At 72.7% G+C, this 57,671-nt stretch carries 49 protein-coding genes (2 of these 49 cut by a window edge); 37 read left to right on the forward strand and 12 right to left on the reverse strand.

Going from position 1 to position 57,671, the window contains the following annotated elements; translation table 11 throughout:
- From recO to AC3D3D_RS14695, 7 genes are all read left to right on the forward strand, one after another.
- Positions 1–211, forward strand: partial view of a DNA repair protein RecO gene (gene recO / locus AC3D3D_RS14665; RefSeq protein ID WP_463662452.1) — the final stretch only. 521 nt of this gene lie to the left of the window's left edge; the window shows 211 of its 732 coding nt (coding positions 522–732); its start codon lies beyond the left edge, outside the window; its stop codon occupies positions 209–211.
- An 86-nt stretch (positions 212–297) separates the two neighbouring features.
- Entirely contained in the window at positions 298–1,089 is a 792-nt protein-coding gene (locus AC3D3D_RS14670; protein ID WP_463662451.1) for an isoprenyl transferase, read from the forward strand.
- A 168-nt stretch (positions 1,090–1,257) separates the two neighbouring features.
- A complete protein-coding gene (locus AC3D3D_RS14675; RefSeq protein ID WP_463662450.1) occupies positions 1,258–2,439 on the forward strand; it encodes an iron-siderophore ABC transporter substrate-binding protein in 1,182 nt (393 codons plus the stop codon).
- 8 nt (positions 2,440–2,447) lie between these two features.
- On the forward strand, positions 2,448–3,515 hold the full coding sequence (locus tag AC3D3D_RS14680) for a FecCD family ABC transporter permease (RefSeq protein ID WP_463662509.1): 1,068 nt from the start codon (positions 2,448–2,450) through the stop codon (positions 3,513–3,515).
- Positions 3,512–4,711, forward strand: coding sequence for a FecCD family ABC transporter permease (locus AC3D3D_RS14685; protein WP_463662449.1), 1,200 nt, complete (start codon positions 3,512–3,514; stop codon positions 4,709–4,711). The genes AC3D3D_RS14680 and AC3D3D_RS14685 overlap by 4 nt, the downstream gene beginning before the upstream one ends.
- Entirely contained in the window at positions 4,708–5,520 is an 813-nt protein-coding gene (locus AC3D3D_RS14690; RefSeq protein WP_463662448.1) for an ABC transporter ATP-binding protein, read from the forward strand. Before AC3D3D_RS14685 ends, AC3D3D_RS14690 begins: the two co-directional genes overlap by 4 nt.
- Positions 5,517–6,437, forward strand: a complete 921-nt coding sequence (locus tag AC3D3D_RS14695) for a siderophore-interacting protein (protein ID WP_463662447.1) — start codon at positions 5,517–5,519, stop codon at positions 6,435–6,437. The genes AC3D3D_RS14690 and AC3D3D_RS14695 overlap by 4 nt, the downstream gene beginning before the upstream one ends.
- Here the strand turns inward: AC3D3D_RS14695 and AC3D3D_RS14700 are convergent.
- From AC3D3D_RS14700 to AC3D3D_RS14730, 7 genes are all read right to left on the reverse strand, one after another.
- Positions 6,434–7,018: a TIGR03086 family metal-binding protein gene (locus AC3D3D_RS14700; RefSeq protein ID WP_463662446.1), complete on the reverse strand. Its 585-nt coding sequence runs from the start codon at positions 7,016–7,018 to the stop codon at positions 6,434–6,436. The two genes, AC3D3D_RS14695 and AC3D3D_RS14700, sit on opposite strands and share 4 nt — an antisense overlap.
- Positions 7,015–7,527 (reverse strand): SRPBCC family protein, encoded by a 513-nt coding sequence (locus tag AC3D3D_RS14705; protein ID WP_463662445.1) that lies wholly within the window; start codon positions 7,525–7,527, stop codon positions 7,015–7,017. The genes AC3D3D_RS14700 and AC3D3D_RS14705 overlap by 4 nt, the downstream gene beginning before the upstream one ends.
- Entirely contained in the window at positions 7,524–7,919 is a 396-nt protein-coding gene (locus tag AC3D3D_RS14710) for an ArsR/SmtB family transcription factor (RefSeq protein ID WP_463662444.1), read from the reverse strand. Before AC3D3D_RS14710 ends, AC3D3D_RS14705 begins: the two co-directional genes overlap by 4 nt.
- A gap of 202 nt (positions 7,920–8,121) precedes the next feature.
- Positions 8,122–8,688 carry a DedA family protein gene (locus AC3D3D_RS14715; protein ID WP_463662443.1) on the reverse strand — a complete coding sequence of 189 codons (567 nt, stop codon included), beginning with the start codon at positions 8,686–8,688 and terminating at the stop codon, positions 8,122–8,124.
- Between the two features lie 52 nt (positions 8,689–8,740).
- Positions 8,741–9,688, reverse strand: a complete 948-nt coding sequence (locus AC3D3D_RS14720; RefSeq protein ID WP_463662442.1) for a metal ABC transporter permease — start codon at positions 9,686–9,688, stop codon at positions 8,741–8,743.
- Positions 9,688–10,497: a metal ABC transporter ATP-binding protein gene (locus tag AC3D3D_RS14725; RefSeq protein WP_463662441.1), complete on the reverse strand. Its 810-nt coding sequence runs from the start codon at positions 10,495–10,497 to the stop codon at positions 9,688–9,690. The genes AC3D3D_RS14720 and AC3D3D_RS14725 overlap by 1 nt, the downstream gene beginning before the upstream one ends.
- Entirely contained in the window at positions 10,490–11,536 is a 1,047-nt protein-coding gene (locus AC3D3D_RS14730) for a metal ABC transporter substrate-binding protein (protein WP_463662440.1), read from the reverse strand. Before AC3D3D_RS14730 ends, AC3D3D_RS14725 begins: the two co-directional genes overlap by 8 nt.
- Before the next feature lie 253 nt (positions 11,537–11,789).
- Here AC3D3D_RS14730 and AC3D3D_RS14735 point away from each other — a divergent pair, with 253 nt between their 5' ends.
- The 3 genes from AC3D3D_RS14735 (at position 11,790) to AC3D3D_RS14745 (ending at position 17,345) form a co-directional block, all read left to right on the forward strand.
- Complete coding sequence (locus AC3D3D_RS14735) at positions 11,790–13,673, forward strand: serine/threonine-protein kinase (protein WP_463662439.1); 1,884 nt, start codon at positions 11,790–11,792, stop codon at positions 13,671–13,673.
- A 78-nt stretch (positions 13,674–13,751) separates the two neighbouring features.
- The gene (locus AC3D3D_RS14740; RefSeq protein ID WP_463662438.1) at positions 13,752–15,818 is read left to right on the forward strand and encodes a serine/threonine-protein kinase; all 2,067 of its coding nucleotides are present in this window, start codon (positions 13,752–13,754) and stop codon (positions 15,816–15,818) included.
- Between the two features lie 138 nt (positions 15,819–15,956).
- On the forward strand, positions 15,957–17,345 hold the full coding sequence (locus tag AC3D3D_RS14745) for a glycine--tRNA ligase (protein ID WP_463662437.1): 1,389 nt from the start codon (positions 15,957–15,959) through the stop codon (positions 17,343–17,345).
- A 103-nt stretch (positions 17,346–17,448) separates the two neighbouring features.
- Here the strand turns inward: AC3D3D_RS14745 and AC3D3D_RS14750 are convergent, their stop codons facing one another.
- Positions 17,449–17,979, reverse strand: a complete 531-nt coding sequence (locus tag AC3D3D_RS14750; protein WP_463662436.1) for a GNAT family N-acetyltransferase — start codon at positions 17,977–17,979, stop codon at positions 17,449–17,451.
- A gap of 36 nt (positions 17,980–18,015) precedes the next feature.
- Here AC3D3D_RS14750 and AC3D3D_RS14755 point away from each other — a divergent pair, with 36 nt between their 5' ends.
- Both AC3D3D_RS14755 and dusB read left to right on the forward strand, forming a co-directional pair.
- On the forward strand, positions 18,016–18,624 hold the full coding sequence (locus AC3D3D_RS14755) for a TetR/AcrR family transcriptional regulator (RefSeq protein ID WP_463662435.1): 609 nt from the start codon (positions 18,016–18,018) through the stop codon (positions 18,622–18,624).
- 95 nt (positions 18,625–18,719) lie between these two features.
- The gene (gene dusB, locus AC3D3D_RS14760) at positions 18,720–19,994 is read left to right on the forward strand and encodes a tRNA dihydrouridine synthase DusB (protein ID WP_463662434.1); all 1,275 of its coding nucleotides are present in this window, start codon (positions 18,720–18,722) and stop codon (positions 19,992–19,994) included.
- Between the two features lie 174 nt (positions 19,995–20,168).
- Here the strand turns inward: dusB and glpK are convergent, their stop codons facing one another.
- Both glpK and AC3D3D_RS14770 read right to left on the reverse strand, forming a co-directional pair.
- Entirely contained in the window at positions 20,169–21,692 is a 1,524-nt protein-coding gene (gene glpK / locus AC3D3D_RS14765; RefSeq protein ID WP_463662433.1) for a glycerol kinase GlpK, read from the reverse strand.
- A gap of 125 nt (positions 21,693–21,817) precedes the next feature.
- On the reverse strand, positions 21,818–23,506 hold the full coding sequence (locus tag AC3D3D_RS14770; RefSeq protein ID WP_463662508.1) for a glycerol-3-phosphate dehydrogenase/oxidase: 1,689 nt from the start codon (positions 23,504–23,506) through the stop codon (positions 21,818–21,820).
- A gap of 186 nt (positions 23,507–23,692) precedes the next feature.
- Between AC3D3D_RS14770 and AC3D3D_RS14775 the strand changes: the two genes are divergently transcribed.
- From AC3D3D_RS14775 to AC3D3D_RS14860, 18 genes are all read left to right on the forward strand, one after another.
- The gene (locus AC3D3D_RS14775; RefSeq protein WP_463662432.1) at positions 23,693–24,691 is read left to right on the forward strand and encodes a sugar-binding transcriptional regulator; all 999 of its coding nucleotides are present in this window, start codon (positions 23,693–23,695) and stop codon (positions 24,689–24,691) included.
- Positions 24,692–24,890: 199 nt separating this feature from the next.
- Positions 24,891–25,376 carry a ribose-5-phosphate isomerase gene (locus AC3D3D_RS14780; RefSeq protein WP_463662431.1) on the forward strand — a complete coding sequence of 162 codons (486 nt, stop codon included), beginning with the start codon at positions 24,891–24,893 and terminating at the stop codon, positions 25,374–25,376.
- Positions 25,377–25,544: 168 nt separating this feature from the next.
- Positions 25,545–26,531: a DUF7973 family transport facilitator gene (locus AC3D3D_RS14785; RefSeq protein WP_463662430.1), complete on the forward strand. Its 987-nt coding sequence runs from the start codon at positions 25,545–25,547 to the stop codon at positions 26,529–26,531.
- 133 nt (positions 26,532–26,664) lie between these two features.
- Positions 26,665–27,534, forward strand: a complete 870-nt coding sequence (locus AC3D3D_RS14790) for an HAD-IIA family hydrolase (protein ID WP_463662429.1) — start codon at positions 26,665–26,667, stop codon at positions 27,532–27,534.
- Positions 27,535–27,613: 79 nt separating this feature from the next.
- On the forward strand, positions 27,614–29,179 hold the full coding sequence (locus tag AC3D3D_RS14795; RefSeq protein ID WP_463662428.1) for an FGGY-family carbohydrate kinase: 1,566 nt from the start codon (positions 27,614–27,616) through the stop codon (positions 29,177–29,179).
- A 42-nt stretch (positions 29,180–29,221) separates the two neighbouring features.
- Positions 29,222–30,589, forward strand: a complete 1,368-nt coding sequence (locus tag AC3D3D_RS14800; RefSeq protein WP_463662427.1) for a sn-glycerol-1-phosphate dehydrogenase — start codon at positions 29,222–29,224, stop codon at positions 30,587–30,589.
- 102 nt (positions 30,590–30,691) lie between these two features.
- A complete protein-coding gene (locus AC3D3D_RS14805; RefSeq protein ID WP_463662426.1) occupies positions 30,692–32,371 on the forward strand; it encodes a ribulokinase in 1,680 nt (559 codons plus the stop codon).
- Positions 32,372–32,628: 257 nt separating this feature from the next.
- Positions 32,629–33,333 carry an L-ribulose-5-phosphate 4-epimerase gene (locus tag AC3D3D_RS14810; protein WP_463662507.1) on the forward strand — a complete coding sequence of 235 codons (705 nt, stop codon included), beginning with the start codon at positions 32,629–32,631 and terminating at the stop codon, positions 33,331–33,333.
- A gap of 29 nt (positions 33,334–33,362) precedes the next feature.
- The gene (locus AC3D3D_RS14815) at positions 33,363–34,427 is read left to right on the forward strand and encodes an NAD(P)H-dependent glycerol-3-phosphate dehydrogenase (protein WP_463662425.1); all 1,065 of its coding nucleotides are present in this window, start codon (positions 33,363–33,365) and stop codon (positions 34,425–34,427) included.
- Positions 34,424–35,935, forward strand: coding sequence for a xylulokinase (locus AC3D3D_RS14820; RefSeq protein ID WP_463662424.1), 1,512 nt, complete (start codon positions 34,424–34,426; stop codon positions 35,933–35,935). Before AC3D3D_RS14815 ends, AC3D3D_RS14820 begins: the two co-directional genes overlap by 4 nt.
- 224 nt (positions 35,936–36,159) lie before the next feature.
- Positions 36,160–37,194, forward strand: a complete 1,035-nt coding sequence (locus tag AC3D3D_RS14825) for an NAD(P)H-dependent glycerol-3-phosphate dehydrogenase (protein ID WP_463662423.1) — start codon at positions 36,160–36,162, stop codon at positions 37,192–37,194.
- Between the two features lie 51 nt (positions 37,195–37,245).
- On the forward strand, positions 37,246–37,314 hold the full coding sequence (locus tag AC3D3D_RS14830; protein ID WP_488512656.1) for a hypothetical protein: 69 nt from the start codon (positions 37,246–37,248) through the stop codon (positions 37,312–37,314).
- A gap of 91 nt (positions 37,315–37,405) precedes the next feature.
- Entirely contained in the window at positions 37,406–38,458 is a 1,053-nt protein-coding gene (locus tag AC3D3D_RS14835) for a zinc-dependent dehydrogenase (RefSeq protein ID WP_463662422.1), read from the forward strand.
- Between the two features lie 100 nt (positions 38,459–38,558).
- Positions 38,559–40,238, forward strand: coding sequence for a dihydroxyacetone kinase family protein (locus AC3D3D_RS14840; RefSeq protein ID WP_463662421.1), 1,680 nt, complete (start codon positions 38,559–38,561; stop codon positions 40,236–40,238).
- 509 nt (positions 40,239–40,747) lie between these two features.
- Complete coding sequence (locus AC3D3D_RS14845) at positions 40,748–42,406, forward strand: IS1634 family transposase (protein WP_463662420.1); 1,659 nt, start codon at positions 40,748–40,750, stop codon at positions 42,404–42,406.
- 166 nt (positions 42,407–42,572) lie between these two features.
- Positions 42,573–43,631, forward strand: coding sequence for a type IV toxin-antitoxin system AbiEi family antitoxin (locus AC3D3D_RS14850; protein WP_463662419.1), 1,059 nt, complete (start codon positions 42,573–42,575; stop codon positions 43,629–43,631).
- Positions 43,632–44,092: 461 nt separating this feature from the next.
- Positions 44,093–44,854 carry an SDR family NAD(P)-dependent oxidoreductase gene (locus tag AC3D3D_RS14855; protein ID WP_463662418.1) on the forward strand — a complete coding sequence of 254 codons (762 nt, stop codon included), beginning with the start codon at positions 44,093–44,095 and terminating at the stop codon, positions 44,852–44,854.
- A gap of 86 nt (positions 44,855–44,940) precedes the next feature.
- Complete coding sequence (locus tag AC3D3D_RS14860) at positions 44,941–46,503, forward strand: FGGY-family carbohydrate kinase (protein ID WP_463662417.1); 1,563 nt, start codon at positions 44,941–44,943, stop codon at positions 46,501–46,503.
- Positions 46,504–46,801: 298 nt separating this feature from the next.
- Here AC3D3D_RS14860 and AC3D3D_RS14865 read toward each other — a convergent pair whose 3' ends face one another.
- Positions 46,802–48,634 (reverse strand): glycoside hydrolase family 13 protein, encoded by a 1,833-nt coding sequence (locus tag AC3D3D_RS14865; RefSeq protein ID WP_463662416.1) that lies wholly within the window; start codon positions 48,632–48,634, stop codon positions 46,802–46,804.
- Positions 48,631–49,659 (reverse strand): LacI family DNA-binding transcriptional regulator, encoded by a 1,029-nt coding sequence (locus tag AC3D3D_RS14870; protein WP_463662415.1) that lies wholly within the window; start codon positions 49,657–49,659, stop codon positions 48,631–48,633. Before AC3D3D_RS14870 ends, AC3D3D_RS14865 begins: the two co-directional genes overlap by 4 nt.
- Before the next feature lie 82 nt (positions 49,660–49,741).
- On the opposite strand from AC3D3D_RS14870, the gene AC3D3D_RS14875 reads away from it, so the two are divergent.
- The 7 genes from AC3D3D_RS14875 to AC3D3D_RS14905 all read left to right on the forward strand — a co-directional run.
- The gene (locus AC3D3D_RS14875) at positions 49,742–49,885 is read left to right on the forward strand and encodes a hypothetical protein (RefSeq protein ID WP_463662414.1); all 144 of its coding nucleotides are present in this window, start codon (positions 49,742–49,744) and stop codon (positions 49,883–49,885) included.
- Between the two features lie 51 nt (positions 49,886–49,936).
- Positions 49,937–51,301, forward strand: a complete 1,365-nt coding sequence (locus AC3D3D_RS14880; protein WP_463662413.1) for a sugar ABC transporter substrate-binding protein — start codon at positions 49,937–49,939, stop codon at positions 51,299–51,301.
- 293 nt (positions 51,302–51,594) lie between these two features.
- Entirely contained in the window at positions 51,595–53,220 is a 1,626-nt protein-coding gene (locus AC3D3D_RS14885) for an ABC transporter permease subunit (RefSeq protein ID WP_463662412.1), read from the forward strand.
- The gene (locus AC3D3D_RS14890) at positions 53,220–54,149 is read left to right on the forward strand and encodes a sugar ABC transporter permease (protein ID WP_463662411.1); all 930 of its coding nucleotides are present in this window, start codon (positions 53,220–53,222) and stop codon (positions 54,147–54,149) included. Before AC3D3D_RS14885 ends, AC3D3D_RS14890 begins: the two co-directional genes overlap by 1 nt.
- A gap of 281 nt (positions 54,150–54,430) precedes the next feature.
- A complete protein-coding gene (locus AC3D3D_RS14895) occupies positions 54,431–55,981 on the forward strand; it encodes an FGGY-family carbohydrate kinase (protein ID WP_463662410.1) in 1,551 nt (516 codons plus the stop codon).
- A gap of 69 nt (positions 55,982–56,050) precedes the next feature.
- A complete protein-coding gene (locus AC3D3D_RS14900; protein ID WP_463662409.1) occupies positions 56,051–57,100 on the forward strand; it encodes a galactitol-1-phosphate 5-dehydrogenase in 1,050 nt (349 codons plus the stop codon).
- A gap of 190 nt (positions 57,101–57,290) precedes the next feature.
- A protein-coding gene (locus tag AC3D3D_RS14905; RefSeq protein ID WP_463662408.1) for a sugar-binding transcriptional regulator crosses the window boundary here: on the forward strand, positions 57,291–57,671 show its start. The gene runs 675 nt beyond the window's last position; the window shows 381 of its 1,056 coding nt (coding positions 1–381); the start codon lies at positions 57,291–57,293; its stop codon lies off the right edge, out of view.

Below are 57,671 nucleotides of genomic sequence, written 5' to 3' on the forward strand. Positions count from 1 at the left end.
CGCGGTGTGCGCCGCCTGCCGCCCGCCGGGCGCCGCCTCGCCCGCGGTGGAGACGATGGAGCTGCTCGGCGCCCTGCTCTCGGGGGACTGGTCGGTGGCCGACGCCTCCCACCAGCGCCACCGCACCGAGGCCTCGGGGCTCGTCGCCGCGCACCTCCAGTGGCACCTCGAGCGTCGGCTGCGCTCGCTGGCACTCGTGGAGCGGGCATGAGCGGCGCGGAAGGGCGCGAGGGAGCGCCGCCCCGCAGGCGCGATGGCGCAGGTGGAAGCAACGGCGCCGGCGCGCGTCGGGCGCCCGTGCCACCCCCACCGCACCCCTCCGGCGCACGCCCGCCGCGCATCCCGCGCGACCTCGTCCCCGCCCATGTCGCCGTCATCATGGACGGCAACGGTCGCTGGGCCAACGCCCGCGGCCTGCCGCGTACCTCCGGCCACGAGGCGGGCGAGGCCTCGCTGCTCGACGTCGTCGCCGGCGCGATCGAGATCGGCGTCACCCACATCACTGCCTACGCCTTCTCCACCGAGAACTGGAAGCGCTCGCCCGCCGAGGTCCGCTTCCTCATGGGCTTCAACCGCGACGTCATCCGTCGGCGCCGCGACGAGATGCACGACTGGGGCGTGCGGGTGAGGTGGGCCGGTCGACGGCCGAGGCTCTGGGGCTCGGTGATCCGGGAGCTCCAGACCGCCGAGGAGATGACCCGCCACAACACGACCGCCACCCTGACGATGTGCGTCAACTACGGCGGTCGCGCCGAGCTCGCCGACGCCGCCGCGGCGCTCGCCCGCGACGTTGCCGCCGGCGCCGTCAACCCCGACCGGGTCACGGAGCGGACCCTGGCCCGCTACCTCGACGAGCCCGACCTGCCCGACGTCGACGTCCTGTGGCGCACCGGCGGCGAGCAGCGCACGAGCAACTTCCTGCTCTGGCAGTCCGCCTACGCCGAGCTCGTCTTCACCGACGAGGCCTGGCCCGACGTCGACCGTCGCTCCCTGTGGCGCGTCGTCGAGGAGTACGCCCGCCGGGACCGGCGCTGGGGCGGGGCGGTCGACCGGTCGGCCGACGGCGTGGGCGAGAGCTCCGAGAGCTGAGGGGCCGCACGACCAGCACGAATACCCACCAGTATGGGATGGGTCACTCAGGTGAGGCTTGCCTGGCCTCACCCTGCCCGGATACGTTTTCGCCACGTCCACGTAGCGTAAATGGGCGTCCCGGGCCACGTGCCGCGGGCCTTCCCTTCTGATCGAGAGCTGGTAGTCGTGCGTCTGACCCGAATCCGCGTCCTCGCCGTGGCGAGCGTCGCGGCGCTCACCCTTGCCGCCTGCGGCGGTTCCGAGGACCCCACCGACGAGGCCGAGGACACGTCCACGCAGTCCGAGGACGACGAGGGCGAGGAGAGCGACTCGCAGGACGGGGAGTCCGACCCGCAGGAGTCCGGCTCGGAGTCGGGCTCGGAGTCCGGTTCCGAGGGCGCCGGCGACGACTCCGCAGACAGCTCCAGCGACGGCGCCGCGGGCATCTCCGGCGCCGAGCTGCCCATCGAGATCGAGCACGCGTTCGGCACCACCGTCATCGAGGAGGTCCCCGAGCGGGTCGCCACGGTCAACTGGGCCAACCACGAGGTGCCCCTGGCCCTCGGCGTCGTGCCGGTCGGCATGGCGGCCGCCAACTTCGGCGACGACGACGGCAACGGCCTGCTGCCCTGGGTCGAGGAGGAGCTGGCCGAGCTCGACGGCGAGGAGCCGGTGCTCTTCGACGAGACCGACGGTATCGACTTCGAGGCCGTGGCCGGCACCGAGCCGGACGTCATCCTCGCCGCCTACTCCGGCCTCACGCAGGAGGACTACGACACCCTCAGCGAGATCGCGCCCGTCGTCGCCTACCCGGAGACCGCCTGGGGCACCGAGTGGCGCGACGTCATCTCCTACAACGCCGCGGGCCTGGGCATGGTCGACGAGGGGGAGGAGCTCATCACCGAGCTCGAGGCCGAGATCGACGAGACCGTCGCCGCCCACCCCGAGCTCGAGGGCGTCTCGACGATGTTCCTCACCCACGTCGACGTCGCCGACCTGAGCACCGTCAACTTCTACACCGCCAACGACACCCGCGCGGCCTTCTTCACCGACCTCGGCCTGGCCACCCCGGCCGCCGTCGAGGAGGCCTCCGCCTCCGGCGAGTTCTCCGGCTCGGTCAGCGCCGAGCAGGTCGACATGTTCGAGGACGTCGAGCTCATCGTCACCTACGGCGACCAGGAGCTCGTCGACACCCTCGAGGCCGACCCGCTCCTGTCGCAGATGCCCGCTGTGGCCGACGGTTCCATCGTGTTCCTCGACGGCTCCGGCCCGATGGGCACGGCGGCCAACCCGACGCCGCTCTCGATCTCCTGGGTCCTCGAGGACTACGCCTCGCTCCTGGCCGAGGCAGTAGCCGGTTCCCAGTGACGGAGGCCCTGGCCTCCACCACGGACCGGGGGTCCACATCCTCACCCCCGTCCACCGGGCCGGACGTCGGCGCCCTCCGACGTCCGGCCCGGATCCGTGCGCTCTGGCTCCTCGTGGTGCTCGCCGCCGTCGTCTGCCTGACGGCAGCGTCGGTGGCCTTCGGGTCCCGCGCCGTCACGCTCGACGAGATCGTCTCCGGGCTGACCGGGACGACCGACTCCATCGGTGCCGCCGCCGTCTACACTCGCGTCCCGCGCACGTTCCTCGCGCTGCTCGTCGGCGCCTCGCTGGGGATCGCCGGCGCCGTCATGCAGGGCGTGACCCGCAACCCGCTCGCCGACCCCGGGATCCTCGGTGTCAACATGGGCGCCTCGCTCGCGGTCGTCGTCGGCATGGCCTGGTTCGGCCTGTGGACCCGCACCGGCATGATCTGGACCGCCATCCTCGGTGCCGCCCTCGCGGCGGTCTTCGTCTACGTCGTCGGCTCCCTCGGGCGCGGTGGACCCACCCCGCTCAAGCTCGCCCTGGCCGGCGCCGCCACCTCCGCTGCCCTGGCCTCCTTCATCACCGCCGTGGCGCTGCCGCGCGGCGACATCGCGGGCAGCATCCGCTCCTGGCAGATCGGCGGGGTCGGCGGCGCCACCCACGAGGCCACCGGCCAGGTCCTGCCCTTTCTCTGCGTCGGCCTCGCCGTGTGCCTGCTCTCCGCCCGCAGCCTCAACTCGCTGGCCCTGGGCGACGACGTCGCCGCCGGCCTGGGCGTACGCGTCCTCACCGCCCGCCTGGGGGCCTCGGCGGGCGCGGTCCTGCTGTGCGGCGCGGCCACCGCGGTCGCCGGCCCGATCGGCTTCGTCGGCCTCGTCGTGCCCCACCTGTGCCGCCTCCTCGTCGGCGTCGACCACCGCTGGCTGCTGCCCTTCTCCGCGCTCGTCGGCGCGGGCCTGCTGGTCGGCGCCGACGTCCTGGGCCGCGTCGTCGCCCGTCCCGGCGAGATCGACGTCGGCATCATCACCGCCGTCGTCGGCGCCCCCGTCTTCATCGCCATCGTGCGCCGGCAGAGGATCCGCGAGCTATGACCGCCTCGACCCGCGCCCCGTCGTCGACGACCCGGCCCGATCGGGCCGGCACCGCCACCCCCGCCGACGCCGCCGCACCCTCCGGCGCATCCTCGCCGACCGACGCCGCATCAACGTCCGACGCAGCGACACCTACCTACCCCGCCACCCGCACCGAGCCCGCCGTCGGCGCGTCCCTCACCGCCCTGCGCACCGCGCGCCGACGCCGGGCCCGCCGCCTCGGCGTCGTCGTCGCCGCGCTCGCCCTCGCCGCCGTGGCCCTGTGGTGCGCCTCGGTCATGGGCGGGCGCACCTTCTACGGCCCCGACGTCGTCTGGCGCGTCCTCATGGGGGAGGACGTCGCCGGGGCGAGCTTCACCGTCGGCCGGCTGCGCCTGCCGCGCGCCACGCTCGCCGTCGTCGTCGGCCTGTGCCTCGGCCTGGGCGGCGTCACCTTCCAGACCATGCTGCGCAACCCCCTGGCCAGCCCCGACATCATCGGCATCAGCTCCGGGGCGAGCGCGGCCGCCGCCTTCTCGATCGTCGTGCTCAACCTCGACGGCGGCGAGGTCTCGGCGGTGGCCATCGCCGCCGGCCTCGGCGTCGCCCTGCTCATCTACCTGGTCTCCTACCGCGGGGGAGTGGTCGGTACCCGGCTCGTCCTCATCGGCATCGGGGTGGCCGCGATGCTCGACTCGGTGACCAGCTACGTGCTGGACAACGCTGCCCAGTGGGACCTGCAGGAGGCCATGCGCTGGCTCGTCGGCAGCCTCAACGGCGCCTCCTGGCAGGCCATCGCCCCGGCCGCCCTCGCGCTGCTCGTGCTCGGCCCGCTGCTGCTGGCCGGCTCCCGGGACCTGTCGGCCATGCAGCTCGGCGACGACGCCGCCCGCGCCCTGGGCGTGCGTGTCGAGCGGCGCCGGCTCGTGGTCGTCGTCGCCGCCGTCGGGCTCATCGCCTTCGCCACGGCCGCCGCCGGACCGGTCGCCTTCGTCGCCTTCCTCGCGGGGCCGATCGCCGCCCGCCTCGTCGGCCCCGGCCGTTCCCTGCTGGTCCCGGCGGCCCTGGTCGGCGCGGTGCTCGTGCTCGTGGCCGACCTGGCCGGCCAGTACGCCTTCGGGACCCGGTTCCCCGCGGGCATCATCACCGGCGCCCTGGGCGCCCCCTACCTCGTCTACCTCATCGTCCGCAGCAACCGAGCCGGAGGCTCCCTGTGACCGACCGACAGCTCACCGCCGACCACGTCTGGGTCGGCTACCGGGACCGCCCGGTCATCGAGGACCTCAGCCTGGCCGTGCCCCCGGGGAAGATCACCGCGATCGTCGGCGCCAACGCCTGCGGGAAGTCGACCCTGCTCCGCGCCATGTCGCGCCTGCTCACGCCGTCGCGCGGGACCGTCGTCCTCGACGGTCGGCAGGTGCACCGGATGCCCGCGCGCGAGCTCGCCCGCACCCTCGGCCTGCTCCCGCAGACACCGCTGGCCCCCGAGGGCATCACGGTCGCCGACCTCGTGGGCCGCGGCCGCCACCCCCACCAGGGCGTCCTGTCCCGCTGGAGCGCCGGCGACGACGCCGCCGTCGCCCGGGCGCTCGAGGCGACGTCGACCACCCACCTGGCCGACCGACCCGTCGACGAGCTCTCCGGCGGGCAGCGCCAGCGCGTGTGGATCGCCATGGTGCTCGCCCAGGAGACCGACGTCCTCCTGCTCGACGAGCCCACGACCTTCCTCGACGTCTGCCACCAGATCGAGGTCCTCGACCTGCTCACCGACCTCAACATCGGCCGCGGCACCACCATCGTCATGGTCCTGCACGACCTCAACCTCGCTGCCCGCTATGCCGACCACCTCGTCGCCGTCGCCGACGGCACCGTGCACGCCGCCGGCCGTCCCGAGGAGGTCCTCACCGAGCAGTGCGTCGAGGCGGTCTTCGGCATCGGCTCCACGGTCGTGCCCGACCCGCTGACCGGACGCCCCCTCATGGTGCCGATCGGCCGCCACCACGTCCCCACGAAGGAGCCCGCGTGACCTACCCGCCCTCCCGCGCCTACCGGACCCGCGTGCGCCAGGTCCGCCGTCTGACCCCGCACCTGTCGCGGATCACGCTGACCGACGACGAGCTGCAGCACTTCGGCACCACCTGCCTCGACCAGCGCATCAAGCTCTACCTCGACCGCCCGGACGGGACCCAGCCCGACGTCGGGCTCTTCGACGAGCCCCGCCCCTCGATGACCGAGTGGTACCGGCGCTGGCGCGAGCTGCCCGACGACGAGCGCAACGCCATCCGCACCTACACCGTGCGGGCGGTGCGACCCCGGGAGCGGGAGATCGACGTCGACTTCGTCCTGCACGGCACCGAGGGCCCGGCCTCGGCCTGGGCGATGGACGCGGCGGAGGGCGACGAGCTCGTCGTCATCGGCCCCGACGCCCGCAGCGGGCTGCCCAACGGCGGCGTCGCGTGGGACCCGGGCACCGCGCGCCGCGTCCTGCTCGCGGGGGACGAGACCGCGCTGCCCGCCATCTGCGGGATCGTCGAGTCCCTCGACGAGAGCTACACCGGCAACGCCTTCATCGAGGTCCCCACGGCCGCCGACGTCCTCGACGTCGACGCGCCCGCCGGCGTGACCGTGCACTGGCTCGTGCGGGGCGAGCGCGCGCACGGCGCCGCCCTCGACGACGCCGTGCGCGGCTGGGGAGAGGCCGTCCTGCCGGGGGGCGGAGGCGACGACACGGCCGACGACGCCCCCTCCGCCCCGACGCCGGACCCCGACGCGCTCGTCTGGTCGGTCCCGAGCGAGGTGGACGGCCCGCGCTACGCCTGGTTGGCCGGCGAGGCGGGCGTGGTCACCGGCCTGCGCCGCTACCTGGTGCGGAACAAGGGCGTCGACCGTCGCTCCGTGGCGTTCATGGGCTACTGGCGCCACGGCCGCGCCGAGGGCATCTAGCTCGCCGGCGCCCGCCAGCTCGGGTCGCGCCCGATGAAGCCGATGAGCCGGTCGGCCACGGGCGCGTCGTCGGCGACGGGCACCGCCGGCCCGTACTGGCCGCTCGAGCGCAGCAGGTCCTCCATCGGCGCCATCCCGTCGAGCATCTGCCCGGCGAGCTCGGCGTCGAGGTCCACGTCCTGCCCGGTGGCCCGCGCGAGGTCCCACGTGTGCATGAAGACGTCGCCGGTGTAGAACTGGCTGATCGCCGCCGGGAGGGGCACCTCGCCGAAGTTCGGGTTCGACAGCACGACGCTCGCGTTCGCCTCGTCGTCGAGCAGGTCCTGGACGGCCCGGGCCTGGTGGTGCCACGCGGCGGCCGGGTCCTCGTCGGCGGAGGGCCCCTCGGGCAGGCGGGGTCCGCCCGAGGAGGCCAGGAGGCCGGGCAGCCAGGTGGTCAGGTGGCCCACGACGTCGCGCGCGGCCCACCCCTCGACGGGGCTCGGCGCGTCCCAGCCGCCCGGCGGCACCGCGTCGACGACGGCGCCGAAGCCGGCCGCGACCTCACGGTGGAAGGCGGCGGGCGGGGCGTCGGCCCTCATGCGGCACCCCCGGCGAGCAGCTCGTCGAGCTTCTCGAAGCCCTCGACGACGCCGACCTCCATGCCCGAGGCGATCATCGCGTCGCGGACCTCCATCGAGTTGACGACGGACAGCAGCGTGATCCGGGTGCGGCCGTCGCCGAGGTCCTCGAAGGTGCCGGTCTCCAGGGACACGCCGTCCGGGAAGCCCTCGTAGGTGAAGGTCTGGACGATCCGCTCGTCCGGCCGGACCTCGTGGAAGGAGCCGTAGAAGCGGTACTGCGTCTCGCCGTCGCCGTCGCCGTCACGCTCGAGGTTGCGGTAGCGGTAGGAGCCGCCCGTGGTGCAGTCCCACTCCTCGACGACGGTGCTCAGGGAGCGCGGACCGATCCAGCGGGCGAAGAGGTCCTTGTCCGTGTAGGCGCGGAAGACGCGCGAGACGGGGAAGTCGAGCTCGCGGACGATCTCGATGGTGGGGAGGTCGGGGTTCGCGGTGATGGTGGTCTCGGGATGCTGGACCTGGGTCGTCATGATGCCTGCTCCTTGGTTCTCGGTGCTGCACGGGTGCCTGACGTGGTGCCGCTCCCGTCGTCGATCGCGTCCTCACCCATGTCGGCGAGCACCTCCTCGAGCCGGCGGAACCGGTCCTCGGCCCGGCGCCGGTACCGCTCGATCCACTTCGTCATGAGGTCGAACACCTCTGCCTCGAGATGGACCGGTCGGCGCTGGGCCTCCCGGGTGCGGCTGACGAGACCGGAGGCCTCGAGCACCTTGAGGTGCTTCGAGACGGCCTGGACGGAGACGTCGTACGACGCCGCCAGCTCGGTGAGCGTGGCGTCGCCGTCCGAGAGCCGCGCGACGATGTCCCGCCGCGTCGGGTCGGCCAGCGCCGCGAACACCTCGTCGAGCCGGTCGTCCGCCATGCCTCCTCCTTCGTCAACCAATCGGTTGAGCACGAAGGTAGGGGGTGCGCGAGGTTGATGTCAACCGGCTGGTTGAGTAGGGGGCGAAGGGGTGTGCGCTGCTCCGCGCCGAGGTGGACCCGTCTCGTCCCAGGTAGGCGCCGCCGAGGTCCGTCTCGACCGGCAGTGGTCCACCTCGGCGAGGGAGGGGAGTGCCTGCGGCTCAGGCGGCGGTGTCGTCGGCGGTGACCGCGCGCAGATGGGGCCCCTCGGCGTCGGTCGCGGCGCGGGCATCGCTGCGTCGACGCGCGCGGCGGTGCAGCACGAGGGTGGCGACCGTGACCACGAGAACCGCGGCGATGACGGCCAGCCCCAGCGGGGAGCCGGCGGCCGCGGAGATGATCGCGCCCCAGACGGCGAAACCGATCGTGGAGTAGATCGCCGCCCAGGCGAGCGCGCCGGGGATCTGGGCGAGGGTGTACATCCACCAGCGGATGCGCAGGATGCCCGCGCCCGCCTGGATCATCGACTGGAAACCGACCGTGAGGTAGCCGACCGGCACCGCGACCAGCCCCCACCGGCGCAGCGCGTCGATGCCGCGCTGCGGCCCCTCGCCGGAGAGCCAGTCATGGGCCCGGCGCCGCCAGCCCTCGGTGGGGTGCGTGCGCTGCAGGGTCTGCTCGGTGGCCCAGCGGCCGAGCCAGTAGATCATCTGCCCGCGACACATCGCCCCCACGAAGAGGACGGCGTAGACGACCCAGAAGGGCCATCCGGACAGGAAGTCGGGCACCCGCCCATTGTCTCGCGTCCCGGCATGGGTGTCGCCCCCGCGGGCCGGGAGGTTAGGTGGCGGGCGTCTCGTGGCCGGTCGGGGCGGAGACGGCGACGTCGTCGTCGTGCTCGGGGTGCGGGTCGCGCGGACCGGCCCGACGTCGTCGACGGACCTCGAGCACGGGACGCGCCACCGAGGCGAGCGCGTAGACGGCGACGGCGAGGACGACGATCGTCGCGCCGGGTGACCACGGTTGGACGTACGTGATGACGAGGCCGGCGACGGTGACCAGCAGCCCGACGACCATCGCGAGGCGCATGGTGCTCCGGAAGGAGGTCGTCAGCTGCTGCGCCGCCGCGACCGGGACGATCATCAGCGCCGAGACCAGCAGCACGCCGACGACCCGCATCGAGATCGACACCGTCAGCGCCGCCATGACGGACACGGTCGCCGAGAGCAGCCAGGTCGGCAGCCCCGAGCTGCGGGCCAGCTCCTCGTCGTGGCACATGGCGAACAGGGCCGGCCGCAGCCCCACCCCGACCCCGACGACGACGGCCGCGAGCCCGAGCGCGAGCCACATGTCCAGCGAGGAGACGGTGGCGATCGAGCCGAAGAGGTAGCCGGTGAGCGTCGAGCTCGACCCGCCGGAGATGGTGATGATGAGGACGCCGCCGGCGATGCCGCTGTAGAAGAGCATGGCCAGGGCGACGTCGCCGGAGGTGCGCCCCCGGGCCCGCACGAGCTCGATGAGCAGGGCGCCGACCACCGAGGCCACGATCGCCCCGGGCACGGCCAGGCGGTCCACCGGCATGACGCCGAGCGCGGAGCCCACGAGCCAGCCCAGCGCCACGCCGGTCAGCGCGACGTGACCGATGCCGTCACCCAGCAGGGCGAGGCGGCGCTGCACGAGGTAGGTGCCCATCACCGGCGCGGCGGCCCCGACGAGCACCGCCACGATCAGCGCGCGCCGCATGAGCGGGCTGGACAACATGGTCTGGATGGTCTCGACGATCTCCATCAGCGCGGGCCTCCCGCCACGGGCAGGTGGGCGGCGGCGTCGACGGGCCCGTACTCCGGCTCCTCGTCGGCGTGCTCGTGGTCGTGGTGGTGCCCGGGGTCGTCGTGGCCGGGGGCCGGCCGGGGCGGGGCGCCGTCGTGCACGACCGCGCCGTGCCGCAGGACGACGGCCCGGTCCAGGAGCGGTCCGAGCGGCCCGGGCTCGTGCAGGACGACGACGACGGCGCCGCCGCTCGCCGTGAAGTCGGCCAGCAGGTCGGTGGTCGCCCGCTGGGAGGCGGAGTCCATGGCGGACAGCGGCTCGTCGAGGACGAGGAGGTCGGGGTCGCGCACGAGGGCGCGCGCCACGAGCACGCGCTGCTGCTGGCCCCCGGACAGCACGTGCACCGGGTCGCCCGCCCGGTCGGCCAGGCCCACGCGCTCGAGGGCCTCGCGCACGCGACCGTCCACCCCGCGGCGGGGGCGCCACCGCCAGCCGGCCAGGTCGCCGGCCGCGACGACCTCGTGGGCGGTGGCCGGGACGCCGGAGGTGGCCGAGGAGCGCTGGGGGACGTAGCCGAGCCGCCGCCAGGGCACCGAGCGGCGGGCCGCGGAGGTGTCGGTCCCGTACAGGCGCACCGTGCCCGAGGTGGGGCGTCGCACGCCGACGATCGCGCGCACGAGGGTGGACTTGCCCGAGCCGTTGGGCCCCATGAGGGCGACGCACTCGCCGGGGTCCACGCCCATCGACACCCCGCGCAGGATCGCCTGGCCGTCGATGCTGACCCCGACGTCCTCCACGCTCAGCGGGCGTTGCTCGCGCTCAGCCACACTGCTGCCCGGCGGCGAGAGCGTCGATGTTGGCCTGCATGGCGTCACGGTAGTCCCCGTCGGCCGGCTCGATCTCGAGGGGGTCGAGGACCGCGACGTCCGTGCCGGTCTGCTCGGCGACGGCGCGCACGGCGTCGTCGGGGGCGTTGGCGTCCCGGTAGATCGTGCCGACCCCGGTCCCGGAGACCAGCTCGGTCAGCTCGGCGATCCGCGCAGGGCTGACCTCGGTGCCGCCGTCCAGGCCGGCCAGCCCGGTCTCGTCGAAGCCGTGCGGGGCGAGCAGGTAGCCGTAGGCCTCGTGCCCGACGACGACGGTGGTCTGTGCGCACGAGCCCAGCTGTTCGGTGATGCTCGAGCCGAGCTGCTCGAGGTCCGCCACGACGGCGGCGAGGTTGGCCTCGTAGGTCGCGACGCCGTCGGGGTCCACCTCGCCGAGCTCGTCGGCGATCGTGCCGGCGAGGGCGACCATCCGGTCCGGGTCGAGCCAGACGTGCGGGTCGAGCGGGCCGTGGTCGTGGCCCGCGTGGTCGTCGGCGCCGCCGTCCTCGTGCGCGTGGTCCTCGTCGTGCGCGTGGTCGTCGTCGTGGTCCTCGGACCCGGACTCGTGGTCGTGACCCTCGTGGCCCTCCTCGTCGCCCTCGTCGTGCTCGTGGGCGTCCCCGGAGCCGGACTCGGCGAGGAGCTCCTCGGGGGCCAGGGGCTCGGTCGGCACGGCGGCGTCGAGCACCCGCGCGTCGGCGAGCTGGTCGACGGCGTCGTCCATCGCCGCCTGGTACTGCGGCAGGTGGACGAGCAGGTCGGCCGACTCGAGCTCGACGACCTGCGCGGGTGCGAGCTCGAGCGAGTGCGCGTCGGCGCCGGGCGGCGTCACGTTCGTCACCGTCACCCGGTCGCCGCCGATCTGCTCGGTGAGCCACTCGAAGGCGTAGACGGCGGTGCCGACCTGGACCTCGCCGCCGTCGTCCTCGGTCGAGGAGCAGCCCGCGAGCACGAGCGCGGCGGCCGCGGGCAGCGCGAGGTGGCGCAGGCGGAATGACATGAGAGCGATTCTCAGGACTCGTGAGAAGGATTGTCAAAGTCGATCGGCGCGGCGACGACGTGACCTTCCTCGCGCCGGGCGGGCCCGGCGGGTGGCGAGAGGGCGGGCCCGGCGGGCGGCGGGGGCCGCCGGACGGGGGAGCGCTGCCCGTGTCCCGTACCCGCCCACCTGCGCCAGGACGGCGGCGACAGGACTACCGTGGTCGCGGCCCCCGCCCCGCACCAGCCCGCACGTCCCTGAGGAGAAGGTGAGCATGCCCTCGCGCGCGCTCGGCAGCCGGTACACGCTCGATCGCGAGATCGGGCGCGGCGCGGTCGGTTCGGTCTGGCGCGGTCACCGCAACGACGACGGCACGGTCGTGGCGATCAAGCGGCTGCGCGCCGAGGTGGCCGAGGACATGGAGATCGTCCGCCGCTTCGTCCAGGAGCGGGCGCTGCTCACCGACGTCGTCCACCCCAACGTCGTGCGGGTGCTCGACCTCGTCGTCGAGGGCAGCACGCTGGCCATCGTCATGGAGCTCGTCGACGGCGGCGACCTGCGCCAGGAGATCGACCGGCGCGGCACCCTGACCCCGGCCGAGACCGCCTCGCTGGGCGCCGGCGTGGCCCGCGGGCTCGCGGCGATCCACGACGGCGGGGTGGTGCACCGCGACGTCAAGCCCGCCAACATCCTCCTCGAGCGCGTCGAGGGGCGCCTGGTCCCCAAGGTCACCGACTTCGGCGTCGCCCGCGTGACGCACGGGGAGATCACCGAGACCACGAGCGCGACCATGATCGTGGGCACGCCGCTGTACATGGCCCCCGAGGTCATCGAGGAGCGCCTGCCCACCGCCGCCAGCGACATCTACTCCTTCGGCATCCTGCTCTACCGCATGCTCACCGGCGTCACCCCCTTCTCCGGGGACGGCGGGACCTATGGGGTCATGCGCCGTCAGACCGAGCTCATGCCCGGTCGCCCCGAGGGCCTGCCCGACGCGCTGTGGGAGATCATCGAGCGCGCCGTCGACAAGGACCCTGCAGCGCGACCGGAGGCGGACGCGCTGGCCGACGAGCTCGAGGGCCTCGCCGAGTCGCTGGCCGGCCTCCCCGCCCGCACGCGCCTCGTCCACCCGCCCGCCGGCCGACCCGTCGGCGCGGCGCGGGCGGAGACCGGCGGCGGGATCACCGAGGGCACCGTCGTCCGGGACCGCACGGGCCTCGAGCGGTGGCGCGCCGCGGGTGGCCCGGGCGGGGAGAGCCGGACCCCCGAGCAGGGCGCGACCGTTCTCGGGACGACGCGCCACGCCGGGACCGTCGACGCCGGTGCTGCCGGCTCTCCGGTCGACGGCGCCGACCGATCGGTGCGGGCCCGCGCCGTCGTCGTGGGCGACCGTCCGGCGGGTGCGGGGCTCCGCCGCTGGGTGGCGCTGGCCGCCGCGCTCGTCGTCGTGCTCCTCGTCGCCGGGTCCCTGACCTGGTGGCTGACCCGGGACACGCTGCCCGAGGACACGACGATGCCCAACCTGTGGGGCATGTCGGTCGAGGAGGCCGAGGAGGAGCTGGGGCCGGCGGTGGAGATCGAGACCGTCGACGCCCTGGCCGACACCGTCGAGCCCGGCCGGATCATCCGCCAGGATCCCCCCGTGGACGAGGAGCACGACGGCACCGTCGAGGTGGGGGTCTCCGTGCCCACCGAGAACCGTCGGCTCCACGAGCTCGAGCCGATCACCGGCGACGGCCTGGACGAGCCCGCCTTCGAGGCGCGCGAGATCGGGGAGAACGCCTTCCTCGACGTGGCCGTATCGGAGCCGGGCGTCGCCTCGGGCACCTGGGCCTGGGAGGTGCCCGCCGGCTCGGAGATGCTCCGCGGCACGGTCGGGCGCTGGGTGGGCGAGGCCGGCGGCGGGGAGCGCGAGGAGGCCGACGACTCCCGGGTGGTCGCCGTCGAGATCCTCGGTGACGGCGAACGCCTGTGGAACGGGCAGGTCACACTCGACGAGCCGCGGGACTTCACCCTCGACGTCGAGGGGGTCGAGGAGCTCGAGGTCCAGTTCTCCGTCACCACCGGCGGGGACGAGGCGACGGCGGCGCTCGGGCTGGCCAACACCCGCGTGCTGGCGCCGGCCGGCGCGCTTCCCGAGCAGGGGGACGGCGGCTGACGCGTTCGCATCGGTACCCTTGCGCCAGCCAGTCCCCACCGTCCACCACCCACCCACCATCGCGAGACTCGAGGTTCCATGTCGTCACGGCCGCTCGGCAGCCGCTACACGCTCGACCGTCAGGTCGGCAAGGGGGCGATGGGCTCCGTCTGGGCGGGCCATCGCAACGACGACGGCCAGGAGGTCGCGGTCAAGCTGCTGCGCTCGGAGTACGCCGAGGACCCCGAGATCGTCCAGCGCTTCGTCCAGGAGCGGTCCTTCCTCACCCGGGTGCTGCACGAGAACGTGGTGCAGGTCCACGACCTCGTCGTCGAGGGCAGCACGCTGGCCATCGTCATGGAGTTCGTGCCCGGCGGGGACCTGCGCGGCTTGCTTGACGAGCGTGGCACCCTGCCGCCCGGCGAGGCCGCCTGGTACGGCCGGCAGATCGCCCGGGGGCTCGGCGCGATCCACGAGCGCGGCGTCATCCACCGTGACGTCAAGCCGGCCAACGTGCTGCTGTCCCTGCCGAGCGAGACGGGCACGATGCTGCCCAAGGTCTCCGACTTCGGGGTCGCCCGGGTGACCCAGGCGCTGCACTCGACGACCTCGACGGCGATGCTCGGCACCCCGCTGTACATGGCGCCCGAGGTCATCGAGGAGGAGCCCCCGGCCCCGGCCACCGACGTCTACGCGCTCGGCGTCATGCTCTACGAGATGGTCGCGGGGGTGACGCCCTTCGCGGGCCCCGGCGGCACCTACGGCGTGCTGCGCCGGCACTCGGAGAACCTGCCCGGCCGCCCCGAGGGGTTCCCCGACCAGATGTGGGGCGCGGTGCTGCGGATGGTCGCCAAGGACGCCGCCGAGCGCCCGACGGCGGCCGAGGTCGCCGAGGAGCTCGGCCACCTCGCCGAGGAGCTGCGGGGCCTGCCCGCGCTGACGGCGATCGACACCCCACCGCCCGGGGGACCGGCGCCGCGGCGGCCGGAGGGGGAGGACGGGACCGTCGACCTCTCGCGGCGCAGCGCGGCCGTGGCCACCGGTGGGGACGCCACCCAGCAGGTCGACCCCGAGGCCTTCGAGCAGGCGCCCGCCCGGACGAGGCTCGCCGGTCCGGGCGAAGCGCCTGGTGCGGTTGGGATGTCCGGCGTGGGCGGAGCGCCCGATGCGGGTGGTGCGCCCGGCATCGGCGGCGGCGTGCCGACGGGTGGAGCGCCCGCCGGACCCGGTTGGGCCGGTCCGGCCGGCGGATCGCCGGGTGGCGGTGCGCCGGGTGGCGGTGGTTCCGGCGCCGGTGGCCACGGCGTCGGCGGTCCTGGAGGCGGACCGGCAGGGCCGGGCGCCTACGGGAACGGCGCCTACGGCGGCGGCTACGGCCCGGGAGCGGACGCGTCGGCACCCTCCCGCGGCAACGGCAACCGCGGGGGAGCGGGCGCACGTCGTCGGCTGCCGCTGCTGCTCGGCGGCCTCGGCGCCGTCGTGGTGCTCGTGCTGCTCGTCTGGCTGTTCTTCCTGCGCGGCAGCGAGACCCCGGACCTGAGCGGGCAGAGCCTCGAGCAGGCCCAGGAGACCCTCGGCGACGGCACCGAGCTGGTGACCACCGAGGTCCTGTCCGACGGCGAACCCACCGGCACGATCGTGGGCCAGGAGCCCGCGGCGGGCGAGGACCATGACGGCTCGGTCGCCGTCGAGGTCACCGTGCCCAGCGCGACGTTCTACCTCACCGATCTGGATCGGCTCTCGGGCAGCGAGTACGGCTACGCCTCGGGCGAGGCCGTGCAGATCGCCGGCACGTCCTACCCGTACGGCCTGGCCTCCTCGTCCTCGCAGGCCGACGGGGCGTACGGGTGGCAGCTCGACGGCGGCTTCCGCACCTTCCGGGCGACGATCGGCCGGCTGCCCGCCGGCGACAACCTCCTCGAGGAGGACGTCGCCGGCTACGAGTCCCGCATCGTGCGGGTCCAGGTGCGCGGCGACGGCTCGATCCTGTGGAGCGGCGAGGTCTCGCTCACCGAGCCCGCCGAGATCGACCTCGACGTCTCCGGGGTCGAGGAGCTGGCGATCTCCTTCACGGCCGTGGACGGCGAGGCGGCGGGGTTCGCCGTCGGTGACGGGCGCGTCCTCGCCGATCCCGCCGAGGTGCCCCCGATCTACCAGGACCAGTAGCGCGCCACGCCGGCGGGCGGGGCCGACCCGCGGTCGGGCGCCCTGCGCCCGCCCCGTGGCGTCTACGGTGGAGCCCGTCCGCGCCACCCGGGTGCGGCTCGACCGCCGCGCACCGCGCGGCAGAAGCATGGAGACCACATGGCCGCCACCGCACTCGACAGCGTCATCGCCCTCGCCAAGCGCCGGGGCTTCGTGTTCCAGTCCGGCGAGATCTACGGCGGTACCCGCTCCGCCTGGGACTACGGACCCCTCGGCGTCGAGCTGAAGGAGAACATCAAGCGCCAGTGGTGGCGGCACATGGTCACCTCGCGCGACGACGTCGTCGGCCTGGACTCCTCGATCATCCTGCCGAGCCGGGTATGGGTGGCGTCGGGGCACGTCGGTGCGTTCACCGACCCGCTGACCGAGTGCCTCGAGTGCCACAAGCGCTTCCGGGTGGACCAGATGCAGGAGGAGTACGCCGAGCGCAAGGGGATCGAGAACCCCGACGACGTGGCCATCACCGACCTGCCCTGCCCGAACTGCGGCACCCGCGGGCGCTGGACCGAGCCGCGGGAGTTCAACATGATGCTCCGCACGCACCTGGGCCCGGTCGAGGACGAGTCCGGCATGCACTACCTGCGCCCCGAGACCGCGCAGGGCATCTTCGTCAACTTCGCCAACGTCATGACCTCGGCCCGGAAGAAGCCGCCGTTCGGCATCGGCCAGATCGGCAAGTCCTTCCGCAACGAGATCACCCCGGGCAACTTCATCTTCCGCACGCGTGAGTTCGAGCAGATGGAGATGGAGTTCTTCGTCGAGCCGGGCACCGACGAGCAGTGGCACGAGTACTGGATCAACCACCGCACCGACTGGTACACGGATCTGGGCATCGACCGGGAGAACCTGCGGCACTACGAGCACCCGACCGAGAAGCTCTCGCACTACTCGAAGCGCACCGTCGACATCGAGTACCGGTTCGGCTTCACCGGCGGGGAGTGGGGCGAGCTCGAGGGCATCGCCAACCGCACCGACTTCGACCTGTCGACCCACTCCGAGCACTCCGGCAAGGACCTGTCCTACTTCGACCAGACCAAGGACGAGCGCTGGACGCCCTACGTCATCGAGCCCGCGGCCGGTCTGACGCGCTCGCTCATGGCCTTCCTCGTCGAGGCCTACACCGAGGACGAGGCGCCCAACGCGAAGGGCGGCGTGGACAAGCGCACCGTGCTGCGCCTGGACCACCGCCTCGCCCCGGTCAAGGCGGCCGTGCTGCCCCTGTCGCGCAACGCCGACCTCTCGCCGGTGGCCCGTGACCTGGCCGCCGAGCTGCGGAAGAGCTGGAACGTCGACTTCGACGACGCCGGGGCCGTCGGGCGCCGGTACCGCCGCCAGGACGAGATCGGCACGCCGTACTGCCTGACCGTCGACTTCGACTCGCTCGAGGACCGGGCGGTGACCGTGCGCGACCGCGACACGATGACCCAGGAGCGCGTGGCCCTCGACCAGGTCGCCGGCTACCTCGCCCAGCGGCTCGTCGGGGCCTGACCCCGGGGCACCGACACCATCGGCTGCCCCGGGACACCTCCCGAGGCGCCCTGAGATCGCCCACCGCGCGTCCCGATCCCCTGGGGTCGGGACGCGCGGCCGTTCAGGCCAGTTCCCGCTCGAGGTGGACGAGCGCGGTGACGGCGCCCGACGGCGTCCGCCCCTCGGCGCGGGCGACCTCCGTGAAGCCGGCGCGCCCGAGCGTGGTCAGCGAGGGCGCGTTGGCGGTGACCGTGCGCGCCGTCAGCGTGCGCAGCCCGCTGCCCGCCGCCAGCCGGGCCGCCAGCTCCAGGGCGCCGCCCGCGTGGCCGGCGCCCCGGGCGGCCGGCAGCAGCCAGAAGCCCACCTCCGCCGAGGTCGCCCCGACGTCGAACAGGACGAGGCTGCCGAGGAGGTCGTCGCCCGCGTCGACGATCGCCAGGAGCGCGAGGTCCCCGCGGGCCAGGCCCGCCGGGACGACCTCGCGCGCGATCTCCTCGACCCGGGCGGTCGTGTAGTGCGGCTCGGGGAGGTGGGCGTGCTCGCGCACGAGCGGGTCGCGGGTGCCGGCCGCGTAGGCCGCGGCGTCGTGGGTGCGCAGCGGGCGCAGGGCGCGCACGCCGTCGTCGAGGGGGAGGAGCGCGGCGTCGATCATCCCACTAAACTAACAGTGAACGGTTAGTGTGTGGTCGTGTCGTACTGGGACCGCGTCCGCACGCCGCAGCGACGCCGCGCCGTCAGCCCCGAGGCGATCGCGGTGCTCTCCGCCGAGCTGCTCGACGCCGGCGGGCTCGCCGCCTTCTCCCTGCGTGCCCTCGCCGGGGCCCTCGGCGTGGCCCCGGCGAGCCTGTACTCCCGCATCGACGGCCCGGCCGACGCCCACGACCTGGCCCTCGACCACGTGCTGGCGGAGGATCGCGCCGTCCGGGCGGCGCTCGCCGACGGCTCCGCGACCCTGCTGCTCACCGCGCTGCACCGCCACCTGCGGGCGCACCCGTGGGCCGTGCACGTCGTCGCGGAGCGGCCGCCCCGGGGCCCCGCCTACGTCGCCTGGTCGGAGGCCCTCGTGCGCGCGCTCGAGCGCGAGGGGCACGCGTCGCCGCTGCCGCTCGCCTACGCCGCCACCAACCTCGTGCTCGGCAGCGCCCTGACCGCGGCCGCCGCGGCCCTCGAGCCTGGTTCGCCCCCCGACGACGGGGCCGCTCCCGTCTACGCGGCCCAGCACGGGTCGACGCGTCTCGACCCCGAGGACGTCCTGCGAGAGGCGCTGCGCGCCTGGGGGATCGGTAGCGCGGTGTGAGCGCCGTCCTGCTGACCCGGGCCGCGGTCCTGGCGCACAATGGAGGGTCCATCGCGCGAGGCCGGTGGGCCCGAGCGACGCAGGAGGAGCAGCGCATGACGGTGACGCGGACCGCGTCGGACGGCGTCGGGTCGACCCTCGACACGGCCGAGGGATGGGGCGGCCTGCAGGTCGGCGCCGTGCGGGTCGGCGTGCCCGTCGTGCTCGCGCCCATGGCCGGCGTCACCCTCCCGCCCTTCCGCCGCCTGTGCCGCGAGGCGGGCGAGGCGGCGCTGGAACCCGCCGACCGGGTGAGCGACGCCGTCGGGACCCACGCGCCGGCCGGGCTCTACGTCTGCGAGATGATCACCTCCCGCGCGCTCGTCGAGCGCACGCCCGAGACCATGCGGATGATCACCCCCGACCCCACGGACCCGGTGCGCTCGGTCCAGCTCTACGGCGTCGACCCGGTGACCGTGGCCGCGGCCGTGCGGATCCTCGTCGAGGAGGACCGGGCCGACCACGTCGACCTCAACTTCGGCTGCCCCGTGCCCAAGGTGACCCGCAAGGGCGGGGGAGCGGCGCTGCCGTGGAAGGCCGACCTGTTCAGCGACATCGTGCGCGGCGCCGTCGCCGCGGCCCGCGAGGCCTCCCGGGGACGGGACCACGAGGTCCCGGTCACCGTGAAGATGCGCATGGGCATCGACGACGAACACCTCACCTACCTCGACGCCGGGCGGGCCGCCGAGCGTGCCGGTGCCGCCGCCGTCGCCCTGCACGCCCGCACGCTCGAGCAGCACTACTCCGGCCAGGCCCGCTGGGAGTCGATCGCCCGGCTGAAGGAGGCCGTGCGCACCGTGCCCGTGCTGGGCAACGGCGACATCTGGTCGGCCGAGGACGCCGCCGAGATGATGCGGACCACCGGCGCCGACGGCGTGGTCGTCGGGCGCGGATGCCAGGGCCGACCCTGGCTGTTCACCGACCTCGTCGCCGCCGCGACCGGCTCCGGGACGCGGGTGCGGCCCGGGCTGCGGGCGGCCACCGACGTGCTGCGCCGGCACGCTGCCCTCATGGTCGAGCACATGGGGTCCGAGGAGCGCGCGCTGCGCGAGATGCGCAAGCACATGGCCTGGTACCTCAAGGGCTACCCCGTGGGCGGCGACGCGCGGCGGGCGCTCGCGCTGGTCGACTCCCTCGCCGAGCTCGACGCCCTCGTCGCCGACCTCGACCTCGACTCGCCCTACCCGGGCGAGGGCGCCGAGGGGCAGCGCGGCCGGGCCGGCGGCCCCAAGCGCGCCCACCTGCCCGACGCCTGGCTCGAGAGCCGCGAGGTCGACGAGGCCTGGGCCGCCGTCCTCGCCCAGGCCGAGCTGTCGGTCTCCGGCGGCTGACGCCGTCCGGGCAGCGCCGGCCGGGCAGCGCCCGCCGGCAGAGGTCGCCAGGCCGGCCTCGGCCCGTCGACGTAGTCGGGCCGACGCAGCCAGGGCACGACGCCGCGAGGGGCGGGTGACCTCCCGGTCACCCGCCCCTCGGCGTGCTGCGTCAGGCCACGTGGGCCCGACGGGTCACTTCACGTCCTCGTCGACCCAGTCGAAGGACTTGGTGACGGCCTTCTTCCACAGGCGGTAGGTGCGCTCGCGCTCGGCCTCGTCGAGCTGCGGGCTCCACCGGCGGTCCTCGGCCCAGTTGTCGATGACGTCCTGCTCGCCCTTCCAGTAGCCCACGGCGATGCCGGCGGCGTACGCCGCGCCGAGCGCGGTCGTCTCGGCGACGACCGGCTTGACCACGTCCACGCCGAGGATGTCGGCCTGGAACTGCATGAGCGTCTCGTTGGCGACCATGCCGCCGTCGACCTTGAGCTCGGCGAGGTCGGCGCCGGAGTCGGCGTTCATCGCGTCGAGCACCTCGCGGGTCTGGAAGGCCGTGGCCTCCAGGGTCGCGCGGGCGATGTGGCCCTTGTTGACGAACCGGGTCATGCCGACCAGCGCGCCGCGGGCGTCAGACTTCCAGTACGGCGCGAACAGGCCCGAGAACGCCGGGACGAAGTACGCGCCGCCGTTGTCCTCCACCGTCTTGGCGAGCTCCTCGACCTCCGGGGCGCTGGAGATGATGCCCAGGTTGTCGCGCAGCCACTGCACGAGCGAGCCGGTCACGGCGATCGAGCCCTCGAGGCAGTACACGGCGGGCTGGTCGCCGATCTTGTAGCCCAGCGTGGTGAGCAGACCGTTCTCCGAGAAGACCGGCTCGTTGCCGGTGTTGATGAGCATGAAGTTGCCCGTGCCGTAGGTGTTCTTGGCCATGCCGACCTGGAAGCACGCCTGACCGAAGGTCGCGGCCTGCTGGTCGCCGAGGATGCCGGCGATCGGCACGTCGGTGAGCAGACCCTGCTGGCGGCCCTTGCCGTAGACCTCCGAGGAGGAGCGGATCTCCGGGAGCATCGAGAGCGGGATGCCCATGTCGGCGGCGATGTCCTCCGCCCAGGTGAGTGTCTTGACGTCCATGAGCATCGTGCGCGAGGCGTTGGTGACGTCGGTGACGTGCAGGCCGCCGTCGACGCCGCCGGTCATGTTCCACAGCACCCACGCGTCGGTGTTGCCGAAGATGAGGTCACCGGCCTCCGCCTTGGCGCGGGCGCCGTCGACGTTGTCGAGGATCCACTTGATCTTCGGGCCGGAGAAGTAGGTCGCCAGCGGCAGGCCCACGCGGGGCTTGTACTTCTCGTCGCCCTCCGAGCCGGCGAGCTCCTGGCAGATGCCGTCGGTGCGGGTGTCCTGCCAGACGATCGCGTTGTAGATCGGCTCACCGGTGGTCTTGTCCCACACGACGGTGGTCTCACGCTGGTTGGTGATGCCGGCCGCCGCGATGTTCCCGGCGTTGAGGGAGGCCTTGGACAGGGCCATCCCCACCGCCTCGCGGACGTTGTTCCAGATCTCCTTCGGGTCGTGCTCGACCCAGCCGGCCCGGGGGAAGATCTGCTCGTGCTCGAGCTGGCCGACGGAGACGATCTCGCCGGAGTGGTTGAAGATGATCGCTCGGGACGACGTCGTTCCCTGGTCGATCGCCAGGACGTACTTCTCGGTGTCGCTCATGTCGGGGACTGTTCCTTTCGACGGCGGTGTCGATGTGCCGCCCGGGACGGCGGTCGCCGCCCCGGGGTCCTGCGGGGGTGACGACGGGCGGGACGTCAGGGGTGCCCCGCCCGTCGCCGGGGGTGTCAGTCGGTGGGGGTGAGCCGCTCCACGGGGACCAGCTCCGGTGCCTGGACGCGCACCGCGGAGGCGGCGGCGTCGTCGGTGGTCTCCTGCGCGGCGAGGATCGCGTCGGCCTGGGCGACCCAGCTGGCGACCTCCTCGTCACGTCGGCCGTCGTCCCAGCCGAGCAGGCCGGCCATGATGGCGGCGATCTCGGGGGCCGCCGCCTTGCCGCGGTCGGGCTGCTCGAAGTCGAGTCGGACCCGGTGCAGCAGGACGTCCTCCAGGTGCAGGGCACCCTCGTGGGTGACCGCCCAGGCGACCTCGGCGCGCAGGTAGTCCGGGGCGTGCTCGAGGGCGGTGGCCAGCGAGGGGTCCTCGTCCACGGTGGCCAGGAACTCGCCCAGCTCCGAGCCGTAGCGGGAGACCAGGTGCTCGGCGCGGGCGGCGGAGAGTCCGTAGCGGCTGCGCAGCTGCGGCAGCTGGCGGCGCGTGGCCTCCAGGCCCGGGGCACCCACCAGCGGGGTCTCGGTGGTGATCGAGGGGTTGGCCTTGGCCCGCGCCTTGCCGAGCGCGTGGTCCACGGCGTCCTCGGCCATGAGGCGGTAGGAGGTGAGCTTGCCGCCGGCGATGACCGTCAGTCCCGGCTGGGGGGTGGTGACGGTGTGCTCGCGGGAGACCTTCGTCGACTCGCCGTCGCCCTTGTCCACCGGCTGCAGCAGCGGGCGCAGGCCGGCGTAGGTGCCGATGACGTCCTCGTGGGTGAGCTTGTCCTTGAGCACCGAGTTGGCCTGCTCGAGGACGTAGTCGATGTCCTCGGTGGTGGCCACGGGGGAGTCGACCTGCTCCGTCCACTTGGTGTCGGTCGTGCCGATCACCCAGTAGCGCTGCCACGGGATGATGAACAGCACGGACTTCTCGGTGCGCAGGAAGACGCCGGTCTTGCCCTTGATGCGGTCCTTGGGCACGACGATGTGGATGCCCTTGGAGGCCAGCACCTCCAGGCCGCCCTCGGCGCCGCCGAGCTTCTCGGTCTCCTCGGTCCACACGCCGGTCGCGCCGATGACGTGCTTGGCGCGCACCGTGATCTCCTGGCCGGTCTCCAGGTCCTTGACGACCGCGCCGGTGGCGCGGCCCGAGGCGTCGGAGACGATGGAGGTGACCTGCGCGCGGGTGGCGGCGGCCGCGCCGAAGCCCTGCGCGGTGCGCACGAGCGTCATCACCAGGCGGGCGTCGTCGACGCGCGCGTCGTAGAAGCGGATGCCGCCGATGAGGGTGTCGGGGTCGAGGCTCGGGACGAGCTTCATCGCCCCGGAGTGGGTGTAGTGCTTCTGCATGGGCACCGTCGCGCCCTTGTTGCCGATGATCGACAGGGCGTCGTACATACCCACGCCGATGGCGGAGTAGCCGCGCTCGATGACCCGCTGCTTGAGCGGCCAGAGGAAGGGCTGCGCGGACACGAGGTGAGGAGCGGTGGTGGTGAGCAGGATGCCGCGCTCGCGCAGCGCCTCGGAGACGAGCGCGAAGTTGAGCTGGTAGAGGTAGCGTAGGCCGCCGTGGATGAGCTTCGAGGACCACTGCGAGGTGCCCGAGGCCCAGTCCCGCATCTCGACGATGCCCGTGCTCAGCCCGCGCGTGGCGGCGTCGAGCGCGATCCCGGCGCCGGTGACGCCGCCGCCGATCACCAGGACGTCCAGCTCCTCGGTGGCCATCCGCTCCAGCGCGGCCTGTCGTGACTCCGGCGTCAGTGCTGTGGTGTTCACGTGCTCGCTCCTCCATCGGCTCGTGCGTCGGCGCCCGGCCCGCGTCAGGCACGGCGTCGTGTGCTCCCTAGGATGGTCCGAGACCGCACATCCGCACAACTTCCATGAGCGGACGTGCACGACGACGGAGGACCGGTGGACGAGCGTGACCGCGAGCGGGAGGTCTTCGAGGCCGCCTCGATGTACTACCTGCAGGACGAGACGATGGAGACCATCGCCCGACGCACCGGGGTGTCCCGGTCGACGGTCTCCCGCCTGATCAAGCAGGCCCGCGCCTCGGGCATGGTGCGCATCGAGCTGCACCCGCCCGCCGAGATGGGCACCCGGGAGTCCGGCGTGCTGCGCGACCTGTTCGACGTGCAGACGCACGTGGTGACCGTGCGGCCCGCCTCCAGCGAGGTCCAGCGGCTCGAGCAGATCGCCCGCGTGGCCGGCCGCCTGGTCTCGGGGTGGGTGCAGCCCGGCACGGTGCTCGGCATCGCCTGGGGCAACACCGTCGCCGCCGTGGTCGGCCAGTTCGTCGCCCGCCCCGCCGCCGGCTCGGCGGTCGTCCAGCTCAACGGCGCCGCCAACCCCACCACGACGGGCATCCCCTACGCGGGCGCCATCATGGAGCAGGCGGCCCGCGCGTTCGAGTCCTCCGTGCACCACTTCCCGGTGCCCGCCTTCTTCGACTTCCCCGAGACCAAGCTCGCCATGTGGCGGGAGCGCTCCCTGGCCGCCGTCCGCGCGCTCCAGGCGCGCACCGACATCGCACTGTTCGGCGTCGGTGCCTTCACCGGGTCCCTCTCCTCCCAGGTCTACGCGGGCGGCTACCTCGACCAGAGCGAGATCGAGACCCTCCAGGCCGCCGGCGTGGTCGGCGACATCTGCACCGTGCTGCTGCGCGAGGACGGCACCTACGCCGACATCGCCACCAACGCCCGCGCCTCGGGGCCCTCGCCGGCCGCGCTGCGCCGGATCTCCCGGCGGGTGTGCGTGGTCTCCGGGCCGGCCAAGGTCCGGCCCCTGCTCGGGGCGCTGCGCTCGGGGGCGATCACCGACCTCGTCATCGACGAGCCCACGCTGCGCGCGCTGGTCGACCGGCTGGGGCGCACCGGCCTGACCCGCGGGCGGCCCGTCGGCCCGGCCTGACCCGCCCTACCAGGTCATGGCGTCGTCGGGCGCATTCGCATCGACCGAAGGCAAGCGTGCACCTTCGTTCATGGTGGGTGAGCAAGCGTCGACCGCTTTGGTACGGTTCCCGGCAGATCGCGCCGCACGGGCGCGACGGGTGACGGGGCCCGAGACACCGTCACCTGGTAGGCGCGGCAGCGCCAGAAGGGGAGGCGAGATGGGCTGGCGAATCGTGGTCGGTTCCGACAACGCCGGATACGAGTACAAGGAAGCTCTCAAGGCAGACCTTGAGGCAGACCCGCGGGTCGACGAGGTCGTCGACGTGGGCGTCGGGGACAACGCCGACGAGAACCCGTACCCCAACATCGGTACCGCGGCCGGCGAGAAGGTCGCCGCCGGGGAGGTCGACCGGGCGCTGCTCGTGTGCGGCACCGGCATCGGCGTGGCGATGGCGGCGGGCAAGGTCCCCGGCATCCGCGCCTCCGTGGCGCACGACAGCTTCAGCGTCGAGCGTCTCGTGAAGTCCAACAACGCGCAGGTCCTCACCTTCGGCCAGCGCGTCATCGGTCTCGAGCTCGCCCGCAAGCTCGCGGGAGAGTGGCTCGATCACGAGTTCGACGAGTCCTCGAACTCGGCCAAGAAGGTCGCCGTGCTCAGCGAGTACGAGGCCAAGGGCCAGGGGACCGGCACCGCCGGCTCCTGACCCCCGGGCGCCGGCCACCCGGTCGGCGCACGGTCCCGGGTGCGTGCCTCCGGTCCGCACCCGGGACGGCCACCTCGGCCGCCCCCTGCGCGGCCGTCCGGTGGTACTGACACCGCAGTCACCAACACGCCCCACGACGCCGTGGGGGAAGAGAGAGGTACCACCGACGTGGAATTCGACATCGTCTGGTTGCTCGTAGCCTTTGCCGGCGGCGCGTTCGGCGCCGCAATCGGCGGACAGACCGCCTTCATCTTCACGGGCTTCGCCTTCCTGTTCGGCTTCTCCGCCCTCCTGGGCGGGGTGCCGGTCGCGCAGGACTTCATCTCCGTCTTCGCGTTCGGGCCGGTCTTCGGTCCGCACATCGCCTTCGCCGGTGGCGCCGCCGCCGCCGCGTACGCAGCGAAGCGGGGCTACTTCCCCGAAGGGGTCAACGGGCGTGACATCGTCACGCCGCTGGCCGGCTTCCCCCGGGCCGACATCTTCATCGTCGGTGGCATCTTCGGCATGATCGGTTACACGATCAACCAGTTCCTCGTGTGGCTGTTCGGCCTCTGGGCCCCCGAGGGCGAGTCGCTGTTCTTCACGACGGACACCGTCGCGCTGTCCGTCGTGCTCGTCGCCGTCATCGCCCGCATCGCCTTCGGCGTGAAGTCCCGCTCCCTGGTCGGTCCGTTCAACGGCCACAAGGCGCTCAAGCTCGACGACGGCACGCACTGGGTGGAGCACCAGGAGAAGTGGAGCATGTCGGCGCTGCACGGCCTGACCTCCGGCCTGCTCTTCGCCTTCGTCGCCGTCTGGCTCATCGGCAACGTGCCCACCGACAACCCGGCCTACGGCAACATCGTCACCCAGGTCTTCCTCATCGGCTGGGCGATCTCGGCCATCTCGCTGATCTTCCTCAGCCTCGGCATGAAGACGCCGGTCACGCACCACATGACGATCCTCGCCGGCCTGGCCGCCGTGCAGCTGCTCACCGTGGTCGAAACCGACCCGTGGGTCGCCGTCGTCGGCGGTGGCGTCGCCGGTCTCCTCGGCGGTGTGCTGGGTGAGTGGTTCTCCCGGATCTTCAACGCCCGCGGCGACACGCACATCGACCCCCCGGCCGGTGCGATCTTCATCGGTACGACCGTCATCTACCTGCTCACCACGATCTGAGCCGGACCGGGGCGGGGGCGCGACGCCCCCGCCCCGGACCTCTTCGAGCCCGTGCCGCAGGCATCGCGCGCGGCACGGGCACCGCACCCGGGCCCCGCCGGGCCCCACCATCACCACCGAAGGAGCAGCAGGGATGATCGACCGCGCCGGACCCACCGACTGGTACGAGGCCTACGTCTTCGACATGGACGGCACGATCTACCTCGGCGACCACCTGCTGCCGGGCGCCAAGCGCCTCATCGAGGAGCTCCACCGGCGCGACCTGCCCGTGCGGTTCCTCTCGAACAACCCCACCAAGGACCCCGCCGAGTACGCCGAGAAGCTCGAGCGCCTCGGCCTGCCGACCCCGGTCGAGGAGATCGCCAACACGGTGGTCACCACGGTGCGCTGGCTCCAGACGCACCACCCGGACGCGACCGTGTTCCCCATCGCCGAGGCCCCGCTCGTCCGCGCGCTCGACGCCGCCGGCATCCGTCGCTCCGAGGACCCCGCCGAGATCGACATCGTCATCGCGTCCTACGACCGCACCTTCGACTACCGCAAGCTCCAGATCGCCTTCGACGCGATCTGGTTCCACGAGCGGGCCATCCTCATCACCACCAACCCCGACCGGTACTGCCCGTTCCCGGGCGGGCGCGGGGAGCCCGACGCGGCCGGCATCGTCGCGGCGATCGAGGCGACCACCGGCGCGACCCTGCACGCCAACATGGGCAAGCCCGAGGCCGCCATGCTCGAGGCGGCCCTGACCGGCCTCGACGTCGACCCCGCCCGCGCCATGATGGTCGGCGACCGGCTCGGCACCGACATCGGCATGGCCGTGCGCACCGGCATGGCCTCCACGCTCGTCCTCACCGGCGACAACACCGTCGAGGACGCCGAGGCGCTGCCCACCGAGGAGCAGCCCACCTTCGCCCTGGCCCGGATCGACCACCTCGTCCCGGCCGCCGAGCGCTCCGCCCTGGGCTGGAGCGATGAGGACCCCGAGGACGACCCCCGCAACTGACCCGCCGCCGACCGGCGCACGGGCGCCGGAGAGCCGGCACCGCGCATTGATGCGCCAGCACACCCAAGGAGAGGCGACGATGTCATCCAGCACCCCCACCGGCCCGTTCGTCATGGGCATCGACTTCGGCACGGAGAGCTGCCGGGTCGGGATCTTCGACCTGCTCGGTCGCCCCGTGACCTTTGCCGCGACGACCTACCGCACCACCCACCCCCGACCGGGCTGGGCGGAGCAGTCCCCGAGCGACTGGTGGGAGGCCCTCAAGGCCTCCACCGCCAAGGCGATGCGCGAGTCGGGCCTGACGGGCCGGGACATCAAGGGGATCTCCTACGACGCGACGACGATGACCGTGGTCGCCATGGACCGCGCCGGCCAGGCGCTGCGGCCCGCCATCATGTGGATGGACGTGCGCGCGACCCGGCAGGCCGATCGCGTCGTCGGCCACCCCTCGCCGGCCACCCGCTACACCGGTGGCGGGACCCTGCCGCCCACCGCGGAGTGGTACCCCTTCAAGGCCGCCTGGCTCAAGGAGAACGAGCCGGCCACCTACGACAAGGCCTACCGGCTCATCGACGCCCCCGACTGGCTGACCTATCAGCTGACGGGGGAGTGGACGCTCAACATCAACACCGCCGCGCACCGCTCCTACTACGACCGGGACAACGGCGGCTGGCCCGTCGACCTGTACGAGGCCGCCGGCTGCGGCGACGTCTTCGACAAGCTGCCCGAGACCGTCAACGACCTCGGCGTCCCGGTCGGGGGCCTGACCTCGCACGCCGCCGAGGAGCTCGGGCTCATGCCCGGCACGCCCGTGGCCCAGGGCGGCGGCGACGCCTGGCACGGCCAGATCGGCCTGGGTGTGCTCTCGCCGGGGAAGATGACCCTGGTCACCGGGTCGAGCCACGTGATGTCCGGCCAGAGCGCCGAGCCCGTCTCGGGCGAGGGCTTCTTCGGCGGCTACGTCGACGGCGTCGTGCCCGGCCAGTACACGGTCGAGACCTCCCTGACCTCCTCCGGCTCGGTGCTCAAGTGGTTCCGCGACGAGTTCTGCCAGGACATCGTCGACGCCGCCGAGCGCACCGGGCTCAACCCCTACGACGTGATGAACGCCCAGGCCCGCGAGATCCCGCCGGGCTCGGACGGCGTCATCTTCACCGAGTACTTCCAGGGCAACCGCACGCCCTACTCCGACTCCAAGGCACGCGGCACCGTCTCGGGCCTGTCCCTGTCCCACAGCCGGGCACACCTGTACAAGGCGGTCCAGGAGTCGGTGGCCTACGGCGTCGAGCTCAACATGCGCAAGCTGCGCGAGGTCGGCATGGAGGTCGAGGAGTTCGTCGCCGCCGGCGGCATCCTCAAGTCCGCGGACTGGATCCAGATGCACTCCGACGTCACCGGCGTGCCGATCACGCTCACCGAGGTCGGCGACGCCGTCACCCTCGGCTCGTGCATCCTCGCCGCCGCCGGCGCCGGCCTGCACGGCTCGGTCCAGGAGGCCGCCGAGGCCATGGTCCACGTGCGCGCCCGCCTCGAGCCGAACGCCGAGCGCCACGAGGAGTACTCCTTCTACGTCGACCAGTACGCCAAGCAGTACCCGGCGCTGCAGGAGCTCATCCACGACACCGTCGACCACGTCGCCGGCTGACCACCGCCGCCGAGAACCCGACCAGCACCCAGGAGAGAGCTGATGACCCAGGACCTCATCGCCACCGCGCTCGCGACCGCCACCGACACCCAGGCGATCGTCCACGGACGCGGCGTCGTCGACCAGACGGGACAGGTGTTCGCCGAGCAGTTCCCCGGAAAGCGGGGCATCGTCGTCGCCGACGGCAACACGTGGGCCCTCGCGGGTGAGGCCGTCACCGCCTCGCTCAAGGCCGCGGGCGTCGAGCTCGACGAGCCCTACGTCTTCCCCGGCACCCCGACCCTGTACGCGGGCTACGAGAACGTCGAGCTCGTCCGCGAGCACCTGCGCGGCACCGACGCGGTGGCCTGCTCGATCGGTGCCGGCACCCTCAACGACATCGTCAAGCTCGCCTCGGGCGAGCTCGAGCGCCCCTACATGAACGTCTGCACCGCGGCCTCGATGGACGGCTACGCCGCCTTCGGCGCGTCCATCACCAAGGACGGCTTCAAGATCACGCGGAACTGCCCGGCGCCCGTGGCGCTGGTCGCCGACCTCGACCTCATGGCCACCGCGCCGCAGCGCCTGACGGCGACCGGCTTCGGCGACCTCGTGGAGAAGGTCCCTGCCGGCGCCGACTGGATCATCTCCGACATCCTCGGCGTCGAGGCGGTCGACGAGTACGTGTGGGGCCTGGTCCAGGGCCCGCTGCGCGAGTCCCTCTCGCGCCCCGGCGACCTCGCCGCCAGCGACCCCGACGCCCTGGAGGGCCTCGCCGAGGGCCTCATCATGTCGGGCCTGGCCATGCAGGCCCACCAGAGCTCGCGGCCGGCCTCCGGCGCGGGCCACCAGTTCTCCCACACCTGGGAGATGGAGGGGCACGGGCTCGACTGGGAGCCGCCGCTGTCCCACGGCAACAAGGTGGGCCTGGGCACCGTGGCCATCTGCGCGCTGTTCGAGGTGGTCCTGCGCAAGGACGTCCCGGCCATCAACATCGACGCGCTCGTGGCGGCCTGGCCCTCGCGGGAGGAGATGGAGGCCCGGGTGCGGGCCATGCACACCGGGGAGCGCGCCGCCCCGCTCGTCGAGCCGGCGGTCAAGCAGACGTTGGCGAAGTACCTCGAGCCCGAGGAGCTGCGGGCCCGCCTCGAGCTGGTCGTGCGCGAGTGGCCCACCATCGTCGAGCGGTGCCGCGAGCAGCTCGTGCCGGCCGCCGACGTGCGGGAGTGGCTACGCGAGGTCGGGGGCGTCTACCACCCCGAGCAGATCGACCTCGACATGGAGCGGTTCCGCCTCACCTACTACCGCGCGCAGACCATCCGCTCGCGCTACACGATCCTCGACCTCCTCCTCGAGCTGGGTCTGCTCGAGGAGTGCGTCGAGGAGCTCTTCGCCCCCGAGGGTTACTGGTCGCAGCCCGACGCACGCTGAGCGGTCGGGGTCCCGGGCCGGCGGGAACCGGGACCCCCTCCGCCTCTCCCCGAGGACTCCCGCCACAGCCGACGGCGCACCGCGCCGGGAGGAAGGGACATCGTGAGCAAGGACAGCACGTTCGTCATCGGTATCGACTACGGCACGCTCTCGGGCCGGGCCAGCATCATCCGCGTGAGCGACGGACTGGAGAAGGGGGCCTCCGTCGTCGTCGACTACCCCAGCGCGGTCATGGACCGCACGCTCGACGCCGCCGACGGCCAGAAGCTGCCGCCGGAGTTCGCGCTGCAGGACCCGGACGACTACATCCACGTCCTCAAGGAGGCCGTGCCGGCGGCGATGGACGACGCCGACATCACGCCCGACCAGGTCGTCGGGATCGGCATCGACTTCACCTCCGCGACCGTGGTGGCGGCCAAGGCGGACGGCACGCCGCTGTGCACGCTGCCCGAGTTCCGCAACCGCCCGCACGCCTGGGTCAAGCTCTGGAAGCACCACGGCGCCCAGGGGCAGGCCACCCGTATCGTCGAGCTCGCCAAGGAGCGCGGCGAGACCTGGCTGGGCCGCTACGGCCACACCATCTCCTCCGAGCTCCTCCTGCCGAAGGTCCTCGAGACCCTCGAGGAGGACAAGGAGGTCTACGACGCCACCGACGTCTTCGCCGACGCCCTGGACTGGATCGTGTGGCGGATGACCGGCACCCTCGTGCAGTCCGCCGGCGACTCGGGCTACAAGCGCCTCTACCAGGACGGGAAGTACCCCTCGCGGGAGTTCCTCGAGGCGCTCAACCCCGACCTCGGCGGCGTCTACGAGGAGAAGATGCCCGCCCCCGTGGCGCCGCTGGCCTCCAAGGCCGGTGAGCTGAACGAGGAGTTCGCCGCCCTCATGGGCCTCAACGCCGGCACCGCCGTCGCGACGGGCAACATCGACGCCCACGTCACCGCCGCCGCCGTCAAGGCCGTCGAGGCCGGGCAGATGACCGCCATCCTCGGCACCTCGGCCGTCTACGTCGTCTCCGGGCCCGAGCTGGTCGAGGTCCCGGGCATGTTCGGCGTCGTCGACGGCGGCGTCGTCGACGGGCTGTGGGGCTTCGAGGGCGGCCAGTCCGCCGTCGGGGACATCTTCGCCTGGTTCGTCGACCACAGCGTTCCGGCCTCGTACCACGAGGCCGCGAGGAAGGCGAACAAGTCGATCCACGACCACCTCACCGACCTGGGCGCCAAGCAGGGCATCGGCGAGCACGGCCTCATCGCGCTCGACTGGCACGGCGGCAACCGCTCCGTCCTGGTGGACACCGACCTGTCCGGGCTGATGATCGGCACCACGCTGACCACCCGTCCCGAGGACCAGTACCGGGCCCTGCTGGAGTCCACCGCCTTCGGCGCCCGGATGATCGTCGACACCTTCAAGGAGCACGGGGTCGAGATCACCGAGGTCGTCGCGGCCGGCGGCCTGCTGAAGAACAAGTTCCTCATGCAGCTGCTCTCCGACGTCACCCGGCTGCCGATCTCGGTGGCCACCGTCGCCCACGCCGGCGCGCTCGGCTCGGCGGTGCACGCCGCCGTCGCCGCCGGCCAGTACGGCACGATCCAGGAGGCCGCGGACGCCATGGGCGGCAAGAAGCCCAACGCCTACGTCCCCAGCGAGCCGCGGGCCAAGCTCTACGACGAGCTGTACGCCGAGTACGTCCAGCTGCACGACTACTTCGGCCGCGGCGGCAACGAGGTCATGCACCGCCTCAAGGCCATCCGCGCCCGGGCGGCCGCCCGCGTCGCGCGCTAGCACCGACGAGCCGGCCGGGCACCGCCCCGGCCGGTGACGGGGGCGGACCGGGGCCTGGCGCCCCGGCCCCCGCCGCGTACCCGGCCGGGCGGGTGGGCCGCCCGGCCGGGATGCGGCATCCGCTGGCACCCCGCGGCGCTTCGCGGGAGGCTGGTGGTCGAGACGCACGATGGGAGCACGGGCGCCGAGCGCCCGGGAGAGAGGACGACGTGAGCACGCCCGAGCAAGCCGACAGCCCGACCGGTCCGGTCCCCGCCCTGGACGATCTCGCCCCGCGGGTGCGCGAGGCCGTGGAGCGGGCGCGGATCGAGGTCGCCGAGCTGCACGCCGAGCTGCCCCGCTGGGGCCTGGTGGTGTGGACCGCCGGCAACGTCTCCGCCCGGGTGCGTCTCGCCGGCGGCGAGGACCTCATGGTCATCAAGCCCTCCGGGGTCAGCTACGACGAGCTGGCGCCCGAGCTCATGGTCGTCACCGACCTGTGGGGCCGCGCGCTGCACGACCCGGACGCGACCCGGGTGCTCAACCCCTCCTCCGACACCGCGGCGCACGCCTACGTCTACCGGCACATGCCCGAGGTCGGGGGAGTGGTGCACACCCACTCCACCTACGCCGTGGCCTGGGCGGCGCGCGGGGAGCCCGTGCCGTGCTCGCTGACGATGATGGCCGACGAGTTCGGCGGGGAGATCCCCGTGGGGCCCTTCGCCATCATCGGCGACGACTCCATCGGGCGCGGCATCGTCGAGACCCTGCGCGGCCACCGCTCCCCGGCGGTGCTCATGCAGAATCACGGCCCGTTCACCATCGGGAAGGACGCCCGTGCGGCGGTCAAGGCCGCCGTCATGTGCGAGGAGGTGGCGCGCACCGTGCACGTCGCCCGCCAGCTCGGCGAGCCGATCCCGGTGCCGGGCGACGCCGTCGACCGCCTCTACGAGCGCTACCAGGGCGTCTACGGCCAGAGCTGACCACCCACCCACCGCGAAGGAGCACCTTCATGACCACCGTCGTCGTCCTCGGATCCGGCATCATGGCCACCGCGCTGACGTACCCGCTGCGGCAGAACGGGCACGAGGTCCGCCTCGTGGGCACCCACCTCGACCGGGACATCATCGAGTCGATCCGCACCACCGGGCGCCATCCCAACCTCGACCTGCAGGTCGCCGGCGGGGTCACGGCCTACCAGCTCGAGGAGGCCGAGACCGCCTTCGAGGGTGCGGACGTGGTGATGTCCGGCGTCAACAGCTTCGGCGTCGAGTGGGTCGGCGAGCAGCTGGCCCGCCTGCTCCGTCCGGGCCAGACCGTCCTGTCCGTGACCAAGGGGATGCTCGCCGACGACGACGGCAACCTGACGATGATCCCCGACGCGCTCAAGGCCGCCGTCGGCGAGGAGCTGGCCGGGCAGGTCGACTGGGCGGCCATCGTCGGGCCCTCGATCGCCGGTGAGCTGGCCGTCGGGCACGACACCGCCGTCGTCTTCTGCGGGGACAAGGCCGACGTCGTCGAGCGCCTGGCCGAGATGTTCCGCACCGACTACTACCACGTGTGGACCACCACGGACTTCCTCGGCGCGGAGATCGGTGCGGCCACGAAGAACATCTACGCCTTCGCGGCCGGCTTCGGCGAGGGGCTCCAGCTCAAGGAGGGCGACGAGGCGAACGAGCGCTACCGCCGCCTCAACCTCACCGCCGCGATCTTCGCCCAGGGCGCCCAGGAGATGCACCGCTTCTACGAGATCCTCGGCGGCGACCCGAGCATGGTGTGGGGCCTGCCCGGCGTCGGCGACATGCACGTGACCTCCGCCGGCGGGCGCAACGTCAAGGCCGGCACGTACGTCGGCTCCGGCGTGCCCTTCTCCGAGGTGCGCGACTCGCTGATGAAGGACGTCACGCTCGAGGGCGTCAACGCCATCCGCGTCGTCGGCGCCGCGATCGAGCGGCAGATCGAGCGCGGTGTGCTCGCCGACCACGAGTTCCCGCTGCTGCGCCACCTGCACGGCATCATCGCCCGCGACGAGCCGATCGACCTGCCGTGGGACACCTTCTTCGGGGGCCGTCGATGAGCGCGGACCCGCTCGTCGTCGCGATCGACTCCTCGACCTCGGCGACCAAGGCCGTCGTCGTCGACGCCCGGGGCCGCACCGTCGGTGAGGGCCGGGCGGACATCGACCTGCTCCAGCCGAGGATGAACCACTACGAGCACGACGCCCGCCAGTGGTGGTTCTCCACGGACACCGCCGTGGGGCGGGCCATCGGCTCGCTGACCGCCGAGCAGCGCTCGCGGGTCGCCGCGCTGGCCATCACCCACCAGCGCGAGAGCTTCGTCGCCGTCGACGCCTCGGGCACGCCGATCCGCAACGCCGTGCTCTGGCTGGACTCGCGGGCGGCCAAGCAGATCCGCGAGCACGGCTCGGACGAGATCCATCGCCTGTCCGGCAAGCCCGGGGACACCACCCCCGCCCTGTACAAGATGATCTGGCTCAAGGAGAACGAGCCCGAGGTCTTCGCCCGGGCGGCGAAGGTCGTCGACGTGCACGCCTACCTCGTGCACGAGATGACGGGACGATGGGTGTCCTCGCACGCCTCGGCGGACACGCTCGCCCTGTTCGACATCGAGGCCCTGGACTACTCCGAGAGCCTGCTCCACCTGGCCGGGGTCACGCGCGAGCAGATGGCGGACCTCGCCGCGCCCGGCGAGGTGATCGGCGAGCTCGACCTCGAGGTCGCCCAGCACTGGGGGCTCAAGCACACGATCCCGGTGATCTCCGGCCTCGGCGACGGCCAGGGCTCGGGCCTGGGCACCGCGGCGATCGAGCCCGACGTCGCCTACATCAACATCGGCACCTCGATCGTGGCCGGCGTGCACTCGGCGGAGTACACCTACGGGCGCGAGTACCGCACCCTCGCCGCCGGCCTGCCGGGGCAGTACGTGCTCGAGATCGTGCAGAACTCCGGGTCGGTGCTCGCCAACTGGTTCCGCTCCGAGCTGGGCCGGCCCGAGCTCGACGGGCGGCCGGACCCCGAGCTCGAGGCCGCGGCGTCCCGCGTGCCGATCGGCGCCGAGGGGCTGCTCACGCTGCCGTACTGGAACGCCGTGCAGTCGCCATGGTGGAACCCGGTGGCCGGCGGCGCGATGGTCGGCTTCGCCGGCGGCCACACCCGCGCGCACATGTACCGCTCGATCCTCGAGGGGACTGCCTACGAGCTGCGCCAGAACCTGGCCGGCATGCAGAGGGGCACGGGGGAGCGGCTGCGCGAGCTGCGCGCCACCGGTGGCGGTTCGCGCTCGGACCTGTGGACGCAGATCCTCGCCGACGCCACCGGGCTGCCGATCGTGGCCGCCGGCATCGACGAGGTCTCCGCCCAGGGCGCGGCCGTGCTCGCGATGGCGCACACCGGCGTCCACGGGGACATCGCGGCGACCGCGCAGGCGATGGCCTCGACCGGCCACGTCACCGAGCCCGACGCCGCCCGCACCGAGGAGTACGCGAGGTGGGCGGAGGTCCAGGCCTCGGTGTACCCGCAGCTCGAGCCCGTCTACGAGCAGCTGTGGGCGCTCAAGGGCGAGTAGCGGGGGAAGCGGTGGTGCGACCCGCAGAGGTGGTGCGAACAGCCCTGCGTTCACACGAACACTGATGGAACTCACACTGCTGATGTGAGATGCTGTGCCCGGGCGCCGAGGACGGCGCCCGGGCATCACCCAGGAAGCAGATCGGCACCCCGGCGACGGCGCGCGGCCCGAGAGCGGGTCACCGTCGTCACCACCGAGACCGCCGTACGACGTATGGAGACCGCATGACCACCATCACCGTCCTCGGGGCCGGCGCCATGGGTTCGGCCCTCGCCACGCCCTACCGCGCCCAGGGGCACGACGTGCGGCTGTGGGGCACCTGGCTCGACGACCACCTCCTCGACGCCGTCGAGGCGGCGAGGCCGCACCCGCGCACCGGCGTCGCGCTGGCGGAGGGCACCGAGCTGTTCCGGTCCGACCGGCTGGAGGCCGCCCTCGACGGCGCGGAGTACGTCGTGCTGTCGGTCGCCTCCGTCGGGGTGGAGAAGGTCGCCGAGATGGCGATGCCGGGCATCGCCCGGGCCCGCGCCCTGCTGCTCACCTCCAAGGGTTTCGCCCCCGACGCCGACGGGCGCATCCAGCTGCTGCCCGACGCCGTGCGCCGCGTGGCCGCCGCCGCCGGCACGCCGCTGCCCCCGATCGTCGCCGTCGGGGGGCCGTGCAAGGCCAACGAGGTCGCCGCGGACCAGTGGACCGCCACCCTCTACGCGGGCAGGGACGAGGGGATCGTGGCCGAGGTGCGCGAGGCGCTGAGCTCGACCGCCTACCGCATCGAGGGCTCCACCGACGAGGTCGGGCTGGAGATCAGCGCCCCGATGAAGAACGTCTACGCCATCGCCCTCGGCATCGCCGACGGCCTCCACGAGCGCCACGACCGGCCCTTCCACAACCTCAAGTCCGCCACCTTCGCCCAGGCCGTGCGCGAGATCGCGCTGCTCGGCGAGGCCCTCGGCGGGCGGGCGGAGACCGTGTACGGCCTCGCCGGCGTCGGGGACCTCGAGGTGACCGGGCTGTCCGGCCGCAACAAGGTCTACGGCTCGCGGATCGGCAGCGGCGAGGGCGCCAAGGAGGCGCTGGCCGAGATGGAGGCCGCCGAGCAGACCGTCGAGGGCGTGCCCGCCGCGGGACTGGCGGTGCGGCTGGTCGAGCAGGTCGGTGCCGGCCTTCCGGAGCGGATGCCGCTGCTGGCCGCCGTCGCGCAGATCATCGACGGCGCCGAGGACCCCGCCGGCCGCGTGGCCGCCGCCGTCCTTCCCTGACCGGAGCCGTCATGCCCCGACCGGCGTCGTCGCTTCCTGACCGGCACCGCCCTGACCGGAACTGCCCTGACCGGCGCCGTCCTGACGGGCGTCCCGCCGGGCCGACCACCACCGACATGACCCACCGTCCCACCGAGCCGGGCCCGACCGGCAGAGCGAGGAGCCGAGCCATGACGATCACCACCACGACCACCCACGGCCGGGTGCCGCGATGAGGGCCGTCGTCCTGAGGGGCAAGGGCGACGTCGTCCTCACCGACGTGCCCACGCCCAGCCCCGGTCCCGGCGAGGTCCTGCTGCGCGTGGCGGCCAACACCGTCTGCGGCACCGACGTGCGCCTCGTGCGCGGCGAGAAGGACGCCCGCTCCGGCGTGGTCCTCGGGCACGAGGCGGCCGGCTGGGTCGCCGAGCTGGGCGAGGGGGTCGAGGGCCTCGCCGTCGGGGACCTCGTGGCCGTCCTGCCCACCATCTCCTGCGGCTCGTGCTACTTCTGCCAGCGCGACCTCGAGCACCACTGCGAGCAGGCGCGCCTGTTCGGCTACGAGGTGGACGGCGGGCTCGCCGAGCACCAGCTCGTGCCCGCGCACGCCGTCGCGCGCGGCAACCTCGTCAAGGCGCCCGAGGGCGTGGACCCCGCCCACCTCGCGCTCGCCGAGCCGCTGGCCTGCGTGCTCAACGGCGTGCGGGAGTACCAGGTCGAGCTGGGGGACACCGTTCTCGTCATGGGCGCGGGCCCCATCGGGCTGCTGCACACGCAGGTGGCGCGGCTGCGCGGGGCGCGCCACGTCGTCGTGACCAACCGGTCGGCCGAGCGGCGCCAGGTCGCCCTGGAGATGGGGGCCACGCACGCCCTGGACCCGGCGGTCGACGACGTCGACGCCGTGCTGCGGAGCCTCACCGACGGGCGCGGCGCCGACGTCGCGGTCATCTCCATCGGTGTGGCCGAGCTGTTCTCCCAGGCCTGCCGGTTCGTGCGCGTCGGCGGCCGGGTGAGCGCGTTCGCCGGCTTCCCCAAGGGTGGCACCGCCGTCATGGACCCCAACGACATCCACTACGGCCAGCTCACCGTCACCGGCGGGTCGAACTGCCGACGGTCCGACTACGCCGAGGCCGTGGACCTGCTGGCCTCCGGCGCGATCGACGCCGACCGCCTCGTCACGCACCGGTTCGGGCTCGACCAGGCGCTCGACGCCATCGAGCTGACCGCCCAGCGCGGCGGGCTCAAGGTCGCCGTCACCGCCGCGGCGCCGGAGGGCCAGGGCTGATCCGCACCACCATCCGCTCCACCCGAATCACCGCTCCACCCCCTGCACCACCCGCACCACCCGCTGCACCTCATCCGAAGAGGACACCGAAGGAGATGTCATGACCAAGCTCGTCAACGACCCGTCCGACTTCCCGGCCGAGCTCGTCTCGGGGTTCGCCCGCGCGTTCCCCCACCACGTCCGTGAGGTCTACGGCGGCGTCGTGCGCGCCACCCGCACCGAGAAGGGCAAGGTCGCCGTCATCACGGGCGGCGGCACCGGCCACTACCCGGCGTTCATGGGCTGGGTCGGCCCCGGCTTCGCCGACGGCGGCGTCACCGGCAACATCTTCGCCTCGCCGTCGGCCGCCCAGGCGGTCTCGGTGGCCAAGGCCGCCGAGCGCGGTGGCGGCGTCATCATCGGGTTCGGCAACTACGCCGGCGACGTCCTGCACTTCGGCGACGCCGTCGAGCGGCTGCGCGCCGACGGCATCGACGCCCGCGCCCTCGTGGTCACCGACGACATCGCCTCCGCCGGCGTCGACGAGATCGAGAAGCGCCGCGGCATCTCCGGCGACCTGCCCGTCTTCAAGATCGCCGCCGCCGCGGCCGAGGAGGGCATGGACATCGACGACGTCGAGCGTGTCTTCCGGCACGCGAACGACCGCACCCGCACCCTCGGCGTCGCCTTCTCCGGCTGCACCCTGCCCGGCTCCGCCGAGCCGCTGTTCACCGTGCCCGAGGGCCGCCTCGGCATCGGCCTCGGCGTGCACGGCGAGCCCGGCATCGACGAGACCGACCTCGGCACCGCCGACGAGACCGCGACCACGCTCGTCGAGGCCGTACTCAAGGAGCGCCCCGAGGGCGCCGACGGCCGCGTCGTCGTGCTCTTCAACGGCCTCGGCACCGCGAAGTACGAGGAGATGTTCGTCGCCTACCGCACGATCGAGGACCAGCTCGAGGCCGCCGGCCTGACCGTCGTCGACCGCCTCGTCGGCGAGCTCGTCACCTCGCTGGACATGGGCGGCGTCTCGCTCACGCTCGTGTGGGTCGACGACGAGCTCGAGCGCCTGTGGAAGGCCCCATGCGACACCCCGACGGTGAAGATGGGCCAGATCGGCGCCGAGGAGCTTAGCGCCGACGAGATCGAGCAGGTCTCGCAGGCCGAGGACGTCATCCCCGAGGCCGACGACGAGGCCCGCGCCGCGGCCGGCACGCTCGTCGAGGTGCTCGGCGCGGTGTCCGAGGCGCTGGCGGGCAAGAAGGACGAGCTCGGTGAGCTCGACAGCTTCGCCGGCGACGGCGACCACGGCACCGGCATGGCGCGCGGCTCCAGCGAGGCGCTGCGCGTGGCGAAGGAGGCCGTCGAGCGCGGCGCCGGACTGCGCACCGCACTGGGGCGCGCCGGGGAGACCTGGTCCGACCGGGCCGGCGGCACCTCGGGCGCGCTGTGGGGCGCGCTGCTCAACGCGGCGGCCGGCGAGCTGTCCGACTCCGGCACGCCCAGCACCGCCGACCTCGTCCGGGCGGCGCGGGCCGCCGTCGACGCCGTCGTGCGCGTGGGCGGGGCCCAGGCCGGCGACAAGACGATGCTCGACGCGCTGCTGCCCGCCGTCGAGGCGCTCGGTGACGGCGACTGGGCGGGCGCCGCCACGGCCGCCGAGCAGGGTGCCGAGGCCACCGGCCCGATGCGGCCGAAGCTGGGGCGCGCGCGCCCGCTGGCCGAGAAGTCGGTCGGTCACCCCGACCCCGGCGCGGTCTCCGCAGCGCTGGTCATCCGCACCGTCGCCAGCTTCGCCTGACATACCCGCGCGGGGCGGCCGGTCGTCGTATCGACGGCCGGCCGCCCCGCGCGGCTCTATCCGGCACCTGCCGCCAACCGCCCGCCTCCTGCGCCGCCCGCTCCTGCGCCGTTCCCTCCACCTTTCAACCCCTTGAGCGACCTGTCAGGCCGCAGTGTCGGTTGATCGGTGCCCTTCCCCGTTGAGAGGTCGAGTCCGGTGCGGGCCGTGCGCACGGCTCCCTGCGCCGCCCCCTCCGGGGCCATCCGCCGCCCGCCGCCCGCCGCCTGCGCCGCCCGCTCCTGCGCCGTCCCCCTCCTGGGCAGCCGGCCTCCTGGGCCGCCCCCCTCCACCTTTCAACCCCTTGTGTGACCTGTCAGCCCGCAGTGTCGGTTGATCGGTGCCTTCCCCGTTGAAACCTGAGTTTGGTCACCTCGTCGCGCTCCGGGATCGCGTAAGTCGCTGACCTGCACCGATGCGTGCGTGAGAGACCGATCTGAGGCACTAATTGGTGCTCTACCGTGGGGCCTGTGGCATGGATTCGGCGGGTAAGGACGGCGTCGGGGGCGACGGCCGTGCAGATCGCGGAGTCCGTCAATGGCCGGCGGCGGATCGTCGCCCATGTCGGGTCGGCGCATACCGAGGCCGAGCTCGGGCTGCTCGTTGAGCGGGCGCGGGAGCTGTTGGAGGACCCCGGTCAGGGCGAGTTCGACCTCGGCCTGGACCCCGCGGCCCCCAGGGTGGCGATGATCGGCCCGCCGGGAGCAGCGGCGCTCTTCGACGAGCCGGGCTCGGCGACAGGTGAACGTGGACCGGTCGCCCCGCCGCGGGTGGTGGGGACCTCCTCGCGGGTGCTGTATGACGCGCTGAGCGCGGTGTTCACGGATCTAGGCTTCGACGCCCTGGGTGATGCGGTGTTCCGGGATCTGGTGATCGCTCGGATCGTGGAGCCGACCTCGATCCTGGACACCGGCCGTGTGCTGAGCGACCTGGGCGTGAGGCCGGCGAGTGAGAAGACGATGCGCCGCACCCTGGCCCGGGCGGCCGCCGGCGAGGGCCCGGGCGCCTACCGGGACAAGGTCGCCGAGCTGTGCTTCACCCACGCCGCGACCAGTGGTGACGTCTCGCTGTGCTTGTACGACGTGACCACGTTGTACTTCGAGGCCGAGAAGGAGGACGACCTGCGCAAGGTCGGCTACTCCAAGGAACGCCGCGTCGACCCCCAGATCGTCGTCGGCCTGCTCGTCGACCGCCACGGGTTCCCACTCGAGATCGGCTGCTATGAGGGCAACCAGGCCGAGACATCCACGATCATCCCAATCATCAAGCAGTTCCAGGACCGCCACGACATAGAGGACATGGTCGTTGTGGCCGACGCCGGCATGCTCTCGGCGGGCAACCTGGCCGCATTGGAGGAGGCGAACCTGCGCTTCATCGTCGGCTCCAGGGTGACCAAGGCGCCGCTGGACCTGGCCTCGCACTTTCGCTGGCACGGGGACGCGTTCAGCGACGGGCAGGTCATCGACACCATCACTCCCCGCACCGGCCGGCGCAGTGAGAACGACGAAGCGGTGCGTGCCGAGCCGGTCTGGGACCCCGAGCAGCATCCCGGGTCGTGGCGGGCGGTCTGGGCCTACTCGGCCAAGCGGGCGGCGCGCGATGGCAAGACGCTGACGCTGCAGGAGAACCGCGCCCGGGCCGTCATCGCCGGTGAGAAAGCCGCCCGGACCCCCAGATTCGTCAAGACCACCGGCGACACACGCAGCCTGGACGAAGCCGCCCTGGCCCGCGCACGGCGCCTGGTCGGCCTCAAGGGCTACGTCACCAACATCCCCGCCCAGCTGATGGCGGCCGGGGAGGTCATCGGGTCCTACCACGAGCTCTGGCACGTCGAGCAGTCGTTCCGGATGTCCAAGACCGACCTGGCCGCCAGGCCCATGTTCGTCCGGACCCGCGACGCCATCGAGGCCCACCTGACCATCGTGTTCACCGCCCTGGCCCTCTCGCGCGAGGTCCAGCGACGCTCCGGCCTCGCGATCCGCAACGTCATCCGCCAACTCAGGCCCCTGCGCTCAGCGACCATCACCGCCAACGGCGCCACCCAGACCATCCCGCCCCAGATCGACCCCGACCGACGAGCGATCATCGACGCCCTGACGACCGGAAAATCTCAGGCACTAAGCGAATGACCGAACTCAGGTTGAAAGGTCGCGGGTGGTACGAGCGGTCGACACTCGCGGACCACCCCGCTCCTTCGCCGCCGGTGGCCCGCCACCTTTTCCCACAGGCCTCGGCGGGCGCGGCTGTCCACAGACCATCGGCGCAGACCCGGGCGGCTCGGGCACGCTCGTCCGGGTGAGAGATCTGAGCTCCCGCCGGACGGTGACGGTCCCGACGCTCCTGCCCGCCCGGCGTGGCGTCCCGCTCGTCCCGCTGTCCGACGCCGCCGAGGGCGCGCCGGCGTCGAGCCTGCTACGGGTGCGGCGCGGCGTCGTCGCGGCGATCCCGGGCGACCTCGACGAGTTCGAGCGCCAGCGGCAGGAGCACCTCGCCCGGTGCGTCGCCATCAGTCGGGCGCGCAGCTCGCGACACGCCGTCTCGCGACTGTCCGCCGCGTTGTTCCACGGCGTGGCGACCTGGACCGTCCCTGGCCGTCCGTCGATCACCGGTCCCGGCGCGGGTACCCAGGGGCGCGTCCTCGACCACGACCGGCACGTGCTGGCACTGCCCGAGTCGGACGTCCAGCTCGTCGACGGCGTCCCGGTGACCTCGCCGCGGCGCACCATGCTCGACGTCGCGCGCTTCGTGGACCGGCACGAGGCCCTGGTCGCGCTCGACGGGCTGCTTGCCATGGCCGCTCGGGTCGACGTACGGCGTGTGCGCCGGGACCTGCGCGAGCTGGCGCGGGCGGAGCGGGAGACCGAGCGGGTGCGTGCCCAGCTGATGCAGGCTGTCGACCGGCTGCCGGAGCGGTCGCCGGGTCGGGGCCGCGCGAGGTCGATCCTCGACCGGGCGGTCCCGTGGGCGGAGTCCCCCTGGGAGAGCCATACCCGGTGGGTCGTGCTCGTGTGGGGCCGCCGCGATGTCGTCGCCCAGTGCCGGGTCGTCACGAGCATCGGCGTCTTCCACACGGATCTCGCGATCCCCGACGGTGAGCGCAGGGACGGCTCCGTGCGCTACGTCCACGTCGAGTTCGACGGCGGTGAGAAGTACGCGCACCTGCCCACGAGGGAGCGGAACAGGATCTACGCCCGGGAACGGGAGAGGCAGCGGGCGATCGAGGCGTTGGGCGACACCGTCGTGCGGGTCGACGCCCGCGAGGCCGCGCGCCCCGAGCTGCTCGTGGCGAAGATCGAGGCGGCGCTCACCGTCACGCGTGGCCGGCTGCTCCGCCCGGTGCGCGACCTGGCGTGAGGCTAGGACCCGGCGTACCGGGGTGTGCCGTGCCAGCGCTCGCTGACCTTTCAACGAGTTGAGCGACCAGTCAATCGACAGCGTCGGTTGATCGGTGGCATTGCCCGTTGACAGGTCGGGGGTGGGGGTGGGGGAGCCCGCGGGAGTGGGGCGGTATGGGCCGGCCACAGGGCACGTGCGGTGCCCGTGAGCGCCGACCGTTGCTCATGTGAGCGTTCATGTACGCCGAACTTCCCGCATGAGCACGGCGCGCTCTAGCCTGATCGCGGTCCGCCGCTCGACGAGGCGCCCGGCCGGTCGAGGCGGCACATGCCCGACGGCGAAGGGCCTCCCGCCGAGCGGCACCCCGCAGCCACGCCGTGCGCCGTCGTGCGCCGGTGGGCCCGGTGCGGCGGACCACGCGCGTCGTACGGGCTGCCGTGACGCGGGGACCACGGACGACGACGTCGAGGGAGGACACGATGATCGGGATCGATCTGACGGGGCAGGTCGCGCTGGTGACCGGTGCGTCGCGCGGTCTGGGGCGGAGCATCGCCCAGGTGCTTGCCGAGGCCGGTTGTGCCGGCGTCGTCGTCAACTACCGCGGTAGCCGCGAGCGTGCCGAGGACCTCGTTCGTGACCTCGAGGAGAACGGCACCCGGGCGATCGCCGTGCAGGCCGACGTCGGCGAGGAGGAGGACGTACGACGCCTGGTGGCCTCCGCGGTCGAACGGTTCGGCCGGATCGACATCCTCGTCAACAACGCCGGCAGCTGCCCCATCGGCACCTTCGAGGACACCCCGGTCGACGACCTTGACTCGGCCTACCGCAGCATCGTGCGCTCGACGTTCCTCTGCACCCGCGAGGTGGCCCCGGTCATGCGTGCCCAGGGCGGCGGGCGGATCGTCAACGTCTCCTCCACCTCGGGCGTGACCGGCGGGACGATGGGCCCCGCCTACGGCCCGGCCAAGGCGGCGGTGATCGCGATGACGAAGTACTCAGCCAAGACACTGACCGCGGACGGGATCAGGGTCAACTGCATCGCGCCGGGCTACATCGACACCGAGATGTACTACGAGGCCAACCCCGATCTCGAGGTCCGGGCCCGGCGCATCTCCGACATCCCGCTCGGTCGCGTGGCCCGCCCCGAGGAGGTGGCCAACGCCGTGCTGTACCTGGTCTCGGACCTGTCGAGCTACGTCGTCGGGGACACGATCCTCGTCTCGGGCGGCCGCACCACCTGACCCATCCACCTCTCCCGGGCGGGCTCGGACGCTCCCTGCCCGCCCGGGCGACGGCACCACTCATTCACTACAAGGAGGTATGTCGAATGGCTCGATATGTGTGCGGGATCGACGCCGGGACCACCGGCTGCACGGTGATGATCGTCGATCTCACCGGGAACGTCGTCGGTACCGGCTATCGGGAGTATCCCTGCATCTACCCCCAGGCGGGCTGGGTGGAGCAGGACATGGAGGCCGTGTGGGCGGCGATCGCCGCGGCGAGCACCGAGGTGATCGGCCGGACGGGCATCGACCCGGCCGAGATCGCCTCGGTGGGCTTCTCCAGCCAGCGCGGCACGTTCGTGTGCATCGACGAGGACTGGCGCTGCCTGCACGACTCCATCGTCTGGAACGACAACCGCGGGTCCCACGAGGAGATCGAGACGCTGCGGGCGCGCATCACGCCCGAGGAGTACCACGCGCTCACGGGCACCGCGCTGTACGCGAACTGGTCGCTCCCGAAGATCATGTGGGTGAAGAACAACTGGCCCCAGGTGTGGGAGAAGACCTGGAAGGTCGTCAACGGGCAGGAGTGGTTCCTGCACCGGCTCGGCTCCGAGGAACTGTTTTCCGACCCCTCGTCGCTCACGCTGAGCGGGATGCTGGACATCGACGGGCTGCGCTGGTCGGAGAAGATCTGCGAGATCGCCGAGATCCCCCTCGAGGTCCTGCCGCCCCTCAAGGAGCCGATGCGGCAGGTCGGCGTGGTCTCCGCCGAGGCGGCGGCGGCCACGGGGCTCGCGCAGGGCACGCCCATCTGCGTCGGCGGCGGGGACCAGCAGTGCGCCGCGGTCGGCTCGGGCGTGGTGCGCGAGGGGTTGGCCGAGATCACCGTCGGGACCGCGTCGGTGATGGTCGCCCACGCCGAGTCGCGCAAGTCCGACCCGCGCGGCCAGGTCCTGCACGGTGGGCATGCCGTCCCGGGACGTTGGGAGCTCGAGGGGGAGGCCGACTGCTCCGGAGCGATCCTGCGCTGGTTCCGTGACACCTTCGGCCAGGTCGAGCGCGAGAGCGCCGAGCGGCTCGGACTCAGCGCCTACGACCTCATCTGCGCGCAGGCGGCCGAGGCGCCGGCGGGCAGCAAGGGGGCGTTGTTCTTCCCCTTCTTCGTCGGGCAGGTGACGCCGCGCTACGAGCACAACGCGCGCGGCGGGCACTTCGGACTCTCCTTCATGCACGACCGGTCGATGGTCGCCCGCTCGATGCTCGAGGGCAGCGCCTTCGAGATGCGGATGATCGTCGAGGCGATGGAGGACGTCATCGGCACGCCCTTCGAGGCGATCCGACTGTCCGGCGGCGGGGCGAAGAGCATGCTGTGGAACCAGATCCAGGCCGACGTCTACGACCGGCCGATCGAGCTGCTCCAGGTGCCCGAGTGCACGACGCTCGGCGCCGCGATCCTGGGGGCCACGGCCACCGGGGTGTTCGACTCGATCGAGGAGGCGGTCGAGGCGATGGTTCACCCCGTGGGCATCCTGCGGCCGAACCCGAAGAACCGCGAGATCTACGACGACCTCTACGCGGTGTTCGTTTCGACCTTCGAGGCGCTGAGCTCCTCGGGCGCCTACGACCGGATCACGGCGGTGCAGCGCAAGTACTGGGGAGGGTGAGGGCGCCGGGCGTGCGGTGCCGGCGGTGACTGGGCTGGGCGCTCGGGCCTTGGTGCTTGGTGTCGCATGCTGGGTGCCGGCGGTGCCCGCTCGCACATCTGGTGCCTCACCCCCGCGGATCCTTGCCCCCCTCGCACCTCGGACCCCTGACCTTTCAACGGGTTGAGCAACCAGTCAATCGACAGTGTCGGTTGACCGGTGCCACTACCGGTTGACAGGTCGGGGGTGAGGGTGGGGGAGCGAGTGGGGGTGGGCCGGTAGTGGCCGGGGCACGCGGACGCCCGATGCGGAGCGTCGGTCAGTCGGCGCGCACGGCCCAGACGGTGGTGTCCGGCGGGACGACGGCGACGTCCGCGCTCCCAGTAGCGCCTGAGTCACCGGCGTCGTCGCCGCTGACGGGGCCCTCGGACCCCGGCGGCTGCGAGGACAGCAGCACGCGCCAGCCGGCGGGGAGCTCGACGGCGTCGCCGCCGGTCACCGTGACCACCAGGACCTCGGTCGCGCCGGTGCCGGCGGACTCGCCCTCAGCGCCGTCGCCGCCACCACCACCGCTCAGCAGCGCCAGCACGTGCTCGGGGTCGCCGAGACCCTCGACCTCGCGCAGCCGCGCCCGTCCCAGGCCCAGCTCCCGGCGCAGGCGTAACGCCTCCCGGTACAGCTCGAGCGTCGAGCCCGCCACGCCGCGCTGGGCGTCGACCGCCAGCTCGCCGTACACCTCGGGCTGCGGCAGCCACGCACGACCGGTCGGGGAGAAGCCGAACGCCGGCTTCGCCCCCTCCCACGGCATCGGCACCCGGCAGCCGTCGCGGCCGGCCTCCTTGCCCTCGGTGCGGAAGAACGCGGGGTCCTGGCGCACGTCGTCGGGCAGGGCGGTGTGCTCCGGCAGCCCGAGCTCCTCGCCCTGGTAGAGGTAGGCCGAGCCCGGCAGCGCGAGCATGAGCTGCGTGACGGCGCGCGCCCGCCGCAGCCCGAGCGCGGCGTCGGGCTGGGCGTCGTCGGCCCGGATGCCGTTGGGGCCCTTGCCGGTGTCGGCCAGGCCCAGGCGGGTGGCGTGCCGCACGACGTCGTGGTTGGACTGCACCCAGGTCGTCGGCGCCCCGACCAGATCCGCCGAGGCCAGCGACTCCGCGATCGAGGCCCGGTAGCTGTCCGCCCCGTACTCGGTGACGAGGAACTGGAAGTTGAAGGCCTGGTGCATCTCGTCGCGCCGCACGTAGCGCGCCAGCCGCTCGGCGGAGTCGACCCACGCCTCGGCCACGAGGATCCGGGCGGGGGAGTAGGTGTCGAGGACGCCCCGCCACGCGCGGTAGATCTCGTGCACGCCGTCGCGGTCCCACATCGGCGCGGGCGGGACCTGGTCCGGGTCGACGGCGGAGCCGCTGACCATGTCCCAGTGCCACTGCCAGTCCGGCAGCTCGGGGGCCTTGACGAGCCCGTGCGCGACGTCGACGCGGAACCCGTCCACGCCGCGGTCGAGCCAGAACCGCAGGATCGACTTGAACTCCGCCCTGACCTCGGGGTTGTCCCAGTCGAGGTCCGGCTGGCTCGAGTCGAACAGGTGGAGGTACCACTGCCCGTCCTCGGACCAGCTCGAGCCCGGCGCGTCCGCGCGGTCGCGCACGCGGGTCCAGGCGATCGACCCGAAGACCGAGGTCCAGTCGTTCGGCGGCAGCTCGCCGCCGTCGCCGCGCCCCTCCCGGAAGAGGTAGCGGGACCGCTCCGAGGAACCGGGGCCGGCCTCGAGGGCCGCCCGGAACCAGTCGTGCTGGTCGGAGGTGTGGTTGGGGACGAGGTCGACGACGACGCGTAGCCCGAGCTCGTGCGCCCGGGCGATGAGCGCCTCGGCGTCGGCCAGGGTGCCGAACCGCGGGTCGACGTCGCGGTAGTCGGCGACGTCGTAGCCCGCGTCCTTCTGCGGGGAGCGGTAGAAGGGGGAGAGCCACAGGGCGTCGACGCCGAGGTCGGCGAGGTGGTCGAGGCGGGCGGTGATGCCGGGCAGGTCGCCCATGCCGTCGCCGTCGGCGTCGGCGAAGGAGCGGGGGTAGACCTGGTACACGACGGCGTCGCGCCACCAGTCCTGGGCCGCCTCGACGCCGTCGTGCAGGACGCGGGTGGGACGCAGCTCGATCATGTGTCTCCTTCGGTGGTCGCGGGGGCGGCGCCGGTGGAGCGGCGCACCACCAGCTCGGGGACGAAGGTCAGCTCGGTGGGCCGCGGCTCCGCCCCACGGATGATCGCCACGAGCGTGGAGACGGCGGCCTGGCACATCGCCGCCACGGGCTGGCGCACGGTGGTCAGCGGCGGGTCGCTGAAGGCCATGAGGGGGGAGTCGTCGTAGCCGACCACCGAGACGTCCTCGGGCACGCGCAGGCCGGCCGCGCGGACGGCACGCACGACGCCGAGCGCCATCATGTCCGAGGCGGTGACGATCGCCGTGCAGCCGGCAGCCACCAGCTCGGCGCCCGCCGCCCGCCCGCCCTCGACGGTGAACAGCGTGGGCACCACCATGGGGGAGCGGTCGTCGAGATAGGCGCGCACGGCCTGCTCGAAGGCCTCGACCTTGCGGGCCACCGGCACGAACCTCGTCGGCCCCACGGCCAGCCCGATACGGCGGTGCCCCTGCGCGGCGAGGTGGCGCACGGCCAGGTCCATCGCGTCGCCGTCGTCGGCGGCGAAGGCCGGGGCCGCGATCTGCGGGTTCGTGCCGTTGACCAGCACGAAGGGCAGCCGGCGCTCGACGAGGCGCTGGTAGCGCGAGGGGTCGGCGGACGTGTCGGCGTGCAGGCCCGAGACGAAGATGATCCCGTCGACGTCGTGCTCGATGAGCATCTCGACGTAGTCGTCCTCGGTGGTGCCGCCGGGGGACTGCGTGCACAGCAGCGGGGTGAACTCCGAGCTCGAGAGGAGGGTCTCGATCTGCTGGGCGAAGGCCGGAAAGATCGGGTTCGACAGCTCGGGGACGATGAGGCCCACGAGCCCGGCGGCGCGCTGGCGCAGCGTGGAGGGTCGTTCGTAGCCGAGCACGTCGAGCGCGGCGAGCACCTCGCGGCGGGTGACCTCGGCGACGCCGGTGCGGCCGTTGAGCACGCGGGAGACGGTCGCGGTGGAGACGCCGGCCTGCTCGGCGACGTCGGTCAGCCGGGTGCGCGGGCTCATGACGCGCCTCCTGGCGTGCGGGGGTCGCACGGGCGCGGCTGCGTGCACGGACGCTGCCTGGTGGGGCCGGGGAAGGACATCTGTGCTCCTCGTCGAGCTTCCGCCGCACGCGGAGGTGGTGGTGCCCGGGGCGGGCACCCTGCTGTGGCCTGAAAGTTACTGCAAGCGCTTGCAGATTGCCAACCGCGCACGTACTGTCGGCCGCAGCCAGTGGCGTGCGCAGTGATGCGAACGCCCGGTCGACACCCCTGTCCCCTTCACACACCTGGAGACCGAGATGCGACGGAGCATCACCACCCTGGCGGCCGCAGCGGCCGTGGCACTGACCCTGGCCGCGTGCGGCGGGGGATCCGACGACGACGCGGACACCGAGGAGGAGACCACCGAGGAGGCGGAGGACACCGACGCCGAGACCGGTTCCGAGGACGAGGAGTCCGGTTCGGAGTCCGGCTCGGAGTCCTCCTCAGAGGAGGGCGGGGAGGACGAGGTCGCCGAGGCCGGCGCCGTCACCCCCAACGAGGAGGGCACCCTCGTGGTGTGGGTCGACGAGACCCGCCAGGCCGCCGTCGAGGAGGCCGCCGTGGCCTTCGAGGAGGAGACCGGCGTCGAGGTGCAGACCGTGCTGCGCAACTTCGAGGACATCCGCACCGACTTCGTCACCCAGGTCCCCACCGGTGAGGGCCCGGACATCACCGTCGGCGCCCACGACTGGCTCGGCGAGCTGACCGTCAACGGCGTCGTCGCCCCGCTCGAGCTGGCCAACACCGACGAGTTCGAGCAGGTCGCCATCGACGCGGTCACCTACGACGGCCAGGTCTACGGCCTGCCCTTCGCCATCGAGAACATCGCCCTCATCCGCAACACCGAGCTCGCCCCCGAGGCCCCGGCCACCTGGGACGACGCCCTGGCCGCCGGCGAGGAGGCGGGCACCGAGTTCCCGATCCTCATCCAGTCCGACGGCGAGAACGGCGACCCGTACACCTTCTACCCGCTGCAGACCTCCTTCGGTGCGCCGGTCTTCGTCACCGACGACTCCGGCGAGTACACCGAGGAGCTGGGCCTGGGCGGAGAGGGTGGGGCGGCCTTCGCCCAGTGGCTGGCCGAGCAGGGCGAGAACGGCACCGGCGCCCTGGACACCAACATCACCTACGACATCGCGGTGGAGGCCTTCGCCAACGGCGAGTCGCCGTTCATCATCGGTGGCCCCTGGATGCTCGCTTCCTTCGAGGACATCGATGTCGCCATCGACCCGATCCCGGCGCCCGGCCCCGAGGCGGCGGTGCCCTTCGCCGGCGTGCAGGCCTTCTTCGTCAACGCGCAGTCGCCGGACGCGCTCATCGCCAACGACTTCCTCGTCAACTTCATGTCCACCGAGGAGGCGCAGACCTCGCTGTTCGAGACCGGCGACCGCGTCCCGGCGCTGACCGTGGCGGCCGACGCGGCCGCGGAGGACGCGATCGTGGCCGGCTTCCGCGAGGTCGGCGCCGAGGCCGCGCCGATGCCCGCGCTGCCCGCCATGGGTCAGGTCTGGCAGTTCTGGGGCGTGACCGAGGGCGGCATCATCTCCGGCGCCGAGGACGACCCGGCCGGTGCCTGGGAAGCCATGGTCGCCGACATCCAGGGCGCCATCGACGCCGGCTGACGCCCAGCCACCCGCCCGGGGCGGCCGGCTGCCGAGGTGGTCGCCCCGGTCGAGCGGGGCCACGACGTCGACGTCGGGCACCGCTCCCGCACGACCCGCACGAACCCGACGCCGGGCGCCGCACCTCCACGACCCGGCGACCCCGATATCGGGCGCCGCACCCGCACGACCCCGACGTCGGGCACCGCACCCGCACGACCCGGCGACCCCGGCTCCGTGCCCCCTCCTGACCGGCCCGCCTCCTCGCTCCCGGCGCCGGACGACGACGTGCCACGTTCCGCGAAAGGACGTCCATGACCACGACCGACATGCCGCCGGTGACGCAGCCGCCGGCATCCAGAGGCGGCGGCACGCACCCCGCCCGCGGGGGTGACGTCAACGGCTGGTTCTTCGTCAAGCTCGTCCTCGTCGCGCTGGTCGACGCCCTCGGCGTGACGATCCTCTTCCAGGCCTGGAACAACGACTCGTGGTGGCTGTTCGGCGGGACCCTCGTCATCCTCGCCGCCGTCAACTGGGTCTACTTCTCGCGGCGCACGGTGCCGATGAAGTACCTGCTGCCGGGCCTCATCTTCCTGGCCGTGTACCAGATCTTCACCATCGTCTACACGGGCTACGTCTCCTTCACCAACTACGGCGACGGCCACAACCTCACCAAGCCCGAGGCGGTCGAGCAGCTGCTCGCCCAGAACGAGCGCACGCTGCCCGACGCCACGCGCTACCCCGTGGTCGTCGTCGAGCGCGAGGGCGTGGACGGCGCCGAGCTCGGCCTGGCGATCCTCGACGAGGCGGACGGCACCGTCCGGGTCGGCTACGCCGACGAGCCGCTCGTCGACGCGCCGGACGCGGTGGTCGAGGACGGCCGGATCACCTCCCTGCCGGACGTGACCGTGCTCCAGCAGGCCGACATCTACCAGCGTCCCCAGGAGGTCGCGGAGCTGCGGGTGCCCTTCTCCGAGGATCCCAACGACGGCTCCCTGCGCACCACCGACGGCCGCTCGGCAGCCCAGGCCACCTCCCGGCTCGTCTACGACGAGGACGCGGACGTGATGACGAACGTCGAGACCGGCGTCGAGTACCGGCCGAACGATCGCGGCAGCTTCGTCTCCGAGGACGGCGAGGCGCTCAACGTCGGTTGGCGGGTGTTCGTCGGGCCCGAGAACTACGTCGACGCCTTCGCCGACTCGCGCTACTCCGGCCCGCTGCTGCAGGTGCTGCTGTGGACGATGGCGTTCGCGTTCCTCTCGGTGGTGACGACCTTCCTGCTGGGCCTGTTCCTCGCCGTCGTCTTCAACGACCGCCGGCTCAAGGGGCAGAAGGTCTACCGGACCCTCCTCATCCTCCCGTACGCCTTCCCGGGCTTCCTCGCCGCCCTGCTGTGGGCGGGCCTGCTCAACGAGCGCTTCGGGTTCATCAACAACGTGCTGTTCTTCGGCGCGGAGATCCCCTGGCTGACCGACCCATGGTTGGCCAAGCTCTCGGTCCTGCTGGTCAACCTCTGGCTCGGCTTCCCCTACATGTTCCTCATCTGCACCTCGGCGTTGCAGTCGATCCCCGGCGACGTCAAGGAGGCCGCCCGCATCGACGGCGCCGGCGTCCTCCAGCAGTTCCGCTCGATCACGATGCCGCTGGTGCTGGTCGCCACCGCCCCGTTGCTCATCGCGTCCTTCGCCTTCAACTTCAACAACTTCAACCTCATCTACATGCTCACCGGCGGCGGACCGCGGATGGACTCGGCCAGCGTCCCGGTCGGGCACACCGACATCCTCATCTCGATGGTCTACAACATCGCCGGCATCGACGGGAGCTCGCAGAAGGACTACGGGCTGGCCTCGGCGCTGTCGATCCTCATCTTCATCATCGTCGCCGCGGTCTCCGTCATCGGCTTCCGTCAGGCGCGCAAGCTGGAGGAGTACAACTGATGTCCGCCACCGACTCCACCGGCTCCGACGTCGCCACCGACCGGAAGGGGCAGGAGCTCCCGCCCCAGCCGAGGATGCCGTTCGGCCGCTGGTTCGCCGAGCTGGGCATCCGCCACGTCATCGGGATCGTGTTCGTCATCTACGCCGCGTTCCCCATCGTCTACGTCGTCTCGGCGTCGCTGGCCGGGCAGGGGGCCACGCTCACCGGGTCGAACTCGCTGTTCACGTCGTTCGACGTCGGCAGCTACTCCCAGCTCAGCGACACCACCCTGTACTGGACCTGGTTCCGCAACACCATGTTCATCGGGCTCTCGACGGCGATCGGCACCGTGGTCATGGCCGCGGCCGCCGCGTACGCCTTCTCCCGGTTCCGGTTCAAGGGGCACGCGTTCGGGCTCAACACGCTCCTCGTGCTGCAGATGTTCCCCCAGCTGCTCGCCTTCGTCGCGATCTTCCTGCTGCTGCTCTCGATCGGGGAGGTTGTGCCCGCGCTCGGGCTCAACTCCCGGCTCGGACTCATCTGCGTCTACCTCGGCGGCGCGCTGGGGACGAACACCTTCCTCATGTACGGGTTCTTCAACACCGTGCCCAAGGAGCTCGACGAGGCCGCGAAGATCGACGGCGCCAGCCACGCCCGCATCTACTGGACGATCATCCTGCGCATGGTCGCGCCGGTGCTCGCGGTGGTCGGGCTGCTCTCCTTCGTCTCGACCTTCTCCGACTTCGTCATCGCCCGCGTGGTGCTGCAGTCCGAGCAGAACTGGACCCTGGCCCTGGGGCTGTACCAGATGGTGTCCTCGCTGACGAACCAGAACTGGGGCATGTTCGCCGCCGGCGCCGTCATCGCCGCGGTCCCCGTCCTGCTGCTCTTCCTCTTCCTCCAGCGCTACATCGTGGGCGGGCTGACAGCGGGGTCCGTCAAGGGCTGATCCGGCTGCGTCCGCCGAGGTGGACCGGTCTCGCCCGGGACGGACCTCTGCGCAGTCCATCTCGACCGAGCGTGGTCCACCTCGGCGCAGGGGGAGCGCTCTCACTGCGTCGCGGGCATCGCTCTGCCCACCCGAAGGCACCCTCGCTGCTCATGTGAGCGAAGAGGGCGCGAATGTTGCGCGCATGTGCGCGGAGCGGCCATCCTGGTCGGACCAGCGCACCGGTCGCCAACGGGTGGCCCGCGGCGTGCGCACCACCAGCGAACACGGAGGTTCGAAGGATGTCAGACGGCCCCTACCTGCTCGGGATCGACATGGGTACCGGCGGTGCCCGCGCGGGTGTCTTCGACGCCGCCGGCACCATCAAGGGCGTCCACGCCACCGAGTGGGCCACCTCCTTCCCCCGCCCCGGCCGCGCCGAGCAGGACCCCGACGCCTGGTGGACCTGCATCGTCGCCGCCGTCCGCGGAGCGCTCGAGCAGGCGAAGGTGTCCGCCGACGCCATCGCCGGCATCTCGGTGGACGCCACGAGCGCCACCGTCGTCGCCGCGACCAAGGACGGCAAGCACCTGCGCCCGGCGCTGCTGTGGATGGACGTGCGCGCCACCGAGGAGACCGAGACCCTCGCCGCCACCGGCGACCCCGCGCTGAAGTACTCCGGCTACGGCCGCGTCTCGGCCGAGTGGGGCGCGCCGAAGTCGATGTGGCTGCGCAACAACGAGCCCGAGATCTTCGCCCAGGCCGACGTCCTCGTCGACTGCACCGACTGGCTCGTCCACCGCCTCACCGGCGAGTGGACGATGTCCCTCAACCACGCCGCCGGCAAGTACTTCTACGACACCTCGGTGGGCGGCTGGCCGACCTCCCTGTACGAGAAGGCCGGCGCCGCCGACGTCCTGGAGAAGTTCCCCGAGCGGATCCTGCCGGTCGGCACCGCCGTGGGCGGTCTGCGCCCGGGCGTGGCCGACGAGCTCGGGCTCGCCGCCGGCACCCCGGTCGCCGAGGGCGCCATCGACGCGTACGCCGGCGCCATCGGGCTCGGCGTCGTCGAGCCCGGCAAGATGGCCCTCATCACCGGATCGAGCCACGTGATGATCGGCCAGTCGCCCGTCCCGCTGCACGCCGAGGGACTGTGGGGCTCCTACACCGACGCCGTCGTGCCGGGGGAGTGGACCGTGGAGGCCGGGCAGGTCTCCACCGGGTCGGTCGTCGCCTGGTTCCGCGACCACCTCGCCCGCCGCGCCAACGAGCGGGCCGCCGCCGAGGGCCGCAACGCCTACGAGATCCTCGACGAGATGGCCGCCGAGGTGCCGATCGGCTCCGAGGGCCTGGTGCTGCTCGACCACTTCCAGGGCAACCGCTCGCCCTACTCCGACCCGCGCTCGCGCGGCGTGTTCTGGGGCCTGACCCTCGGTCACGGCGAGAGCCACATGTTCCGCGCCATCCTCGAGGGCATCTGCTTCGGTACCGAGAACATCTTCCGCACCATGCGCGACAACGGCTTCCCGCCGGAGGAGGTCGTCGTCTCCGGCGGCCCGGCCAAGAGCCGGTTCTGGATGCAGATGCACGCCGACGTGTCCAACCTGCCGATGACCTTCACCGACGTCCGCGAGGGTCCGCTGCTCGGCTCGGCGATGATGGCCGCCGTCGGGGCCGGCGTGCACGCCGACCTGCCCGCCGCCGCCAAGGCCATGGTCCGCACCGTGGAGGTCATCGAGCCCGACGCCGAGGCCCACGAGGCCTACCGGCACAACTTCCAGGCCTACGTCGACACCTACGACGCGATGAAGGACCTCATGCACGACATGTCCCGCCACGTCGACGAGGCCTGACCTACCGCCACCATCACCGCCACCCGAGCACCCGAGCTCACGAGCACCCGAAGGGATCACGAGCACCACATGACCGAGAAGATGAAGGCAGCCGTCCTCCACGCCGTCGGAGACGTCCGCACCGAGGAGGTCGACCGGCCCACGCCCGGCCCGGGCGAGGTGCTGCTGAAGGTCGCCGCCTGCGGCGTGTGCGGGTCCGACCTGGACCGCATGTTCAAGAAGGGCGCCCACAAGCTCCCGCTCATCACCGGCCACGAGTTCTCCGCCTGGGTCGCCGAGCTCGGCGAGGGTGTCACCGACCTGGCCGTCGGCGACCTCGTCACGGTGCCCCCGATGCTGCCCTGCTTCGAGTGCGCCCCGTGCGTGGCCGGCCACTACAGCCTGTGCGAGGACTACGACTACTACGGCTCGCGCCGCCACGGCGCCTACGCCGAGTACGTCGCCGGCCCGGCCAAGCTCCTGCTCAAGGTGCCCGCCGACCTCGACCCGCGGGCCGCCGCCATGGTCGACCCCTCGGCGATCGCCCTGCACGCCCTGCTGCGCACGAAGCTGGCGCCGGGCAAGCGCGTGGCCGTCGTCGGGGCGGGCGGGCCGATCGGCCTGTTCGCCATCCAGTGGGCCCGGCTCGGCGGGGCGCTCGACGTCCTCGCCGTCGACCTGTCCGAGGAGAAGGCGGAGCTCGCCCGCCAGGCCGGCGCCACCGCGACGGCCACGACCCCGGAGCAGGCCACCGAGGCGGCCGGGCTCGGCTACGACATCGTCGTCGAGTGCTCCGGCCACCCGGTCGCCGAGGACCAGGCCGTCGGGCTGGCCGGCCGGCACGGCGAGGTCGTCCTCATCGGCATCCCCAACGCCGACGTGACGATCAGCGACAAGAACTGGGCCCGCATGATGCGGCTCGAGATCGACATCAAGGGCTCGTGGAACTCCTTCTCTGCGCCGTTCCCGGGCACCGAGTGGACGACCACGGTCGAGGCCATGCACCAGGGCCTGCTCAAGTGGGAGTTCATGATCACCCACGAGCTCGGCCTGGACGAGGTGGGTGAGACCATCGAGGCGATGTACAACCGCACCATCCACTCCTCGAAGGTGCTCTTCCTCCCGCACGGCAAGCAGTAACGAGGCACGACGTGGCGGCGCCGACGAGGGTCGGCGCCGCCACGCCGTCCGGCGCGTCGTGCCGGCCGGTCCGGGTCGCCCGGTCCGCCGTGCTCACCCGTGCGGGTCGCCCCGGCAGGGCCGGCACCGGCACGACGACGCACCACCACCCGCACGACGACGAACGACCATCAGCACGGAGGAGGGACCCATGCGGAGCGACGACAGCGAGCGCGACCTCCTGCTGCTGCGCGTGGCCACGCTCTACCACGAGCAGGAGCTCACCCAGCAGGAGGTGGCCGAACGCCTCCACCTCACCCGCTGGCAGGTCGGGCGCCTGCTCCAGGAGGCACGCCGCACCGGCATCGTGCGCATCGAGATCGTCCACCCCCGCGCCCGCTCGCACGCGCTGGAGGCCGCGCTCGTCGACCGCACGGGGCTGAGCGGCGCAGTCGTCGTGCCGCCCGCCCGGGACCCGCTGTCCACCCGGGAGCGGGTGGCGGCCGCCGCCGGCGAGCTGCTCGCCGACCTCAAGGAGGCGCCCGCCACGCTCGCGGTGTCCTGGGGCCGGACGATGAACGACCTCGCCGCG

The organism is Georgenia sp. X1117 (genome assembly GCF_057784635.1).

What these genes read in the sequence shown, in the direction of transcription:
- AC3D3D_RS14735 (WP_463662439.1), top strand. Translation starts at nt 11,790, where the DNA reads ATGCCCTCGCGCGCGCTCGGCAGCCGGTACACGCTCGATCGCGAGATC.
- glpK (WP_463662433.1), bottom strand. Translation starts at nt 21,692, where the DNA reads ATGAGCGACACCGAGAAGTACGTCCTGGCGATCGACCAGGGAACGACG.
- AC3D3D_RS14720 (WP_463662442.1), bottom strand. Translation starts at nt 9,688, where the DNA reads ATGGAGATCGTCGAGACCATCCAGACCATGTTGTCCAGCCCGCTCATG.
- AC3D3D_RS14780 (WP_463662431.1), top strand. Translation starts at nt 24,891, where the DNA reads ATGGGCTGGCGAATCGTGGTCGGTTCCGACAACGCCGGATACGAGTAC.
- AC3D3D_RS14825 (WP_463662423.1), top strand. Translation starts at nt 36,160, where the DNA reads ATGACCACCATCACCGTCCTCGGGGCCGGCGCCATGGGTTCGGCCCTC.
- AC3D3D_RS14835 (WP_463662422.1), top strand. Translation starts at nt 37,406, where the DNA reads ATGAGGGCCGTCGTCCTGAGGGGCAAGGGCGACGTCGTCCTCACCGAC.
- AC3D3D_RS14895 (WP_463662410.1), top strand. Translation starts at nt 54,431, where the DNA reads ATGTCAGACGGCCCCTACCTGCTCGGGATCGACATGGGTACCGGCGGT.
- AC3D3D_RS14870 (WP_463662415.1), bottom strand. Translation starts at nt 49,659, where the DNA reads ATGAGCCCGCGCACCCGGCTGACCGACGTCGCCGAGCAGGCCGGCGTC.
- AC3D3D_RS14685 (WP_463662449.1), top strand. Translation starts at nt 3,512, where the DNA reads ATGACCGCCTCGACCCGCGCCCCGTCGTCGACGACCCGGCCCGATCGG.
- AC3D3D_RS14880 (WP_463662413.1), top strand. Translation starts at nt 49,937, where the DNA reads ATGCGACGGAGCATCACCACCCTGGCGGCCGCAGCGGCCGTGGCACTG.
- AC3D3D_RS14795 (WP_463662428.1), top strand. Translation starts at nt 27,614, where the DNA reads ATGTCATCCAGCACCCCCACCGGCCCGTTCGTCATGGGCATCGACTTC.
- AC3D3D_RS14750 (WP_463662436.1), bottom strand. Translation starts at nt 17,979, where the DNA reads ATGATCGACGCCGCGCTCCTCCCCCTCGACGACGGCGTGCGCGCCCTG.
- AC3D3D_RS14700 (WP_463662446.1), bottom strand. Translation starts at nt 7,018, where the DNA reads ATGAGGGCCGACGCCCCGCCCGCCGCCTTCCACCGTGAGGTCGCGGCC.
- AC3D3D_RS14860 (WP_463662417.1), top strand. Translation starts at nt 44,941, where the DNA reads ATGGCTCGATATGTGTGCGGGATCGACGCCGGGACCACCGGCTGCACG.
- AC3D3D_RS14730 (WP_463662440.1), bottom strand. Translation starts at nt 11,536, where the DNA reads ATGTCATTCCGCCTGCGCCACCTCGCGCTGCCCGCGGCCGCCGCGCTC.
- AC3D3D_RS14900 (WP_463662409.1), top strand. Translation starts at nt 56,051, where the DNA reads ATGACCGAGAAGATGAAGGCAGCCGTCCTCCACGCCGTCGGAGACGTC.
- AC3D3D_RS14815 (WP_463662425.1), top strand. Translation starts at nt 33,363, where the DNA reads ATGACCACCGTCGTCGTCCTCGGATCCGGCATCATGGCCACCGCGCTG.
- dusB (WP_463662434.1), top strand. Translation starts at nt 18,720, where the DNA reads ATGACGGTGACGCGGACCGCGTCGGACGGCGTCGGGTCGACCCTCGAC.
- AC3D3D_RS14840 (WP_463662421.1), top strand. Translation starts at nt 38,559, where the DNA reads ATGACCAAGCTCGTCAACGACCCGTCCGACTTCCCGGCCGAGCTCGTC.
- AC3D3D_RS14710 (WP_463662444.1), bottom strand. Translation starts at nt 7,919, where the DNA reads ATGGCGGACGACCGGCTCGACGAGGTGTTCGCGGCGCTGGCCGACCCG.
- AC3D3D_RS14865 (WP_463662416.1), bottom strand. Translation starts at nt 48,634, where the DNA reads ATGATCGAGCTGCGTCCCACCCGCGTCCTGCACGACGGCGTCGAGGCG.
- AC3D3D_RS14770 (WP_463662508.1), bottom strand. Translation starts at nt 23,506, where the DNA reads ATGGCCACCGAGGAGCTGGACGTCCTGGTGATCGGCGGCGGCGTCACC.
- AC3D3D_RS14745 (WP_463662437.1), top strand. Translation starts at nt 15,957, where the DNA reads ATGGCCGCCACCGCACTCGACAGCGTCATCGCCCTCGCCAAGCGCCGG.
- AC3D3D_RS14790 (WP_463662429.1), top strand. Translation starts at nt 26,665, where the DNA reads ATGATCGACCGCGCCGGACCCACCGACTGGTACGAGGCCTACGTCTTC.
- AC3D3D_RS14820 (WP_463662424.1), top strand. Translation starts at nt 34,424, where the DNA reads ATGAGCGCGGACCCGCTCGTCGTCGCGATCGACTCCTCGACCTCGGCG.
- AC3D3D_RS14890 (WP_463662411.1), top strand. Translation starts at nt 53,220, where the DNA reads ATGTCCGCCACCGACTCCACCGGCTCCGACGTCGCCACCGACCGGAAG.
- AC3D3D_RS14740 (WP_463662438.1), top strand. Translation starts at nt 13,752, where the DNA reads ATGTCGTCACGGCCGCTCGGCAGCCGCTACACGCTCGACCGTCAGGTC.
- AC3D3D_RS14855 (WP_463662418.1), top strand. Translation starts at nt 44,093, where the DNA reads ATGATCGGGATCGATCTGACGGGGCAGGTCGCGCTGGTGACCGGTGCG.
- AC3D3D_RS14705 (WP_463662445.1), bottom strand. Translation starts at nt 7,527, where the DNA reads ATGACGACCCAGGTCCAGCATCCCGAGACCACCATCACCGCGAACCCC.
- AC3D3D_RS14885 (WP_463662412.1), top strand. Translation starts at nt 51,595, where the DNA reads ATGACCACGACCGACATGCCGCCGGTGACGCAGCCGCCGGCATCCAGA.
- AC3D3D_RS14800 (WP_463662427.1), top strand. Translation starts at nt 29,222, where the DNA reads ATGACCCAGGACCTCATCGCCACCGCGCTCGCGACCGCCACCGACACC.